This is a genomic window from Streptomyces sp. NPDC101225 (assembly GCF_044767585.1).
Classification (GTDB): domain Bacteria; phylum Actinomycetota; class Actinomycetes; order Streptomycetales; family Streptomycetaceae; genus Streptomyces.
In genome coordinates this window covers 283041-340711 of the sequence record NZ_JBIWOE010000004.1, presented here as the reverse complement: position 1 = coordinate 340711, position 57671 = coordinate 283041, and the positions used below count along the sequence as shown (strand labels likewise).

Below are 57671 nucleotides of genomic sequence, written 5' to 3'. Positions count from 1 at the left end.
CCGATGTTGTCTTATTTTATTGACGTCTGAGGGTGCATCAGCCCGTGGTACGAGCCATCCGCACTTGCCAACAGCCTTGCGTGCGACGGTTCGTGGCGCATGCGGAATGACGGAATTTCACCGCCCGAACGAGGGTGCTCCACCGGTTCTCGACGTATCCGCTCCCGGGCCGCGGTGTCAGGGCTCCCGGTCATCCCCAGGTATGACCGCGCGGCGGGAGGTCCGACCCGAGTCGCCCCCAGGAACCGGAACAGCGGCTGACTCCACGGGCCCGCGCGGCCACCACCATGGAACGCGTCCCCTTCCAGACGTCGTCCCGCGAGGAGTTCCTTCCCGTGACCACCACACCCTCCCCCAGACTTCGTCCGGGGGTGCCCCCAGCCGGCCGGGCCACTGCCACCGTGGCCGCACGCGCCACGGACCTGTCGAAGATCTACGGACAGGGCGAGACCCAGGTGGTCGCCCTCGACCGGGTCCGCGTCGACTTCCGGCAGGCCGAGTTCACCGCGATCATGGGCCCCTCGGGGTCGGGCAAGTCCACGCTGATGCACTGCGTGGCCGGCCTCGACACCTTCTCCTCCGGCTCCGTCCGCATCGGCGACACCGAGCTCGGCTCCCTCAAGGACAAGCAGCTGACCAGGTTGCGCCGGGACAAGATCGGCTTCATCTTCCAGGCGTTCAACCTGCTGCCGACGCTGACCGCGCTGGAGAACATCACCCTCCCGATGGACATCGCGGGCCGCAGGCCCGACAAGGAGTGGCTGGAGTCGGTGATCGGCATGGTCGGCCTCAAGGACCGCCTGGGCCACCGGCCTTCGCAGCTCTCCGGCGGCCAGCAGCAGCGCGTCGCCGTGGCCCGCGCGCTCGCCTCCCGGCCCGAGATCATCTTCGGCGACGAGCCCACCGGGAACCTCGACTCCCGCTCCGGCGCCGAGGTGCTGGGCTTCCTGCGCAACTCCGTGCGGGAGCTGGGGCAGACGGTGGTCATGGTGACCCACGACCCGGTGGCGGCGGCGTACGCGGACCGGGTGGTGTTCCTCGCCGACGGCCGGATCGTGGACGAGATGTACCGGCCGACCGCGGACGGCGTCCTGGACTTCATGAAGCAGTTCGACGCGAAGGGCCGTACGAGCTGATGTTCCGCACCGCCCTGCGCAACGTCCTCGCGCACAAGGCCCGGCTCCTGATGACCGTGCTCGCCGTGATGCTCGGCGTGGCGTTCGTGTCCGGGACGCTGGTCTTCACCAACACCGTCTCCGACGCCTTCCAGAACAGCTCGGCCAAGGGCTTCGACCAGGTCGACGTGGCCGTGCGGGCCAAGTCCCAGGAGGACAAGGGCAACACGATCAGCAGGACGCCCGAGCTGACCCAGGCCATGCTCGACAGGAGTGCCGCGGTGCCGGGCGCGGCGCACGCCGTCGGCGTCGTCAGCGGCTTCACTGCCATCGCCGACCACCACGGCAAGCTCGTCGGCGGCGGCTTCCAGTCGCAGGGCGGCAACTACTGGGGCGGCAAGGACGCCCGGTACCCGCTGACGTCCGGCAGCGCGCCGCACGGCGCCGACCAGGTCGCCATCGACGCCAGGACGGCCGAGCGCGCCGGCTACAAGGTCGGCGACACGGTGCGCCTCTCCGTCGACGGCCCGGTCCTCACCCCGACCATCAGCGGCATCTTCACCACCGACGACGGCAACGTCGCCGCGGGCGGCAGCCTCGCCCTCTTCGACACCGCCACGGCCCAGAAGCTCTTCGGCACGCCCGGCACGTACGACGAGATCGACGTGACGGCCGACGCCGGCACCTCCCAGGGCGCGCTGAAGGCCGGGCTGGACAAGGCGCTGGGCACGAAGCTGGTGGAGACCACCACCGGAACGAAGCTCGCCGACGACCAGGCCCAGCAGATCTCCTCGTCGATGAGCGGGCTGCGGCAGGGCCTGCTGGTCTTCGCGGGCATCGCGCTGTTCGTCGGCACGTTCATCATCGCCAACACCTTCACCATGCTGGTCGCCCAGCGCACCAAGGAGCTCGCGCTGCTGCGTGCCGTCGGCGCCTCGCGCCGCCAGGTGACCCGGTCGGTGCTGATCGAGGCGTTCGTGGTCGGTGTGGTCGCCGGCGTCACCGGCCTGGTCGCGGGCATCGGGATCGGCGCCGGACTGCGCGCCCTGCTGGGCACGCTGGGCGGCAGCGTCCCGGACGGCCCGCTGATCATCACGCCGGGCACGGTCGCGGCGGCCCTCGCGGTCGGCGTCGTCATCACCATGCTCGCGGCCTGGCTGCCCGGCCGCCGCGCGGCGAAGATCCCGCCGGTGGCCGCGATGAACAGCGTCCACGCGAAGGCGACGGCCAAGTCGCTGGTGCTGCGCAACACGCTGGGCGCGCTGTTCGGCGCGGCGGGCGTCGCGGTGGTCCTCGCGGCCACCACGATGGACGGCTCGGACGGCCAGGCCCCGATGGGGCTCGGCGCGGTCCTGCTCATCATCGGCGTCTTCATCCTCACCCCGCTGCTGTCCCGTCCGCTGGTCGCGGCCGCGGCGCCGGTGCTCAGGATCTTCGGCATCTCGGGCAAGCTGGCCCGCCAGAACTCGGTGCGCAACCCGCGCCGCACGGCGGCCACCGCCTCCGCGCTGATGATCGGGCTCACCCTCATCACCGGCATGACGGTGATGGCGGGCAGCCTGCAGAGGTCCATCGACAAGATGGCGTCGTCCGCCATCAGGGCCGACTACGTGGTCTCCATGGCGAACGGCAACGAGCTCTCGCCGGACGTCGACAAGAAGCTGAAGGCGACCGGTGACGTGACCGCCACCAGCCCCCTGCGCAACGTCTACTCGCGCATCGACGGCACGGGCGAGTCCCTGACCGGCGTGAACGGCGCGGCGATCGCGGACCTCACCGACCTGAAGGTGGACGGCGGCGCCTTCAGGGTGGGCGGCGGCCAGGTCGTCGTCGACGAGGACACGGCCACGTCCCACGGCTGGAAGGCGGGTTCGCGCTTCACCGCGCACTACGAGGACGGGAAGTCGACCCCGCTGACGGTCTCCGGCGTCTACGAGGGCAACGAGCTGATCCGCGGCATCCTCGTCGACAGCGCCACCGTCACCCCGCACCTCACCGACCCCGGCGACATGCGGGTCCTGGTGAGGACGGCGGACGGCGCGTCCGGCGCGGCCAAGGACCGGCTGGAGAAGGCCCTCGGCTCCAACCCGGCCATCAAGGTCCAGAGCAAGCAGGACCTCTCCGACGACATCGCGAAGATGTTCACGCTGATGCTGAACATGCTCTACGGCCTGCTCGCCATGGCGGTGATCGTCGCGGTCCTCGGTGTCATCAACACCCTGGCCATGTCGGTCTTCGAGCGCTCGCAGGAGATCGGCATGCTGCGCGCGATCGGCCTGGACCGCAAGGGCGTCAAGCGCATGGTCCGCCTGGAGTCCCTGGTGATCTCCCTGTTCGGCGGCGTGCTCGGCATCGGCCTGGGCGTCTTCTTCGGCTGGGCGGCCGGCGAGCTGCTGGGCACGAAGATGGCGACGTACGAACTGGTGCTGCCCTGGGCGAGGATGGGGGTCTTCCTCCTCCTGGCGGCGGCGGTCGGCGTCCTCGCGGCCCTGTGGCCGGCCCGGCGGGCGGCCCGCCTGAACATGCTGGCGGCCATCAAGGCGGAGTAGTCCTGCGGCGGCGGGGGCCCCGTCCGGCAGCGGACGGGGCCCCCGCGTACGTACTCCCGCAGGCCCCTACGCCCGCGGCGCGCCCCAGGTGCGGGCGCGCAGCGGCATCCCCGAGGCGCCGCCCTCCGGCGCCCGCACCGCCAGCACCTGGTTGACACCGATGCGGTTGCGCTCGAAGGCGAGCGCGGACGCGGCCATGTACAGCCGCCAGACACGGGCGCGCCCCGGGCTCGTCAGCCGCACCGAACGCGCCCACTCCGCCTCCAGGTTGGTCACCCAGCGGCGCAGGGTGAGGGCGTAGTGCTCGCGGAGCGACTCGACGTCGCGCACCTCGAACCCGGCGCGTTCGAGCTGGGTGACGGTGGTGCCGATCGGGGCGAGCTCACCGTCCGGGAAGACGTACGCGTCGATGAACTCGTCGACGTCGTAGGCCGATTCGTCGCGCTGCGGCCTGCGGGCGATCTGGTGGTTGAGCAGCCGTCCGCCGGGGCGCAGCAGGCCGTACAGGTCCCGGGCGTACTCCAGGTACCGGTCCGCGCCGACGTGTTCGGCCATCCCGATGGAGGAGACGGCGTCGTAGGGCCCGTCGGCGACGTCCCGGTAGTCCTGCACCCGGATCTCCACCCGGTCGGTCAGCCCCTCGTCCGCGACGCGCTTGCGGGCGTAGGCGGCCTGCTCCTGGGAGAGCGTGACGCCCACGACGCTCACGCCGTGCTCGCGCGCCGCGTGGACGGCCATGGAACCCCAGCCGCAGCCGACGTCGAGCAGCCGCCGACCGGGCTTCAGGTCGAGCTTGCGGCAGACGAGTTCGAGCTTGTCGCGCTGGGCCTCCTCCAGCGTGCCGCCCTCGCGCCAGTAGGCGCACGAATACACCATGGACGGGCCGAGGACGATCCCGTAGAAGTCGTTGCCGACGTCGTAGTGGTGGCTGATGGCCCGCTTGTCGCTGCGCCGGGTGTGCAGGTGCGCGGGCGGCCTGCGGACCTCCTCGCGCGGCGGGGCGGGCGGCAGCGGCAGCCCGGCCACCTTCACCAGCCCGCGCGCCGCGGCCCGCACCTGCGGGTCCCGGAGCGCCTGGAGCAGGGTCCTGGAGTCCTCGCCGCGCTCCCACACCAGCGACGCCACCAGGTCGAGGGTGGTGTAGAGGTCTCCCTCGATGTCCAGGTCGCCCGCCACCCAGGCCCGGGCCAGACCCAGTTCCCCGGGCTTCCACAGCAGCCGGCGCACCGCCCGGCGGTTCCGCACGACCAGCGCGGGCGCACCCGGGGGCCCCGCCTGCGAACCGTCCCAGGCGCGGATGCGCACCGGCAACGGCACCCCCAGCAACTGCTCGACGAGGCTCTTCAGCCGCAGCGCGGCGTCAGCCATGGCGCACACCTCCGTGACAGCGATCCCGGAATGTCCCAGCACCACGTAAACACCTGAGGGCGGCTCGCGCAGTCCCTGGCGCGCGTTACGACCGAGTAAAATGCATGCAGCGCCCATCTATTTCTTGGCGCCCGGCGCCCCGCACACGCCGAAGGACCTCCCGCACCACGGATGGCGGGAGGTCCTTCGGTCGGATCGGCGGGCTCCGGTCAGGAGGCCTTCGCGCCGGACCTGGCCTTCTCCGGCCGGGCGGCCGGCACCGGCTTGGCGGCCTCGTAGAACTCCTCGCGCGGGTGCTCCATCGCGCCGAGGGAGACGACCTCGCGCTTGAGGAACATGCCGAGGGTCCAGTCGGCGAAGACACGGACCTTGCGGTTCCAGGTCGGCATCGCCATGCCGTGGTAGCCGCGGTGCATGTACCACGCCAGCCGGCCCTTGAGCTTGATCTTCATCTTGCCCAGGACGATCATCGCGACGCCCTTGTGGAGGCCGAGACCGGCCACCGCGCCCTTGTTGGCGTGCGCGTAGTCCTGCTGCGGGAAGCCCCGCATGCCGGAGATCACGTTGTCGCCGAGGACCTTGGCCTGGCGCAGCGCGTGCTGGGCGTTCGGCGGGCACCAGGCGTTCTCGTTGCCCGCCTTGCGGCCGACGAGGTCCGGGACCTGGGCGTTGTCGCCGGCGGCCCAGATGTAGTCGGTGCCCTTGACCTGGAGGGTCGGCGCGCAGTCGACGTGACCGCGGGGACCCAGCGGCAGGCCGTAGCGGGACAGGACCGGGTTCGGCTTGACGCCGGCCGTCCAGACGATGGTGTTGGAGTCGACCTCGAGGCCGTTCTTGAGCACCACGTGGCCGTCGACGCAGGAGTCCATCGAGGTGGAGAGGTAGATCTCCACGCCGCGGCTCTCCAGGTGCTCCTTGCCGTAGGAGCCCAGCTTGGGGCCGACCTCGGGCAGGATCTTGTCGGCGGCGTCGACCAGGATGAAGCGCATGTCCTCGCGGGACACGTTCTTGTAGTACTTGGCCGCGTCGCGGGCCAGGTCCTCGACCTCGCCGATGGTCTCCGCACCGGCGAAGCCGCCGCCGATGAAGACGAAGGTGAGCGCCTTGCGGCGGATCTCCTCGTCGGTGGTGGAGTCGGCCTTGTCGAGCTGCTCGAGGACGTGGTTGCGCAGGCCGATGGCCTCCTCGATGCCCTTCATGCCGATGCCCTGCTCGGCGAGGCCGGGGATCGGGAAGGTACGGGAGACCGCGCCGAGCGCGATCACCAGGTAGTCGAAGGGCAGCTCGTACGCCTCGCCGACCAGCGGGGCGATCGTGGCGACCTTGCGGTCCTGGTCGATGGTGGTGACCCGGCCGGTGAGCACCTCCGCCTTCGGCAGCACGCGTCGCAGCGGGACGACGACATGGCGCGGGGAGATGTTGCCGGCGGCGGTTTCGGGAAGGAAGGGCTGGTAGGTCATGTACGACCGGGGGTCGACGACCGTGACGGTCGCCTCTCCGTAGCGCATCTTCTTCTGGATGCGCCGAGCTGCGTACAGGCCTACGTACCCACCGCCTACTACGAGGATCCTGGGACGCTCCGTGGTGCTCATGCCATCGAGTATCCACCTGCCTCAGGGGGTGGGTTCGTGCGCCCCTTCACAAGCATCGGCAGGGGCTGTGTTATCCTCCGCGGCCCACTTGACAGGGGTCGCCGCGCGGCGGGGTGCGCCGGGGCGGTACGTCCCGTTGTCAATGCCGCGTGAGCTGGCTCTCCGTCCCCGGGCGGCCACCGTGAGCCCTCCGAAACACCCCTGCGAACGGCCCTTCCGCGACGCCCTCATCTGCCCCGATTGAACACGTTCAAGGGCCTGTTGACCCCCGAAAGGCTCAACCGGGCACCGTTTCACGCTTCCACGAGGCGGAATTCCTTGTGAAGAACTTCACGAACTTTGTCGGCGGGGCGCCGCCGAGAGGCCCCGAAAGGCCCCTCGGGCACGCTCATACGCTATCCGACCTGCTCGTCCGAGAGCTACTCACGGGTAGTAAAGAGACCTATGCCACCGACCACGCGATGCCGTCGAGGATGTCGTGCTCACTCACCACGACCTCCTGCGCGCCGGTCCGCTCCATGATCGAGAGCAGCACGAGGGCACCCGCCGCGATGACGTCGACGCGCCCCGGGTGCAGGGAGGGGACGGCCGCGCGCTCGGCGTGGGTGGAGTGCAGCAGCCACTCGGTGATCTCGCGGACCTTCTCGCGCGGGACGCGGGAGTGGTGGATGCGCTCCGAGTCGTAGGCGGGCAGCTCCTGCGCGATCGCCGACACGGTCGTCACCGACCCCGCGAGCCCGACCAGCGTGCGCGCCTCGCGCAGCGGGACGGTCTCCTCCGCGAGGTCGAGAGCCCGCTCGATGTCGGCCCGCACGGCCGCGATCTGCTCCTCGGCGGGCGGGTCGGTGACGGCGCCGTCCCGGACGAGGTGGCGCTCGGTCATCCGCACGCAGCCGACGTCGACCGAACGCGCCGCGCGCACCCGGTCGTCGCCCACGACGAACTCGGTGGAGCCGCCGCCGATGTCGACGACGAGGTACGGCCTGGCCATCGCGTCGCTGCCGGCCAGCTCCTTCGTCGCGCCGGTGAAGGAGTACTCCGCCTCCTGCTCGCCGGTGATGACCTCGGGCTCGACGCCGAGGATGTCCACGACGCCGCGGACGAAGTCGTCGCGGTTGGCGGCGTCCCGGGAGGCCGAGGTGGCCACGAAGCGGACCTGGGCGGCACCGAGCCCGCGGATCGCCTCCGCGTACTGGCGGCAGGCGGCGAAGGTGCGCTCCAGCGCCTCGGGAGCGAATCGGCCGGTGCGGTCCACGTCCTGCCCGAGCCGCACGATCGTCATACGCCGGTCGAGTTCCAGCAGTTCGCCGGTGGCCGGGTTGCAGTCCGCGACCAGCAGCCGGATGGAGTTGGTGCCGCAGTCGACGGCGGCGACCCGGGTGAACCCGGCGGGCACCGGCGGGGCGCCGGCAAGGACGGCGCCGCGGATCGCGGCGGGGTCCGCCACCTCGCCCTCCTCGCCGGGGTGTTCGTCCGCCGGGTCGGGCGCGGCGAGCGGCTGCACGCACGGGCCCTTGCGCCACCACTCCGGCAGCATCGCGATGGCCTCGTCGCCCAGGGGGTTCACCCCCGGGCCCGCGGCCAGGGAGTGGCCGACCAGCACATGCAGGCACTTCACCCGGTCCGGCATGCCGCCCGCGCTCGGGAAGCCCTCCAGGACCTCGATGGCGTCGCGGCGGGCGAGGTAGTCCTCGTGCGCGGCGCGGTAGGCGGCGGCCAGCTCCGGGTCGGTCTGCAGCCGTTCGGTCATCTCCTTCATGACGCCGTTGGCCTCCAGCGTGCCGATCGCGGAGGCGGCGCGCGGGCAGGTCAGGTAGTACGTCGTCGGGAAGGGCGTGCCGTCGGGCAGCCGCGGCGCGGTCTCGACGACGTCCGGCTGCCCGCACGGGCAGCGGTGCGCGATGGCGCGCAGCCCGCGCGGCGGCCGTCCGAGCTGCTGCTGGAAGGCTTCGACGTCCGCGGCGGTGGGCTCGGTGCGCGGGGTGGGCGGCGGGGGCGTGTGCATGCCTGTCTTTCTGCTTGTTCAGCGGTCCGCCGGCCGGAGCGCCGGGGGACCGGTCGGAGGCGTCGGTTCACCGGCCGGCGGCGTCCGACGTGTCGACGTCGTCCCAGACGTTGGTGTACCAGGGGCGGTCGGCCGCCCCCAGTTCGGACCGCGACTGCCTGGCCGCGTTCGGGTCGACGACGATGTAGCCGGTCTCGCCCGGCAGCACGTAGTGCAGCCGCTGCCGGATCTGCTGCTCGGCGTAGGAGTCGTCCTGCCAGCGCGCCTTGAGGTCGCGCAGCTGCTCGACCCGCTCCCGGGCCTGCTGCTTCTGCCGCTGGAGATCGGAGATCTGGGAGCGCTGGGAGACGTACTGCCTTATGGGATACGCGAGGGCCACGACCAGGGAACACACGACCAGGGCGAGCAGGGCCGCGCGGCCGGTCAGACGCGAGCGGCGGGCCTGCCGCTTGGTCTGGGAGCGGTAGACACGGGCCGCCGTCTGCTCGCCGAGCAGCTTGATCCTGGTCGCGGTCGAGAACCGGTCCCGGTCCTTCACGGCCATGTCCCCGCCTCCCGGTCACACGTGCGTACGTCCCCGCACACGGTACGGGACCGGTACGGGGACGTACGTACGACTGGCTAGGGCTTGACCCCGAAGGGCCCTTTCAGTCGGCCCGCCTCGAACGTGTCAGCCCTTGAAGCGGGGGAAGGCGCTGCGGCCCGCGTACACCGCGGCGTCGTCGAGGATCTCCTCGATGCGCAGCAGCTGGTTGTACTTGGCCACGCGCTCGGAGCGGGCCGGGGCACCGGTCTTGATCTGGCCGCAGTTGGTGGCGACGGCGAGGTCGGCGATGGTGACGTCCTCGGTCTCGCCGGAGCGGTGGGACATCATGCACTTGAAGCCGTTGCGCTGGGCCAGCTCCACGGCGTCCAGGGTCTCGGTCAGCGAGCCGATCTGGTTGACCTTGACGAGCAGCGCGTTGGCGGCGCCGTCCTCGATGCCGCGGGCCAGGCGCTCCGGGTTGGTGACGAACAGGTCGTCGCCGACGATCTGGACCTTGTCGCCGAGCTTGTCGGTGAGGACCTTCCAGCCGGCCCAGTCGTCCTCGAACAGCGGGTCCTCGACGGAGACGAGCGGGTAGGCCGCCACGAGCTCCTCGTAGTACTCCGTCATCTCGGCGGCGGAGCGCTCCTTGCCCTCGAAGAGGTACTTGCCGTCCTTGTAGAACTCGGAGGCGGCGACGTCGAGCGCGAGGGCGACCTGCTCGCCGGGGGCGTAACCGGCTTCCTTGATGGCTTCCAGGATGAGGTCGAGGGCCTCGCGGTTGGAGCCGAGGTTCGGGGCGAAGCCGCCCTCGTCGCCGAGGCCGGTGGCCAGGCCCTTGCTCTTCAGCACCTTCTTGAGGGTGTGGTAGACCTCGGTGCCCCAGCGCAGCGCCTCGGAGAAGGACTCCGCGCCGATCGGGGCGATCATGAACTCCTGGATGTCCACGTTGGAGTCGGCGTGCGAGCCGCCGTTCAGGATGTTCATCATCGGCACCGGCAGCAGGTGCGCGTTCGGGCCGCCGAGGTAGCGGAAGAGCGGCAGGTCGCTGGCCTCGGAGGCGGCGTGGGCGACGGCGAGGGAGACGCCGAGGATGGCGTTGGCGCCGAGCGAGCCCTTGTTGTCGGTGGCGTCCAGGTCGAACATGGCCTGGTCGATCAGGCGCTGCTCGGTGGCGTCGTAGCCGACCAGCTCCGGGCCGATCTGCTCGATGACGGCGAGGACGGCCTTCTCGACACCCTTGCCCTGGTAGCGGCCCGGGTCGCCGTCGCGGAGCTCGATGGCCTCGAAGGCGCCCGTGGAGGCGCCGGACGGGACGGCGGCACGACCCGTGCTGCCGTCGTCGAGGCCGACCTCGACCTCGACCGTGGGGTTGCCTCGGGAGTCCAGGATTTCCCGGGCTACGACGACGTCGATGGACGGCACGAGCATCTCCTTCATGGATGTGACGCGGCTACTGCAGTAGCGCGGTGGCTCTGCGAGACGAGCCTAACCGCCCGAGGCCGATCGGCCAGCCGGTCGCCCACCCCTTGAGCAGAACCGAGAGTAAATTGTTTCCGAACGGAACAAAAACCGGCACGAAAGCACGCGTGCGCACGCGCACAGCAGAACCCCGCCCCGGTGCGTACGGGGGAACACGCACCGGGGCGGGGAGACCGTGGGGACGGGGCCGGACCCTCACGTGCCCTCCATGCTGGAGGACACGGCTGTCAGGGCGCTGTGGTCCGGCTACCGGCCCGCTGTCACTTGAGGTGCAGCTGCTGGCCGGGGTAGATCAGGTCGGCGTCCTGGACGATGTCCTTGTTGAGCTTGAACAGCTTCGACCAGCCGCCCGCGACGTGGTGCTTCACGGCGATGGAGCTCAGGGTGTCGCCCTTGACGACCTTGTACTCGCCGTCGCCCTTCTCGACCTTCTTGCCGGTCGGGGTGGTGACGGTCTTCTGGCTCTTCTGCGACTTCGCGGCCGGGCGCTCGGAGGAGCGGGAGGCGGCCTGCGACTCGGTGTGGGTGGTGGTGCTCGGCTTCGAGGCGGCGGCGCCGTTGTAGGCGGCGCCGGACAGGCCCGTGCCGCAGACCGGCCAGGCACCCTTGCCCTGGGAGGCGAGCACCTTCTCGGCGACGGCTATCTGCTGCGCCTTGCCGGCCTGGTTGGCCTGCGGGGCGTAGGCCGTGCCGCCGTACGCGGCCCAGGTGGAGGCGGAGAACTGCAGACCGCCGTAGTAGCCGTTGCCGGTGTTGATGGACCAGTTGCCGCCCGACTCGCACTGGGCGACCTTGTCCCACTCGGAGGCGGTGGCGGCGGAGGCGTTGCCGGCCGCCATCAGCGGGGCGGCGATGGCGACACCGGTCAGGCCGGCGAACGCGGCGGCCCGGGTGGCCTTGGAAGGACGACGGTGCTTGCCCTGGCCGGAAAACAGCATGGTTGATCCCCTCACCGACGCCTGCGAGGTGAGCTGTCGGGTTCGGGCCGGTTGAGTTGCCCGGTCGTGCCTCGCTCCCGCTCGGCACGGCTACACCCCAAGCCGCCACCAGCAACTTCCCGGTGGGGCACTTACCTTGGGTCCCCCGCTCCTGCCTACGGCGCTTGACGCGACGACTGTTCCCGTGCGGCCGCTGGCAGGATTCGGCGTTGCGGCGGACGGGGCCCGTGTTGACGAGCGGTGAAGACCGTAGACACGCGATCCGCGGAAATTCAAAGACGATCAGGGCTTCTGAGACTCATCCCACACTTTCACCAAACCGGACATTCCGCGGCGAAGTATGACGTGAACTCCCGTTGGATTTCGCCCTATTCGCCACCGAGTCGCAGGGTCTGACCGGCCGCGATCCGGTTCGGGTCGTCGCCGATGGCCTTCTTGTTCTCGTCATAGAGCGCGCGCCATCCGCCGCTCACGTCACGGGAGTCGGCGATGGACGCGAGAGTGTCGCCGGCCCGGACGGTGTAGGTGCCGGCCGCGTGGCCGTCGGCCCCGGTCTCGTCGGCGCTCGCGCCACGGTGGCGGCCGCCGCCGAGCGCGCCGGTGTCGACCAGGCTCCAGGAACCCGCGGACTGCTCGGAGTTGTCCGAGTCGTCCCCCTTCGCCCGCTCCGCGGGGGAGGTGCCGCCCTCCCGCGCGGCGCTCGGGGCACGACGGGAGGCGGACCCGGACGGCGACGCGGATGCGGTGGATTCGGGTGAGTTGTCCGCCTTGCCCGTGGAGGCCGAAGGGGACGGGCCGGAGGAGGAGTCCAGGAGGGAGCCGTCGGACGAATCCGACGAAGAGGACTCGCCGGACGAGTCGGACGAGGAGGTGCCCGAGGAGTTGGACAGGCCGAAGGAGCTGCCGGACGACCCGGAGCCGGACGAGTCGTCACCGCCGCCCGGCACACCGGTGTCGATGTCCGCCGCGTCGGATTCCTTGCTCAGCCCGGTGGTCAGGCCGCAGGTGTGGAACGCGCCCACGCCCCGGTCCGCCAGGACCTTCTGGGCGACGGCGATCTGCTGGTTGCGGCTGGCCAGGTCGGGGCGGGTGGCGTAGTCGAGACCGCCGTACGCGTCCCAGTCGTCCTGGGTCAGCTGCAGGCCGCCGTAACGGCCGTCGCCGCTGTTCTGGCTCCAGGCTCCGCCGGTCTCGCACTGCGCCACCTTGTCCCACGTGCCACCGCCGTCGGCGGCGCTCGCGCCCGAGGCGGCGAGGAGCGGGAGGGCGATCGCGGAGCCGGTCACCCCGGCCGCGACGACGAGGGCGGGAGCCTGGCGGGGGCGACGGTGTCGACCGTTCCCGGAGAGCATGCGAAGGCCTTTCGGAGACAGCATTGACCGGCGCGGCGCACGGTCCTCGGCACAGCGCACTGGTGGGTGAACGTATCGGCTGACGATCACTTGTCACAAGTTAATGCCGCGTAGATCACGTGAAGATCACATAGTTGAAGGCGTGTCATCTTTGACCGCCTCCGACGCGGCGGCACGAGCGCCGCCCGGTGCCGATACGGTCGTGCCGTGAACGTCCCGAACTCCGCCCCCGAACTCTTCACCTGGGAGTTCGCCTCGGACCCGTATCCGGCCTACGCCTGGCTGCGCGAGCACTCCCCCGTCCACCGGACGACACTGCCCAGCGGTGTCGAGGCCTGGCTGGTCACCCGCTACGCCGACGCGCGTCAGGTGCTCGCGGACGCACGGCTGTCGAAGAACCCCGACCATCACGCCCCGGACGCGCAGGGCAAGAGCCGGACCGGCATCCCGGGCGAGCGCGGCGCCAACCTGATGACGCATCTGCTGAACATCGACCCGCCGGACCACACCCGGCTGCGCCGCCTCGTCTCCAAGGCGTTCACCCCGCGCCGGGTGGCCGAGTTCGAGCCCCGGGTGCAGGAGCTGACGGACGGTCTCATCGACCGGTTCGCGGCGCGGGGCCGGGCCGAGCTGATCCATGAGTTCGCCTTCCCCCTCCCCATCCACGCCATCTGCGACCTGCTCGGCGTCCCGCGCGAGGACCAGGACGACTTCCGGGACTGGGCGGGGATGATGATCCGGCACGGCGGCGGGCCGCGCGGCGGGGTCGCCCGCTCGGTGAAGAAGATCCGCGGCTATCTCGCCGAACTCATCCACCGCAAGCGCGGCGACCTCGGCGAGGACCTGATCTCGGACCTCATCCGCGCCTCCGACCACGGCGAGCACCTCACCGAGAACGAGGCCGCCGCGATGTGCTTCGTGCTCCTGTTCGCCGGCTTCGAGACGACCATCAACCTCATCGGCAACGGCATGTACGCGCTGCTGCGCAACCCCGGGCAGCGGGCCCTGCTCCAGGAGTCGGTCGAGCACGGCGGCACGGCGCTGCTGGACACCGGTCTGGAGGAACTGCTGCGCTACGACGGCCCCGTGGAACTGGCCACCTGGCGCTTCGCCACCGAGCCCCTCACCCTCGGCGGGCAGTCCATCGCCACCGGCGACCCCGTCCTGGTCGTCCTGGCGGCGGCCGACCGCGACCCGGCCCGCTTCTTCGGCCCGGACACCCTCGACCTCGCCCGCCGCGACAACCAGCACCTCGGCTACGGCCACGGCATCCACTACTGCCTCGGCGCCCCCCTGGCCCGCCTGGAGGCCCGGACGGCGCTGGGGACCCTCCTGCGCCGCCTGCCCGACCTCGACCTCGCGGCCGACCCGGCCGACCTGCGCTGGCGCGGCGGACTCATCATGCGGGGGCTGCGGGAGCTGCCCGTGCGCTTCACCCCTCGCGAGCGGGCCCGTCCCGGCGAGCGGCCTCCTCGGTCCGTCTGATCGCGTCGCGGTAGGCACGGGCCGCCGCGCGCAGTGCCGCCTCCGGGTCCACGCCCTCGGACTCGGCGCGTACCGCCAGGGCCAGCAGCTCGTAGCCGACGCCCTCCCGCCGGGGCAGGGGGACGTCGAGGCCCGCGGTCCGGGTGCGGGAGGCCAGCTTCGCGGCGAGGGCCAGGCCCGGCTGGCCCAGGGGGACGCCCTCGGTCACCGAGGTGCGCCGCTTCTCCACCGCCTTGGTGCGCAGCCAGTGCTCCTTGACCTCCTCGGGCGTCGAGGCGGTCGCGTCCCCGAAGACATGGGGGTGGCGGTGGATGAGCTTGGTGACGATGCCGGCGGCGACATCGTCGACGGAGAACGGCGCCTGCGGGTCCTCCTCGGCGATACGGGAGTGGAAGACCACCTGGAGCAGGACGTCGCCGAGTTCCTCGCGCAGTTCGTCGCGGTCGCCGTCCTCGATCGCCTCGACGAGCTCGTAGGCCTCCTCGATGCCGTACTTCGCCAGGCCCTGGTGGGTCTGGCGGGAGGACCACGGGCACTCGGCGCGGATCCGGTCCATCACCTGGACGAGGTCGAGCAGGCGGGCGCCGGGCAGGTCGTAGGAGGCGGGCAGCAGCTCCAGCTCCGGCATCTGCACACGTCCGGAACCCGCGAGGCGCGCCAGGCCGTCGGTGAGCGCCGGCTCGCCCTCGCCCGTCGCCACGACCACGACCGTGTGCCCGCCGCCGCACGCGCCGACCAGTTCCTCGGCGGTGGGCGCGTCCTCGGCGACCGCTATCCCGGCCTCGCGCAGATACGGCAGCTGCGGATGGGCGCCGTCCGCGCACAGCACGCGGTCGGCGGCGTGCAGCGCCTGCCAGGCGGGCCAGGACAGCAGGCCGGGCGCGACGCGGTGGCTGGTGGTGAGCAGGACGATGCGGCCGGCAGCCGCCGCGGAGCTGGTTGCGTTCACGATCCGAACGTAACCCACGCCACCGACGGCACCGGAAGGTGTCCACAGGCGGCGGGCCGTTACGCCGGCTGCTGCGTCCCGGACGTCGTGACCTCGCGCACCCACGGCGTCTTGGCGTCGACGCGGCTGCTCTGCTGGACGTCCCAGGCGCCGTAGCGCGGGTTCAGGTCGACGTTCAGTTCCTTGGACGCCTTGGACAGGGCGTTCCAGAAGGGCGGCTTGCTGGTGTCGGTGCCCAGGCTCTGCGCGAGCTTCTGCGCCTCCAGCTGGAGGCGGAGGTTGTCGTCGAGGCGCTCCGGCGCGACGCCGTACTGCTGCAGCCAGGCCGTCTCGAGCGCCTTGGCGCCGCCGACCTGCTGTTCCAGGCCGGTGCGCATCTGCTGGATCTCCTTGGGCGTGACCGTGATGTCCGCGTCCTGGGCGGCCCGGTGCAGCACCCGGTCGAGGACCATGCTGTGCAGGGTGTCGCGGGTGAGGGAGCTGGTCTGCGAGACGGCCTGCTGGTACTGGGCGTCGTCCTTGACGGCCGCACGCTGTGCCGTGCGCACCTCGTTCACCCGGTTCTCCAGCTGCGCCACGGTGATCCGCTGTCCGCCGACCACGGCGGCCGCGCCGGGATGCGCGTCGCTTCCGCAGGCGGTGAGCAGGGGAGCCGCGGCGGCGATCGCGGCGGTGAGGACGAGCGCGGAGCGACGGCGGCGGTGCAAGGAAGCCTCCCGAGGAGATTGTGCGACGGTGCACAAAGTCTTGCGGTGATCGATGGTATGCAGCGGCCAAGCTCTGGCCAACCCATTCGACCAACGATTCACCCCGACTTCAGGCACCGTCGCCTCCCGCCGGGGCGCCCACGCGCGCGTGGGACGTCGCCGGCCCGTGACGGCAGAGGGCCCTAGCCGCGCACCTGTCCCAGCCATTGCAGCGTCCGCCGGACCTCCGCCGCGAGCGGGTGGCCGGGGCCGCGCAGGCGCTCCAGGTCCATCAGCAGCCGGGCGAGGGTGTCGTGGGCGGCGGCCCGGTCGCCGAGGGCGAGCAGCAGCAGGCCGATGCGGCGGCGGACGTCGTGGGCGAGCTCGGGGTCGCCGGCCACGTACTGGTTCTCGTAGTACGGCAGCAGCGCGCGGTACTCGGCCAGCGCGGCCGCCGGTTCGCCCAGCGACTCCAGGCACTGGGCGGCCTCGTAGCGGAAGCGGAGCGACTGGGGATCGGCCTGGCCGGCCTCGGCGGCGCGCTCGTCGGCGAGGCGGCGCAGTTCCGGCAGGGCGCGGCGGTACTGGCCGTCGTCCATGAGGGTCGCCGCGTACTGCTTGCGCAGCGTGCGGACCACCGGCGAGTGCTCGCCGTGCTGTTCGGCGGCGGCCGGCAGGATCGCGCCGAGGATGTCGACGGCCTGGGTGATGCGGCCCTCGCCCAGCAGGCGCTTGACCTCGTCCACGGCGCGGGCGACGTCCGGTTTCTCGGCCTTCTCCACGGCGGGTGGGACCGGGGCGGGCCGGGGCGCCGGGGTGCGGGCGCGGTCCGGCCAGGGCGCGTGCGGGCGCAGGAAGGGACGCGTGGGGTCCAGGGGGGCGCCGGTGGGTGTCCCGCGCGCGGGCAGGAGCAGCTCCAGGTGCTCGTAGACCTCCTGGGCGGCGGCCGGGCGGTGCAGCGGGTCCTTGGCGAGCAGCCGCAGCACGAGCGCCTCCAGGGCCTCGGGCACCTCGGGGCGCAGCCGGCGCACGGGGACCGGCGGCTCGTAGAGATGCCGGTGCAGCACGCCGAGCGCCGTCGAGCCCGCGAACGGCACGTCGCCGCTGAGGAGTTCGTGCAGCAGCACACCGAGCGCGTACAGGTCGGTGTAGGGGCCGACCGCGCCGCCCATGGCCTGCTCGGGCGCCATGTAGGCGGGCGAGCCGATGGGCGAGCCGGTGTGGGTCAGGCGCGTGGTGTCGGTGTCCATCACCGAGGCGACGCCGAGGTCGAGGACGGTGACCGTGCCGTCCTGCTTCACCATCACGTTGCGCGGCTTGAGGTCGCGGTGGACGATCGGCACAGCGTGCACGGCGCTGAGGACCGCGCACAGCTGCGCGGCGACCGCGACCGCCCACTGCCAGGGGTAGGGGTCGTGCTCGGCGAGGTGGTCGGAGAGGTCGGCGCCGTCGACGTACTGCATGACGAGGAAGAGCTCCTCGCCCTCGCTGCCCGCGTCGTGCACGGTGACCAGGCCGGGGTGGTCGACCTGCGCGGTCACCCGGCACTCGCGCACGAAGCGGCGGCGCAGCTCGTCGGCCTCCTGGCCCGCCACCTTGTCGGGGCGCAGCAGTTTCACCGCCACGCGCCGGTCGAGCCGCTGGTCGTAGGCCGTCCACACCTGGCCCATGCCGCCCTGGCCGATCAGCGTGGACAGCGCGTACCGGCCGGCCACCACACGCCCGGTCGTCGCGGTCACCTTCCGCCCTCAGGGTTGCCGGGGTGCTTGCGCAGGTAGTCGCTGAGTTCGTCGAGTTCCGCGCGCACCTGGTCGATACGGGCGGGGGCGGGGCGCTGCGGTGGGGGCGGCGGCACGGGCGTGGGGTTCACCGGCGTCTGCGGGACGGTGGCCGCGTACGGCGACGGGGGCTGCGGGTAGCCGTAGCCCATGCCCTGGGCCGGGGGCACCGCATGGCCGACGGGGTGCGGCCGGAAGTGGCGTATGTCCGCGTACAGGTAGTAGCCGGCGCAGGCCGCGGCGTTCAGCAGCAGGATGATCATGCCCGCGTTGCCCTTGGGCGTGCTGAAGTCACCGGTGTTGTCGGTGGCGAGCAGGCCGAAGCTGACGCCGAGGACCGCCACCGAGCCGCCGAAGATCCACCAGTCGAGCGGTCTGCGGGTCACGATCGCGGCCCGCAGCGTCGCCACCCAGGACAGGAACCCGATGCTGAGGATCGCCACCGCCACGAAGATCACACGCAGCAGGACCAGCACCCCGGTCGAGGGTCGACGCCGCTGCGGCGGGGCGTAGCCGTGGCCCTGCATGCCTGCTCCTGAAGACCTGATGGGACGAACACCGATGCTGTGTCCGAGCGTATAGGCCGACAGGGACAACCGGTCACGGGTTGTACCGAACCGTTGTCCGGCTCAGTCCGGCGCGACCGTCCCGTCCGTCAGCCCGTCGTACATCCCGCGTACGAGCTGCTCCCCCAGCCGGCCCGCCTGTCTGAGGGCGCGTTCGAACTCGTCGAGGGCGCGGAAGCGGGCGCCGTAGCGGCGCTGTTCGTCCAGCGGGAGCCGGGGCAGTTGCAGGCGGCGCACGTCGAGCCGGGTGGCCGTGGAGGCGTAGCTGCTGGCCTGGCGGTTGTTGGCGGTGCCGCGCAGGAAGCCGGCGAGGAACCAGGGGTCGAGCGCGGCGGGATCGGGGCGCAGCAGCACGAGGTTGCGGCCGAGGGCGGCCCCGCCGGTCGCGTCGTCGATGACCCGCGCCACCGAGCCGCCGCCCAGCACCGGCACGACCACGTCGCCCGGTTCGGTCAGCACGGCCTCGTCGTCGCTCTCGGGCAGGCTGCCGGAGGGTGCCGTGCCGGCGAGGACGTCGTGGTCGGTGAGCACGGGCACGCGCGCGTGGCCGCCGTTTCCGCCGGTGCGCATCACCAGGGCTGCCCCGCGCGCGAGTTCGCCGACGGTGGTCAGCGGCCAGCGCGCGGACGCCGGGCCGGCGGGCGACGGTGCGAGGTCGGCGGTCAGCCGCAGCGTCTCGCCCAGGCGTTCGCGTACGGCGGTGAGGGCGCCCGCGCCGTCGGCCGCCGCCGGGGGTGGCAGGTGCCGGGCCGGGGCCAGGTCGACGTCGTCGTCGAGGAGGTCGATGACGGGGAGGGAACGGGCGAGTCCCGGGCGCTCCTCCAGGGTGCCCGTGCGGTCGTGGGCGCGCCAGGCGTCGAGGACGCTCTCGCGCACGGCACGCCAGTCGGGCCCGCCGCGCCCCTCGGTGGCGTGCCGCCCCGTGTCCACGAGCAGCAACTCCGGCTGCGCGGAGGCCCGTTCCGGCCGCCGCAGCACCCACAGGTGCAGCGGGATGTTGTACGGCGGTGCCGCGCCGACGGGCAGGGCGACGACGGCGCGCAGGGCGCCGCGGCGCAGCAGGTCGGCGCGGATGCGGCGGCCGGAGCGGCGGGACGCCGCGGCGGGCGGCATGAGGAGCACGGCGGTGCCGCCGTCCCTCAGGCGGGCCAGGGCGTGCTGCACCCAGGCCAGTTCGGACTCGTTGCGGGCCGGGAAACCGTACTCCCAGCGGGGGTCGTAGGCGAGTTCGCCGTGCCCCCAGTTGCGTTCGTTGAACGGCGGGTGGCACAGGACGGCGTCCGCGCGCAGGTCGGGGAAGGCGTCGGCGCGGAGCGTGTCGCCCGTGGCGGCGCGCACGGCGGCCGGGGTGTGCAGGGCGAGCCGCAGCGCGGTGAGCGCGGCCAGTTCGGGGGCGCTGTCCTGGGCGTACAGCTCCTGGCCGGGGCGGGGGGAGACGGCGCGCAGCAGGGCGCCGGTGCCGCAGGCCGGGTCGAGGAGGGTACGGGCGGGCCCGGTGAGGTCGGCCATCAGACCGGCCAGGTCGGCGGGGGTCGGCGTGTACTGGCGCGGATTGGCGTCGAGGTGCCGGCCGAGCAGGAACTCGAAGGTCTGCCGCGCCCCCGTCTCGGCGGCCAGCTCGGCGGCACCGCGCAGGAGGGGCACGGAGGGCAGGAGCTGGGGCGTGGTGGGGGCGTGCACGGCCGGCGGGGTGTGGGCAGCGGGTCCCGTTCCGGGCGCCGGTCCCGTCCCCGGTCCGAACCGTGACGCGAGCACCTCCCGCAGCGCCTGTGGCAGTCGCGCGGCCAGCTGGTCGTCGGAGCCCGCGCTCACCGCCAGCCACGCGGTGGGCCGGGCGTGGATGAGCAGCAGGACGCAGGCGGCGTGGGTCAGTGCCGTGGCGGGGCCCTCGGGGTGCCCGGCGAGCTGCTGCCAGACACGCTCCCGCAGCGGGACCTCGGCGAGTTTGCCCTGCTCACGCAGCCAGGCCTCCACCTCGGCGAGCGCGAAGGCCGGGCTGGTCTCGGTGCCGCCGACCGGCTTGGGGAAGTCGGCGTGCCGGCGGCGCCAGTTGCTGACGGCGGCGCGGCCGACCCCGGCGAGCCGCGCGATCCCGGCGGCGGTCACCTCTGTCGCGTTGTCCTGCACCGGCGGCTCCCCTCGTCATCCCCACCGTGTGTGAGGCGAGCATACCGACGTGCGCAAGATCCAAGGGTTCACGACCGTGTATAGCTCGGAATGCGTGAACCGTGTTGACTCGGTTCACAGCCTCTGCTCTTATTGACCCAGCGAACGAGCGGCCGTCGAAGGGCGGCGGCCGCGGTCCGAGGGGGGACACAGCCATGGGCATGAAGGGCAAGATCGCGCTGGGCGCCGTCGTGGGGGTCGTGATCATCGGTGTCGCGTCGACGAACGGCGGCAGCGGGAACGGCGACGGCGGCTCCGGCAAGGACTCCTCGGCGTCCGCCCGGCACGGCTCCGGCACGGACGGCGGCTCCGGCTCCGGCTCCGGCTCCGGCAAGAAGGCCGCGCGGAGCGGGGCCCCGGCCGTCGCGAAGAAGGCCGCGTTCGCCGGCGACGGCGACTTCCGCGTCGGCTCGGACATCAAGCCCGGCACCTACCGCACCACCGGCAACAGCGACGGCATGTGCTACTGGGAGCGGGCCAAGGACGCCAAGGGCGAGGTGGACTCCATCCTGGCCAACGACAATGTCAGCGGCACCAGTTACGTCACCGTCAAGGCCACCGACAAGCTCTTCAAGTCCAGCGGCTGCAAGGACTGGGAGGCCGTCGACCTCGGGGCCAAGGGCACGCCCGCGTCCCGGATGGCCGGCGACGGCGGGATGTTCAGAGTCGGCTCGGACATCAAGCCCGGCACCTACCGGTCGACCGGCAACGCGGACGACTCCTGCTACTGGGAGCGGGCCAAGGACGCCGGGCACTCGCTCGGTTCGATCATCGCGAACAACAACGTGACCGGCACGGCCGTCGTCACGATCAGCTCCTCGGACGGCTACTTCAAGACCACCGGCTGCCACGACTGGCAGAAGACCGGCTGACCCCCCTCACACCACTTCGATCTCCACCAAGGAATCCCCATGCGTCGCACCGCACTTGCCGCCGTCTGCCTCGCCGCCGCGGCCACCACCGCTCTCGTCGGCTGCCAGTCCGGCCAGGACAAGGCCGACGGCAAGGCGTCCGCCACGGCCGCGTCGAGCAAGCCGAAGGATCCGTTCGCCGGCCTGAGCGCCGACGAGATCGGCGACCGGGCCATGAAGGCCACCACCGGCGCCTCCTCGCTCCGGATGAAGGGCACCGTCCAGGACGACGAGAGCGACGGCACCATCCGGATCGACATGGCCCTGAACAAGAAGAACGAGTGCGCCGGCACGCTCGGCATGGGCGCTCAGGGCAGGACCGACCTGATCAAGACCGGCGACACCGTCTACATGAAGTACGACGAGGCGTTCCTGCGCGAGCAGAGCAAGGGCGAGTCCAAGGCGGACGTCGACGCGGCCGTCTCCATGCTGGCCGGGAAGTGGACCAAGATGTCCGCCAAGGGCTCGGACGCCAAGGACATCGCGAGCTTCTGCGACCTGAGCGCGGTGCTCGGCGGCGCCGAGGACGTCGGTTCGGACGGCTCCTCGGGCGGCACGGACGACCCCGCGGCGACCCGGGCCGGCACGGCGCGGGTCGACGGTGCGACGGCGGCCGTGCTGAAGGTGAAGGACGGCAAGGAGCGCTACACGATGTACGTCGCCACCGAGGGCAAGCCGTATCTGCTGCGCCTGGACAGCACCGCGAAGGACCCGGGCTCCCTCACCTTCAGCGACTTCGAGAAGCCGGTTGCGGCACAGAAGCCCGCCGGGAAGATCCTGGATCTGGACGCGCTGGGCGGCTGAACCGCCCGCGCCCCTCAAAGGGCGTGCCGCATCCACACGTTGGGCTCGACGTACACGGCGTAATCCCGCTCCGGCTCGCACCGCACCGGCACCAGCGCCCCGGGCACCTCGACGTCCCCCCGGGCGTCGAAGGGCAGCCCGGTCCAGCCGCGCCACTCGGCCAGCGAGCCGGAGACGGTCATGGAGGCGGGGGCCACGCACTCGATGCGGGCCCCCGCCCGGGCGTGCACGCGCAGCCAGGGGTCGTGCGGCAGCCCGTCCGCCCGCACCCGGTGCGCGTACTCCTCGATCGGCGTGCGCGGTTCGAGGTGCTTGGCGCTCGGGCGGACCGGGGCGACGACCTCGTCGAAGCCGAGGCTGCGGGCGTTGTCGCGCAGCGCGGAGAGCATCCGCGCGGACAGTCCGCGCCCCTGGACGTGCGGGGCCACGACGATCGCGACGGCGCTGACGGTGTCGGGCCGGGCCGACCCGCGCAGGTCCTCGAAGGCCCACACGAGCACCTGGTCCCAGCCGCGGTCCGGCAGTGCGCCGCGGCCTTCGGCGCCGAGGACGAAGGGCACGCTGCAGGCGTGGGCGAGGACCTGGTCCCGCTCGTCCACCGCGAACAGGACGTACTCGGGCAGTTCGGCGGCGATCCGTCCGTGGAGGGCGTCGCCGACGGGGTCGTGCTTCACGAACTCGGGCCAGCTGTTGTCCATGTGCACGACCGGCCCGAACATCTCGGGACGCTCGGCGAGGCTCGACACCTTCAGCTCCATGCGGTCACCGTAGGCGGCAGCCGCACGGCGGGAAACCGGGTTTTCGCGCCGCCCCGGCGGGGCGGCGCGGGCCGTGTCAGTTCGCGCGAAAGCGGCTCGGCGCCTTCGTCGGATTGCCGCCGGAGGGCAGCTTCTGCCCCGGGCACGTCCTGAGGACCTTCTCCATCGCCGCCTTCTCCGCGGCCGTCACCCACAGCCCGTACTTCTTCTTGACGGCGACCTGACCCGCGACGTACGTGCACCGGAAGGCCTTGTTGGGGGGCAGCCAGGTCGCGGTGTCGCCGTCGCCCTTGGAGCGGTTGGTGCCCGCGTCGACGGCGAGGAGGTTCAGCGGGTCGTTGGCCAGGGCTATGCGCTTGCTGGCGTCCCAGTACTTCGCACCCTTCTGCCAGGCGTCGGAGAGGGCGACCACGTGGTCGATGTCGACCAAGCTGCGGCCGCGCCTGTAGGTCACCTGCTTGCCCGAGTACGGGTCCGACTTCAGGACGCCGTAGGACACCTTGCAGGAGCCGCCGGTGAACTTCACGTCGTCCAGGTCCCGTTTGAGGATGTCGTCCCGGGTGTCGCACCGGTTGGAGTCGGTGTCCGCCCAGGCGGTGCCGAACCTGTCACGGCTGTAGCCGGTCTTCGGGGCGCGGCCCTTCACCGTCAGCGACTCGGCGGCCGTCAGGGCGGCGCCGCCGCCCCCGGTCTGCTCCGGCCCGCCGGAGCCCGTCTTCGTCTCCACCTTGCAGCCGGCCACGGCGAACACCAGCACGACGGCTGCCACGGCCCCGACCCTCGGACGCCTCACGGTGTGTCCCTCCCCTTTGTCCACCCAAGTCCCCCTGCAGGGGGCGTCTTCCCGCCCACGCTGCGCGCACACCGTAGCGGCAGGGCGCACCGAGGCGTTCACGAGGTCCAGACCAATTCGGACTGAAGTGGTCGATCCACGCAATTCAGACGTAACGTCGTGAGTGAGCGACTCCGGAAGGAGCTCTGGATGGGCATCTTCGACAGGTTCAAGAGCAACCGCCAGATGCAGGACAAGGCCGGACAGGCCTCCGACATGGTGGAGAAGAAGGTCAACGAGAGGACCGGCAACGCGTACGAGAGCCAGGTCGACGACGCGCAGCAGAAGATCGAGGGCCGGATGGGCATGGACCGGGACAGGCCCGAGCAGCCGTAGCACCCGGGGACTCGAAAGCTCTGCCCGGAACCTGAGGACCACGGCCGTCCGCGGAGCCCCGGCTCACGCGGACGGCTTCTCGGGGTCCTGCCGCGCCTCCGGGGTCTACGACCCCAGGATCGACGTCAGGAACTCCCCGACCCAGCCCAGCAGTTCCCGTCCGACCAGCGGCTTTCCGCCGACCTTCGCGGTCTTCGGGCGCGGTACGAGCACCTGGTGGACCGCCTGCTTGACGACGACGCCCGGGTAGAGCCGCTTGACCCGCAGCTCCTGGGACTCCCTCAACTCCACCGGTGCGAAGCGGATGTTGCTGCCCTGCAGGACGACCTCGCCGACGCCGCAGGCGCGGGCGAGCATGCGCAGCCCGGCGACCAGCAGCAGGTTCTCCACCGGCTCGGGCAACTTGCCGTAGCGGTCGACGAGTTCCTCGCGCACCGACCTGATGTCCTCCTCCGTGTCGGCGGAGGCGATGGCGCGGTAGGCCTGCAGGCGCAGGCGCTCGCCGGGGGCGTAGTCGTGCGGGACGTGCGCGTCGACCGGGAGCTCGATCTTGACCTCCAGCGGCGGCTCCTCCTCGACGCCGCCCTCCAGCGCGGCGCGGTAGTCGGCGACGGCCTCACCGACCATCCGGACGTACAGGTCGAAGCCGACGCCCGCGATGTGCCCGGACTGCTCCCCGCCGAGGAGATTGCCGGCGCCGCGGATCTCCAGGTCCTTCATGGCCACGTACATGCCCGCGCCCATCTCGGTGTGCTGGGCGATGGTGGCCAGCCGCTCGTGGGCCGTCTCCGTCAGCGGCTTCTCCGGCGGGTAGAGGAAGTAGGCGTAGCCGCGCTCGCGGCCGCGGCCGACGCGCCCGCGCAGCTGGTGCAGCTGGGACAGGCCGAAGTTGTCGCCGCGCTCCACGATCAGGGTGTTGGCGTTGGAGATGTCGATGCCGGACTCGACGATCGTGGTCGAGACGAGGACGTCGTACTTCTTCTCCCAGAAGTCGACGACGACCTGCTCCAGCGTCGACTCCGACATCTGGCCGTGCGCCGTCGCGATACGGGCCTCGGGGACGATCTCGCGCAGGCGGGAGGCCGCGCGGTCGATGGACTCGACCCGGTTGTGGATGTAGAAGACCTGGCCCTCGCGCAGGAGTTCACGGCGGACGGCCGCGCCGATCTGCCGCTCCTCGTAGGGGCCGACGAAGGTGAGGACCGGGTGGCGCTCCTCGGGCGGGGTGGTGATGGTCGACATCTCGCGGATGCCGGTGACCGCCATCTCCAGGGTGCGCGGGATCGGGGTCGCGGACATCGTCAGCACGTCGACGTTCGCGCGCAGCTTCTTCAGCTGCTCCTTGTGCTCGACGCCGAAGCGCTGCTCCTCGTCGACGATGACCAGGCCCAGGTCCTTGAACTTGGTCTCCGAGGAGAACAGGCGGTGGGTGCCGATGACGACGTCCACCGAGCCGTCGCGCAGCCCCTCCAGCACGGCCTTCGCCTCGGCGTCGGTCTGGAACCGGCTCAGCGCCCGTACGTTGACCGGGAACTGGGAGTAGCGCTCGCCGAACGTCCCGAAGTGCTGCTGCACCAGCAGGGTCGTCGGGACGAGGACCGCGACCTGCTTGCCGTCCTGGACGGCCTTGAAGGCGGCGCGGACCGCGATCTCCGTCTTGCCGTAGCCGACGTCGCCGCAGATCAGGCGGTCCATCGGGACCGTCTTCTCCATGTCGTCCTTGACCTCGGCGATGGTGGTGAGCTGGTCGGGCGTCTCCGCGTACGGGAAGGCGTCCTCCAGCTCGCGCTGCCACGGGGTGTCCGTGCCGAACGCGTGCCCGGGGGCCGCCATGCGCGCGCTGTAGAGCTTGATCAGGTCGGCCGCGATCTCCTTGACGGCCTTCTTGGCGCGCGCCTTGGTCTTGGTCCAGTCGGCGCCGCCCAGGCGGTGCAGGGTCGGTGCCTCCCCGCCGACGTACTTGGTGATCTGCTCCAGCTGGTCGGTGGGGATGTAGAGGCGGTCGCCGGGCTGGCCGCGCTTGGCGGGTGCGTACTCGACGACCAGATACTCGCGGGTGGCGCCCTGGACCGTGCGCTGCACCATCTCGATGTAGCGGCCCACGCCGTGCTGCTCGTGGACGATGTAGTCGCCCGCCTCCAGGGTGAGCGGGTCGATGGTCTTGCGGCGGCGGGCCGGCATCCGGGCGCCGTCCTTGCCGGCCGCCTTCTGGCCGGACAGGTCGGTCTCGGTCAGCACCGCGAGCTTCAGGGCCGGGTCCACGAAGCCGTAGTCGATGGAGCCGCACGCCACGTGCACGACGGACGGGGCGATCTGCCCGAGCTCGGCGTCCAGGCGGGCCGCGATGCCCTCGCCGCCCAGCACCTCGACGGTGCGGGACGCGGGGCCGTGGCCCTCGGTGACGAAGACCGTGCGCCAGCCGTCGGCGAGCCAGCCCTTGGTGTCGGCGAGCGCCTTGGCGGTGTCGCCGCGGTAGGTCTCGGGGGCGTGCATGCCGAGCTTGAGGGTGTCCGCGTCCAGCTCCTCGTCCGCCGCGAACGGCGACACCGACCACCACATCATGTCCAGCTCGCGCGCCCGGTCCCGGACGTCCGCGATGGACCACAGGGAGGCGGCGCCGACGTCGATGGGCGCCTCGCCTCCCGCCCGTCGCCCACCACCGCCCTCGCCGGAGCGGACTTCGTCCGCGCTGGACATCGCGGTGGCGGCCCAGGACGCCTGCAGGAACTCCTGGCTGGTGGCCACGAGGTCGGCGGCGCGCGTGCGGACCCGCTCCGGGTCGCAGACGAGGGTCATGGCGCCCTTGGGCAGCACGTCGAGCAGCAGCTCCATGTCGTCCACCAGGACGGGCGCCAGCGACTCCATGCCGTCCACCGCGATGCCCTCGGCGATTCTGCCCAGCAGCTCGCCGAGCTCGGGGTGCTGTTCGGCGAGGGCACGCGCGCGGGCGCGCACGTCGTCCGTCAGCAGCAGCTCGCGGCAGGGCGGCGCCCACAGGCCGTGCTCGGCGACCTCCAGGGAGCGCTGGTCGGCGACCTTGAAGTACCGGATCTCCTCGACGTCGTCGCCCCAGAACTCGACCCGCAGGGGGTGTTCCTCGGTGGGCGGGAAGACGTCGAGGATGCCGCCTCGTACGGCGAACTCGCCGCGCTTCTCGACGAGCTCCACGCGTGCGTACGCGGCGGCGGCGAGGGCTTCCACGACCTCGTTCAGGTCGGCCGTGCTGCCGGTCCTCAGGGCGACCGGCTCCAGGTCGCCGAGGCCCTTGACCTGCGGCTGGAGCACGGAGCGCACGGGCGCGACGACGACGGAGACCGGGCCGGTCTCAGGGTCGGCAGGGCTCGGGTGGGCGAGGCGGCGCAGGACGGCGAGCCGGCGGCCCACGGTGTCGCTGCGCGGGCTGAGGCGCTCGTGCGGGAGCGTCTCCCAGGAGGGGTACTCCACGACGCCGTCGGGCGGCAGCAGGGACCTGAGGGCGGCCGCCAGGTCCTCGGCCTCACGGCCGGTCGCCGTCACCGCCAGCACCGTGCGGCCGGTCTCGCGGGCCAGCGCGGCCACCGCGAAGGGGCGGGCCGCCGGGGGGCCGACCAGGTCGACGTGCATGCGGCCCGCGCCTGCTGCGGCCTTGACGGCTTCGGCGAGGGCGGTGTCCTTGACGACGGCGTCGAGCAGACCGTGCAGGCTCATTCGGGGCGGCTTTCGTCCGGGGGTGGGCAACGCGCAACGCCCGACGCGCGCCGCGGGCCGGGGGTCTCTCCAGCGTACGTCGCGCTCCGCGGGGTCGCGGCCGCGCTGTGGACAACGCCGGATCACCGGTTGGCCGGCGCCGCGGCGACCGTCCCGGGAGCTGCCGCCCCCGGACCCCCGCTTCGGCCTGGACGGCCCCGTCCTCGAACGCCGGACGGGCCGGGTGACGCGGACCGGCGTCCCCGGCGCGGAGAACGGCAGAACCCGGCGCCGGGGAGTCCCCCAAGACTCCCCGGCGCCGGGCTGTCCCCCGCAACCCCCGTGTGCGGTGGCTGTGTACCCCCCGTACCCCTCTGTTCGGTTATTCGGTGGCGATGGCGTTCAGGACGTTCATGCGGCCCGCGCGGAACGCCGGGATCAGGGCCGCGATCAGGCCGACGAGGGCCGAGCCGAGGAAGACGGCGATCAGGGTCGGCCAGGGGATCTCCAGGACCTTCAGGCCCTCCAGGGCGAGCAGCTTCTGGGCCGTGGCTCCCCAGCCCATGCCCAGGCCGAGGCCGAGCAGGGCGCCGAAGAGGGCGATGACCACCGACTCCATACGGATCATGCGGCGCAGCTGGCGGCGGGAGAGACCGATCGCGCGCATCAGGCCGATCTCACGGGTCCGCTCGACCACCGAGAGGGCCAGGGTGTTCACCACGCCCAGGATCGCGACGATGATCGCCAGTGCCAGCAGGCCGTAGATCATGTTCAGCAGCTGGCCGATCTGGTCCTTCAGCGCCTGCTTGTAGTCGGTCTGGTCGCGCACCTTGTACTGCGGGTAGTCGTGCAGCGCGGACTTCAGCGACTTGTACGCGGCACCCTGCTGCCCGTCCTTGGCGGTGGCGAAGACCAGCTGGTCCAGCGGCATCTTGTCGGCCGGCACGTACCTGGCCAGCGTGGCGATGGACGTGTACTTCGAGCCCGCGTCGATCAGGCCGTCGCTGCTGGTGATGGCCCGGACGGTCAGCTCGGCCGTCCGCCCGTCCTTGAACGCGATCCTGATCTTCGAGCCGAGGTGGACGTCGTGCGCCTTGGCGAACTTCTCGTGGACCGACATCGAGTCGGGCAGGTAGGCGTCCGCGAGCCTGCCCGCGACCGTCTTGGTCCGCAGGTCCGTCGCGTACGTCGGGTCCGCCGCCGTGATGTCGGTGTTCTTGAGCGTCTTGCCGTCGGGGGTCGTGTAGTCGGCCTCGGCGATGCGGTACTCGGTGACCCGCTTCATGCCCGGCGTGGACTTCACGGCCCTGACCGCCTGCGGCGTGATCAGCTGTCCGCTGTCGGACTGGACGATGAAGTCCGTGCCGACGGTCTTGTCGAGCTGGTCGGTGGCGGAGGCGACCATGGAGGAGCCGACCACGGAGAGGCAGGCGACCAGCGCGAGCCCGATCATCAGGGCGGCGCCGGTGGCGCCCGTACGGCGCGGGTTGCGCAGCGCGTTGCGCTCGGCCATCCGCCCGACCGGGCCGAAGATCCGCAGGATCACGGCGCCCAGGACGCGCACCACGCCGCCCGCGAGCAGCGGTCCGATGACGACGAATCCGATCAGGGTGAGGACCACGCCGAGGCCCAGCCACAGCGAGCCGTCCTTCGCCTTGTCCACGCCCGCGGCCAGGTAGAGGCTGTAGCCGCCGGCGCCGGTGAGGACCAGGCCCACCAGGGCGCGGATCCGCCCGGAGCGGGCGTCGGCGGGGGCTCCGGCGTCGCGCAGCGCGGCCATCGGGGAGACCTTGCCGGCCCGGCGGGCGGGCAGGTAGGCGGCGAGGACGGTGACGACGACGCCGAGCAGCAGGCCCACCACCGGGGTGGTCCAGGCGACCGTCAGGTCGCTGGTGGACAGGTGCATCCCCATCCGGCCCATGAGCTTCATCAGGCCGACGGCCAGACCGACGCCCGCGCCGACCCCCAGCACCGAGCCGAACAGGCCGAGCAGCAGCGCCTCGACCAGCACGGAGCGGTTGACCTGCTTGCGGGACGAACCGATGGCCCGCATCAGGCCGATCTCACGGGTGCGCTGGGCGACCAGCATCGAGAAGGTGTTGATGATCAGGAAGATGCCGACGAGGAAGGCGATCCCGGCGAAGCCGAGCATCGCGTACTTCATGACGTTCATGAAGCCCTCGACGTCCTTCTGGTTGGCGTCGGCGGTCTCCTTGGCGGTCTGCACCTTGTAGCCGGTGCCGAGCGCCGAGCGCACGTTGTCCTTCAGCTGCGGGTCGCTCACGCCGGAGGCGGCCGTGACGTTGACGTTGGTGTAGACACCGGTGCGGCCGACGAGCGTCTGCTGCGCGGTCCTGGTGTCCAGGTAGAAGATCGCCGCACCGGGGTTGGTGACCTGGAAGTCGGCGATGCCGGAGATCCTCGCGTGGTGCGTGCCGACCGCGCTGATCACGCCGAGCTCGTCACCGAGCCGCAGGTGGTGCTTGGCGGCGGTGTCGGCGTCGACCATCACCTGGTCCGGGCGCTTGGGCGCCGTGCCGGAGGAGATCTTCATGGTGCGGGCGTCGTTGCCGTTCCAGCTGCCGACGATGGTCGGGGCGCCGCTGGAGGGCGACAGGTTGTCCTTCTCGGCGTCGACGACCGTGACGGAGGTCGAGAAGACGGTCCCCTCCGCCGACTTCACGCCCTGCGCCGCGCGCACCTTGCCGAGCACGGAGGCGGGCATGACCGGCGGCCGGCCGTTGCCGGAGGTCGTCTCACCGCTGTCGGAGGCGCCCTTGGCGCTGACCGTCACGTCGGAGGAGGTCGCCTGGAACAGTTTGTCGAAGGTGGTGTTCATGGTGTCGGTGAACACCAGCGTCCCGCAGACGAAGGCCACCGACAGCAGCACGGCGATCGCCGAGAGGGCCATGCGTCCCTTGTGCGCGAAGAAGTTGCGCAGGGAGGTCTTCAGGACGGTCATGACGTACGCCCCCGGGCGTCGAAGTCCTTCATGCGGTCGAGGACGGCGTCCGCGGTCGGCCTCAGCATCTCGTCGACGATCCGGCCGTCGGCGAGGTACAGCACCCGGTCCGCGTACGAGGCGGCGACGGGGTCGTGCGTGACCATCACGATGGTCTGCCCGAGCTCGTCGACGGAGCGGCGCAGGAAGCCCAGCACCTCGGCGCCCGCACGGGAGTCCAGGTTGCCGGTGGGCTCGTCGCCGAAGATGATCTCGGGCCGGGCGGCCAGCGCACGGGCCACGGCGACGCGCTGCTGCTGGCCGCCGGAGAGCTGGGTGGGCCGGTGCCTCAGCCGGTCGGAGAGCCCGACCGTGTCGACGACCCGCGTCAGCCACTGCCTGTCGGGCTTGCGCCCGGCGATGTCCATGGGCAGCGTGATGTTCTCGATCGCGTTCAGCGTCGGGAGCAGGTTGAACGCCTGGAAGATGAACCCGATCCGGTCCCGGCGCAGCTTCGTGAGCTTCTTGTCCTTGAGCCCGGTGATCTCGGTCTCGTCCAGGTAGATCTCGCCGGAGGTCACGGTGTCGAGGCCGGCGAGGCAGTGCATCAGCGTGGACTTGCCGGACCCCGAGGGGCCCATGATCGCGGTGAACTGGCCGCGGGCGATGTCCACGTCGACATGGTCGAGGGCGACGACGCGGGTCTCCCCGGACCCGTACGCCTTGACGACCTGCCGCGCCCGCGCGGCTACGGCCGTACGCCCTCCAGTGCCCCCGTGCCTGGGAATGGTCACGGCCGAAGTCATGGTAAGTCTCCTATGTCGGGCAGCAGATGGAACTGCCGGTCTGCGAATGAGCTGTGCGGTGCTACGTCGATGAGTCTGTCGCCGAAGAGGGGTGCCGCGCGCTGGTGCCCAGCACCCTCTTCCACGGGGGAAAACCCCACCCCCGCCGGTTCGGTCAACCGCCCCCCAGCGGCATAAAGCCAGGTTAAGGACGCCCTGCACCCGTCTCGTCCTCCGGCGGGACGAACCCTCCCCGAGCCGTAGTACGGAGGAACCCCTAAGGGAGCTCCACCGACGGGTGGAGCCGATCTAGGGGTTCGGTCCACCCACCGGCCCGCCCACCTTCCGCCTTCACGCCGCGTGAGGGTCAAGTGAACGTGTCGGAACCCGCCAAAGATCTGAGTTAATCGCGGTAACACCCGAGGTCAGCGATGTAAGCGCGTACCGACCAATCAGTTTGGTGAAAACTCCCCACGGCCCTGAACCGGCGAGTAGCGTGCGGGGACCACCCGCCCCCCACCTCCCTGCGGTCCTCCGCCAAGGACCCGAGCCACGCAAGGAGCACCGGGATGTCCTACGAACCGTCCCCGCGCCATCCGTACCACCCACCCCACGACCCGTCCCCCGTGTACGACACCACCTATCCCTGGCAGCCGCCCGTCAGAGCGCCCGAGCCGCCCCCGCGGCGGCGTACACCCGAGCCCGCCCTCGGGCACCACAGCGACCTGCGGATCCTGCGCGGCGCCTACCGCTGGCAGCGCCGCACCACCACCCTCACCGCGCTCGGCTACTTCACGCTGTTCCTGATCCTGTCGGCGTTCGCGCCGTCGTTCATGACGAGCGAGCTCGCCGACGGCCTGCCGACCGGGCTGGTCCTCGCGCTGGCGCAGATCCCGGTCACCTGGCTGGCGATCGGGCTCTACGAGCACACCGCCCGCCGCTACGTCGACCCGATCGCGGCCCGTATCCGCAAGCAGTCCGAGGTGGACGCCAAGCGGGAGGCGGCCCGGTGACCGGATTCAGCGGCAACGCCCAGGCCATGTCCCTGGTCGCCTTCTCCGCGATCGCCACGATCACGCTGCTGCTGTGCGTGATGACGGGCCCGGACGGCGACGACCTCGACGAGTTCTACACCGGCTACGGCTCCCTGTCCCCCATGCGCAACGGCCTCGCCATCGCCGGCGACTACATCTCCGCGGCGAGCGTGCTGGGCACCGGCGGGGTGATCGCCCTGTGCGGCTACGACGGCATCGCGCTGGCCCTGAGCACCGCCCTGTCCCTGATGCTGCTGATGTTCCTGCTGGCCGAACCCCTGCGCAACGCGGGCCGGTTCACCATGGGCGACGTACTGGCGCGGCGCATGCCGGGCCGCGGCGTGCGCATCACCGCGTGCCTGGTCACCATCGCCGCGCTGCTGCCACTGATGCTGGTCCAGCTGGCGGGCACCGGGCAGCTGCTGGCCTTCATCCTGGGCTTCTCCGGCGACTCGCTGAAGACCGGCTGCATCATCGGCCTCGGCGCCCTGATGATCAGCTACGCGGCCATCGGCGGTATGAAGGGCACCGCTCTCATCCAGATCCTGAAGATCGTGATGCTCCTCGGCTCGGGCGCCGTCGTCGCCGTCCTGATGCTGCAGCGGTTCGACTGGGACCCGGGCGCCCTGTTCAGCACGGCCGCCGCGCAGAGCGGGATCGGATCCCGCTTCCTGCACTCCGGCGTGGAGTTCGCCGGCAGCCCCGCCCCCCGCCTGGACATGATCGTCTCGGAGCTCACGGTGGTCATCGGCGGTGCCTGCCTGCCGCACGTCACCATGCGCATGTACACCGCGCGCAGCGCCCGCCAGGTGCGGCGCTCGATGTCCTGGGCGGTGTCGTCGGTGGTGCTGTTCGTCCTCATCATGACGGTGATCGGCTTCGGCGCGACCGCGCTGATCGGGCGGGCGGTGATCGCGCAGGCGGACCCGCAGGGCAACACGGCCTATCTGCTGGGCTCCCGCGCGGCCTTCGGCGCGCAGGTCTCCACCGCGGAGACGTTCCTGTTCACCACGGTGACGACGGCGATCTTCCTGACCCTGCTCGCCTCCGTCGCCGGAATGATCCTCGCCTGCGCCAACTCCCTCGCCCACGACGTCTTCGCCGCGCGCGTGCGGGAGATGTCGGAGCGCCAGGAGATGACGCTGGCCCGGATCTCGGCCCTGGCGGTGGGCATCCCCACGATCCTGCTCGCCACGCTGGTCCAGCACCACAGCCTGCAGCCCCTGGTGACGCTCTCCTTCTGCCTCGGCGCCTCCGCCATCGCCCCGGCCCTGGTCTACGGCCTCTTCTGGCGCCGTTACACCCGTACGGGCCTGCTGTGGACGCTGATCGGCGGTACGGTCGCGGTCCTGCTCGTGATGCCGGGCACCAACCTGGTCTCCGGCTCACCCACCGCGGCCTTCCCCGGGGCCGACTTCAACTGGTTCCCCTTCACCACGACCGGCCTGCTGACGATCCCGCTGGGCTTCGCCTTCGGCTGGCTCGGCACGGTGGTCTCCGGCCGCAGGGCGTCGGAGGAGCAACGCCGGCAGTACGAAGCGGTCGAGGGGTGGATCCTGGCGGGCGCGGTGCGCAGGACCGGCTGAGCCCCGGGAGGGACGGCCGGGGCCGCCTCGCCCCGCCCGTCCCTCCCCGACCTCCCGGGCCGTCAGTCGCTCGATGCCGAACCCGTCAGCGTCGTCAGGCTGTTGCGGACGACGTCCATCTCCGCCTGCACGTCGCCGGACCGTTCCCCGTGCTCGCGCAGCACCTGCTCCGTCTCCCGGGCGATCTGCTCCTCGCGCTGCCGCGCCCCCGCGAGGATCTCGGCGGCGCGCTCGCGCGCCTCCTCCTGGCAGCGGCGGTCGTTCTCCTGCGCCTCGGCGAACAGCCGCTCCGCCTCGGCCAGTTCCGCCTCCGCGCGGGCCGTCCGCTCGGCGCCCCGGGCATCGCGCCCGGCCATGCGGTCGGACTCCAGCTGCTCCACCTCGGCCCACCGCTCGGCACACTCCTTGGCCTGCTCGGTGAGCATCGCGGAGGTGCGCCGGCGCACCTCCCGCAGCGCGGACAGCGCCTCGCCGCGGCCCTCCTTCACCGCGCGCCGGGCGCCGACGCGGATCTCGTCGGCCTCGGCCTGCGCCGCCAGGAGCCGGTGACGGGCCCGGTCCTCGGCCTCGGCGCGCACCGCGTCGGCGTCCGCCTGCGCGGCGTCCCGCACGCCGTTCGCATGCTCCTCCGCCGCCTCCCGGTGCCGCCGGGCCTCCTGCCGCGCCCGCTCCCGCACGGCCTCGGCCTCGTCCAGCACGTGCTGGAACAGGCGCCGCGCGCCCTCCCCGAGGGTCTCGTAGGACTGCGGGGCCAGCTGCGCGACCGACTCCTGCAGCAGCTCGGCCTCCACCTCCATGTCCCGGGCGAGCACGGTGAGCCGGGCCGCGCGCTCCCAGGCGGCGTCGCGGTCCCGGGAGAGCGCGTCGGCGCAGGCCTCGACCTGTTCGGGACAGTAACCACGCCCTCGTACGACTCCGAAGCCGTGGGGCGAGACCGGTGTGCTGCTCATCCTGGAACCCCTCTCCGCCGACCTTTCCGCCGAACGGGCGCGAAATGATGATTTCGCGCACATCTTGATATATCGGACAGAAGTGTTCATAACGCGACACTCCGAGCACCACGTGCGGTCGCACCCGGTCACGGACACGCGCACGGGTCAGACGAGTCGCACAGGCACGAGGCCGCACGAGGCCGCACGCGAAAGGGCCGGGCCGGTCAGAAGACCGGCCCGGCCCCTCGGGGTCGGATCAGACGGCGTCAGCGGCGGCGGATCACAGCAGCCCGTCCCACATCTGCTCCAGCAGCACCGACCACCAGCTCTCCGGCGAGCCGAGCGCCGCCGGGTCGAGGGAGGCCAGCTGGGCCTGGAAGTCGACGGTCCAGCGGCCCGCCTGCTCCGGGTTCAGCCCGAACCGCAGCCGCCACATCCGGCCCAGCAGCGCCAGGCACCGCTGGAACTCCGGCAGCCCCGTGTTCACGAACTGCGGCGGCACCGGCGCCCCGCCGGGTCCCGCCTCCACCGGCACGGCCACGATGTTCGCGGTGCCGTACTGCACACAGATCGCCCGGCCGAAGTCACTGCCCATGACCAGGTACGAACCCGCGTCCGCCGACGGCTGCACACCGCGCTCCTGGGCCAGTTCGGCGAGCGTCGGCACCGGCCGCCCCGGCTGGGCCTGCGCCCAGAAGAACGGGCTCATGTCCATCGGCAGCCCGGCCACCACCAGCGAGTGCGCCACCACCGGCGGCACACCCTGGCGGGAGACCGCCGCCTGCTCGAACCGGAAGATCCCCGGCCCGAAGGCGCCCGCCAGCTCCTGGGCGACGCCCTCCGGCGGCAGCGGCGGCGCCGCCTGCACCGGCGGCAACGGCGCACGCACCGGCGCCGGGCGCGCGGGACCGTCCGCGACCTGGTGCAACTCGCCCTGGTGCGCGATCAGTTGCTGCATCCCCTGCTGCCGGCTCGCGTGGTCGGTGCCGTACGGAGCGATGGACGCGATCCGCGCCTGGGGCCACTGTTCCCGGATCATCCGCGCGCAGTAGGCACCCGGCAGCTCGCACGACTCGAGCTCCGTGTGCAGCTCCAGCACCTGGTCCGGCGGCACGTTCATGCCGCGCAGCTCGTGGAAGATCTGCCACTCCGGGTGCGGCGTGCCCGGCGCCGAGCGCCGGATCAGCTGCTGCTCGGAACCGTCCTGCGCGCGGTAGCGCAGCACGGCCTGATAGCCGGGCCCGACCGTCGGCTGCCCCTGCGGCGGCGGGTAGCCGTACGACGGCTGCTGCCCGGACGGCGCCATCGCGCCCGGCGGCACGGGCGGCCGGGCTCCCGGCGGCATGCCGGGGGCCTGCGGCGGCGGAGGCGTGCCGGGAGGGGGCACCGCGGGTGCGCCGGGCCCGCCCACGGGCGGCGCGGCCAGCACGGTCTCCGCATGGTGAACGGCCCCGCCGGCCGCCGCGCCCTGCGCACCGGGCGCGGGAGGCGTCCCGGGGGCGCCGGGAGCGCCGGGGGGCTGAGGAGCGCCAGGAGCGTGCGGCGCACCCGGGGCACCCGGGGCACCCGGAGGCTGCGGCGGGCCGCCGGCCGGACCCCGGCCCGGATCGGCGAACATCGTCGCGGCGTGGTGGACGCCGCCCGGGGGCGTACCGCCAGGAGCGGGGGGAGCGCCGGGCGGGTTCGGGGCGCCCGGCGGGTTCGGGGCGCCCGGCGGAGTGGGCGGCGTGCCGCCCGGAGCCTGCGGGGCTCCCGGACCGGACGCGCCCTCCGGCCCCTCGGGACCGAGCGACGACACCAGCTGCGTCGGCACGTACCCGCCGCCCGCACCGGGCGCCGGCGGCGGCGGAGGCGTGTTCGCCGGCCGCGCACCCGGCGCCCCGGGGGCACCCGGCGGAGGCGGCGTGGTCGAGGCGCGGCGCGGCGGAGGCCCGGCCTTGCTCGTCGCGGCGTCGGCGATGTCCCCCGCGTTCGGCGGCATCGGACGTCCCGGAGCGCCCGGCGGCTGCGGCGCACCCGGCACCCCTCCCGGCCCCTGCGGATACCCGTACGCCGCCGGCGGCGGAGGCGGAGGCGTACCCGGTGCGGGAGCACCCTGCGGATGCCCGTACGCCGGGGGTGGCGGAGGCGGCGTGGCACCGGGCGCGGGAGCACCCGGCGGCGGCGTCCCCGGAACGGGGGCACCCGGCGGGGCCGGCGCCGCGGGTGCGTCCAGCGACGGCGACACCGTCGTGCGCGGCAGCCGGCTGCCGCCCGACATCAGCGCCGTCTTGGCGTCCGGCGGCGTGTCCGGGTCGTCGTCACCCTCCCGCAGCTGCGGTGCAAACACAGTCGCGGGCAGCGGCACGGAACGGTCCTCGCCGGAGTCCGCGTTGGTGTCGGTCCCGGCCCAGGGAGTCCCCCCGGCGGGCCCGCCCGGCGCCCCGGCACCGCCCGCCCCCGCCTCCGGCCATCCGGCGCCACCGCCCTGCGCGGCGGGCGCCGCCGGCCGGGCGGGCGGCCCGGCCTGCGTCCGGGCCAGCTCTCCGTCCCCCGGGGCCGCCGGGGAAGCCGCGGCGGCAGGCGGAGCCGCGGAAGCCCCCGCACCGGACGAGGCCGCGCCCTGGCCGCCGCGCCGGTCCGGAATCCCCAGCTTGTCCGCCGCCTCCTGCAGCCACTCCGGCGGACTCAGCAGGAAGGACGTCTGGTTCAGATCCACCCGGGCCGGAGCGGGCGGGGCAGGCTGCGCGTCCTCGTCCGGGCGGCCGTACTCCTCCTCGTAGCGGCGCACGACCTCGCCCACCGGCAGCGCGGGCCACAGCGTCGCCTCACCGCTGTCGCGGGCGATCACCAGCCGCTGACCGCCCCCGTCCGACCGCGGCCCGTCCGCCCGGTCCTCGGCCCACACCACGAACCCGAGCTCGAACTCCCTTACCCGCACCACACGGTGCTGGTACGACGGCAGGTCCGCGTTGATCCACTCCTCGGCACGCTCCTGCGCCTGCGCGAAGGTCACCATCAAACGCTCACTCCCCCACCGAAGACTCGGAAGACACCGCAACAGAACGCGCGAACCCGCCGTCGACCATCAGGTTCGCCACCGTCTCCAGCTCCGGCGGATCACCCGCGAGCCGCGACAGGAACCGGTCGAAGTCCTCGCCGCACGGCAGCAGCAGCCGCTCCACACGGTCCGCCGGCGCCCACGAGGGATCGGCGTCCCGTGCGTCGTCGTAGGCACAGAACCACACCGAGCCGACCCGCTCGCCCTTCACCTTCACGGCGAGCAGCCCGCCCTGAACGAAACCGACGCCCAGATAGTCCTTGGTCAGATGGTCGCGCAGGCACTTGTTGACGTAGACGAGGTCGTTGACGGCCGCCTCCTCCCGCACCGTGAAGAACGGCTGGTCGATCAGGAGCCCCAGCTCCGCGTCGAGCGCCGCACCCACCGGGGCGCAACCGCCCGCCGCCTTCAGGAACGAGCGGTAGGCACCCGGCAGCCGGTAGCCGAGGTCCTCCTCGACCTGCTGCACCTGGGCCTCCGTCACCGCCACCCCGGACTTCGGCAGCCCGAAGTGCGCCGGCCGCGTCTCCTGCAACGGCCGCGTGCCCCGCTTGTTCTGGTCGACGTGCGACGTCGCTATCCCGCCGTGGTGCCGCAGCAGCGCCTTCACCTCGACCGGCACCAGCTCCAGCCGCCGCGAACCCACCACGTGATGCCACGTCCAGCCGTGCGGGGTCGCCACCGCGGGCACCGTGTCCCACAACGCGTGACCGGTCGCCGCCAGAGCCGCGTTCGCCGACACGTAGTCCGTCAGCCGCAGTTCGTCCACCCCGAACCCCTCCGGCGGCTCCGCGATCTCCGCGGCGGCACGCGCGTAGGCCGAGAAGGAGGGATAGCCGCGCTCGTCGACGCGTACCCCTCTCGGGTGACGTGCGGCCCGTACCGGATCCGGGAAATGCACGACCTGCCCGGCATAGGCCGCGTTCGGCGGCGCGGCCTCCTGCCCGAGCCGACCTGTCGTCATGGCGGTTGCCCCCTGCGGCACTCTGGTACGGCGCCCAGCGGCCGGCTCCACACCGTCCACTGCGCCCCGTATCGACTGTCTCGTCCGTCTCGACTTGGCGTCTCGACCGTCACCGCGCCCGTCACCACGCGCCACCGCGTGTGTCACCACGCACCGACCGCACGGACCGCGGTGCCGACAGCCTATGCGGTACGACCGCGCCGGTCACCGGGCACCGGTCAGCCGCCCTCCGCTTCCGTGACCAGCCGTCACCCCGCCGTGACAGCCTGCCCAAACCCTGGCGTGTCGCACCGCCCCAGCTTCCGCACCAGCCACGCAATTTGGCACTCTGTGACGTCCGGGGGAAGCTCGGGAGGGGATGACGATCATGAACGTGACGCAGACGGGACCGGACACCGCACCGCACACCGGTACCTCCGGCGACCCCCGCGGTACCTCCGGCGACCCCCGCATCGGCTGGAGCGCCACCGAGAACCCGCCCACCCCGGCCCTGCGCCACAGACGCGACGGCATACTCCCCACCGTCGCCGCCGCCCTCTCCGTGCGCGGCGCCACCCTCACCGGCACGGCCGCCCGCGGCGACCAGCCGCCCCCACTGCATCCCCTGGTCCAGGACTTCCTGGACACCCTCACCAGCGCCCAGCGCGACCGCTTCACCGGCCGCTGCGCCGAGACGATCCTCATCTCCCGCCACATAGCCTCCGCCGACGCAGCCCGCAGCAAGCGCGCCGCCCGCAGGCCCATGACCAACGGCGAGGCCCGCAAAGCGCTCAAACAGGCCAAACTCACCACCCGCCGGATCCGCGAGGACGGCGACCCCCTGCACGGCGGCTTCGCCGCCCCCTGCCGCGCCTGCAGCGCACTCAGCGCCCACTTCGGCGTCCGCGTCGTCGATCCCACGGCACCGGAGGACTGACCTCCCGACACGGGCCACCAGGACGCCCGCCCCCACCCGGGCCGGGCACGGCCTCAGCACCCACACGATCGAAGGCACATGCACCCCGACCGCACCTCGACCACGCGCTTCCCCGTACCCGTCGACGCCGCCCTGCGCGCCGCCGGCTGGCAGCCCGGGCGCTGGGACATAAAGCAGGCCGAGATCTGGGCGGACACCCTGCGCGACCACACCTCACCAGGAGGCCACCGGCACGCCGTCTTCCCCGCAGCCGTCGAGGCGTGGGCCGAGTTCGGCGGACTGCACATCGCACCCACCGGACCCGGCCGCCAGGTCGCCCCCACCACCCTGCACATCGACCCCCTGCACGGGCTCCACATGGCCCGCACCCTCGCCGACCTCGGCCGCGCCCTCGACACCGAGGTCAGCCCCCTCGGCACCGAGACCGACCACCAGTCCCTCGTCGCCGTCGACACCGAAGGCCGCGTCTACGCCCTCGATCACACGGGCGACTGGTACCTCGGCCCCGGCATCGACCAGGCCCTCGGCGGCCTCGTCTCGGGCGTCGAACCCGTACGGCTCACCGCCGGCTGACACACCCCGCCGGCCGCACCCCGGACAGGCACGGGAAACCGCGAGACAAACAACCCCGAGACGAGCGACCGGCGAGACAAGCCACCACGCAGCCACAGCCGCAGCCGCACCCACGACCCAGCACGGCGAACGGCACCCCGCACAACCGGCGCAGCCTCACGCGCCGGCCGGAATCACCGCCGACACCCGGAAACCCCCCGCGTCCGTGGGACCCGACACGAAGACGCCCCCCAGCGCGGTGACCCGCTCCTTCATCCCCACCAGGCCGTTGCCCCCCGACGGCAGCCGCGCCGAGGACGCCGACGCCACCTCCGGCGGCGGCTCGTTCTCCACCTGCATCGCGATCTCCGACGCCCGGTGCGCCAGCCGCACATGCGTCTTCGCCCCCGCCGCATGCTTGTGGACGTTCGTCAGCGCCTCCTGCACCACCCGGAACGCCGTCTGCTCGATCTCCGCCCCGTACACCCGCGTGTCCCCCTCGACCGACAGATGCACGACCATCCCCGCGGCCGCCGACTGCCCGATCAGCTCCTCCAGCTCGGACAGGCTCGGCCCGTCCCCCTCGTCGGCGGCCCGCTCCGCCGCCACCGCCGCGGCCACCCCCACCGCCACCAGCGGCACCGCCTGCTCGCTCCGGCGCACCGTGCCACCACTGCGCAGCACCCCGAGCATCTCCCGCAGCTCCGTCAGCGCCTGCCGCCCCATGTCCCCGACCAGAGCGGCGTTCTTCACGGCCTTCTCCGGATCCTTGCGGGCGACCGCCTGCAGCGCCGCCGCATGCACCACCATCAGACTCACCCGGTGCGCCACCACGTCGTGCATCTCACGCGCGATCCGCGTCCGCTCCTCGCTGCGCGCCCACTCGGCCCGCTCCTCCGCGCGCTCGGCCAGCAGCTGCAACTCCCGCTCAAGACTGTCCGCCCGCTCCCGCAGGCTCTCCATCAGCCGGCGCCGCGCGCCCACGTACAGGCCGAGCAGCAGCGGCGGCGCGGTCATGCCGATGGCGGTGGTGATGGCCGCGAACGGCACGAACCAGTCACCGAGGTCCCAGGTCCCCCGCGCCATGTCCTGCCGCACCCGCACGAACATCACGATCAGCATGCCGACCAGCGACATCCCCGCCAGCGAGGCGATGATCCGGCGCGGCAGCTCGGAGGCGGCCAGCGTGTACAGGCCGACGATGCCCATCAGATAGCCCATCTGGGCCGGGGTGATGGCGATCGAGACGAGCACGACGGCGATCGGCCACTGCCGCCGCACGAGCAGCGCCGAGCCGGCGAGCACCCCGAAGACGACGCCCGCGGCCACGGGGACGCCCGCGTCCCGCGCGAACCGGACACCTTCGAAGGCACACTCCACGGCGGACGCCACGGCAAGCCCGACGTCCAGTGCCGCGCTGCGCCACCTGGCCCACCACCACGGCCCCTTCCGGCCCGCGGCGTGCTCTTCCCCCGTCGTGGTCATGCCTCCAGCCTAAGGGCGTCCGCATCCCGTTTTCCGGCGAGTTTCCGCGACGGGTCTACACCACACTGAGTGACCGGGCGGGCACGAAACCACCCACTTTCCCTCGAACTGCTGAATCGCTCACCGTTCGACCCCGGAAGACCACATTCCAGCTGGACGGTATGCCCATGGCACATGCACCGACCAGATACGCCGACTTCGAGGGGCTGCGGGAACAAGCGGTCACGCTCCGCCGGGCCGGGCTCAGCCGCCGCCAGATCCGAGACCGCCTCCACGTCGACAACAACGACATCCTCAACCGCCTCCTGGAGGGCGAGCCCCCTCCGGAATGGACCCGGCGCCCGAACGCGAAGGACGACCTCAGGGACCGCGCACGGGAGTTGCGGCTCCAGGGCCGCACGTACGACCAGATCCAGGTCGAACTGGGCTGCTCGAAGAGTTCGATCTCCCTCTGGGTACGGGATCTGCCGAGGCCGGAGCGTCGCGCCCCGTCGGAGCAGGCGAAGCTGGCGGCGCGGAAGAGGTGGGAGCACGAGCTGGCGATCCGGGACGAGAAGCGGCGGCGGACCAAGGAAGCCGCGGAGGAGCAGATCGGCGAGCTGTCCGACCGCGATCTCTTCATGGCGGGCGTCGCCCTGTACTGGGCCGAGGGCAGCAAGGACAAACCGTACGACCGCCGCGAGAACGTCATCTTCGTCAACAGCGACCCCGGCGTGATCCAGCTCTACCTGGCGTGGCTCGGCCTGCTCGGTGTGGATCGCGGGCGCCTGGCGTACCGCGTGATGATCCACCTGACCGCGGACGTGGAGGGAGCGAAACGGTACTGGGCCGACTTGGTGGGGGTCGATGTCTCCGCGTTCCAGAAGACGACGATCAAGAGGCACAACCCCAGGACGGTGCGCAAGAACGTCGGCGACGACTACCGCGGCTGCCTGGTGATCCGCGTCGCGCAGGGAACCGAGCTGTACCGCCGGATCGAAGGCTGGTGGAAAGGCATGGTGACTCAGGCTCCTGCGCGTCTCAGGTAAGGTCTGACGCAGCCATCCGCCATGGGGTAACTGGTAGCCCGCGGGCCTTTGAAGCCCTGTAGTGCTGGTTCGAATCCAGCTGGCGGAGCTGCTCGGTTCGGGCCCTGGCAGCACTGTCAGGGCCCACTCTCATGTCCCCCGCGAAACGCCCCGGTATCCTGCGGTTGTCCCCACCCGTCCAAAGCCGAAGGGCAACCCCGTGAGCGCCATTCGCCCGGCAGCCGTCGTCGTTCTCGCAGCGGGTGAGGGCACCCGTATGAAATCGGCCACACCCAAGGTCCTCCACGAACTCTGCGGACGCAGCCTGGTGGGCCATGTGCTCGCCGCCGCACGTGAGTTGGACCCCGAGAACCTCGTCGTCGTGGTCGGGCACGCGCGCGAGAAGGTCGGCGCGCATCTCGCCGAGATCGACCCGGCCGTGCGCACCACCGTGCAGGCGGAGCAGAACGGCACCGGTCACGCCGTACGGATCGCGCTGGACGAACTCGGCGGCGGCGTCGACGGAACCGTCGTCGTCGTGTGCGGCGACACCCCGCTGCTGACCGGCGGGACGCTGCGGGCGCTGTCGGCGACCCACTCCGCCGAGGGCAACGCCGTCACCGTGCTGAGCGCCGAGGTTCCCGACGCCACCGGTTACGGCCGCATCGTGCGGGACGAGGACACCGGTGCCGTCACCGAGATCGTCGAGCACAAGGACGCCACCGAGGCGCAGCGCTCCATCCGTGAGATCAACTCCGGTGTCTTCGCCTTCGACGGGCAGTTGCTCGCCGATGCCCTCAAGAAGGTGCGGACGGACAACAGTCAGGGTGAGGAGTACCTCACCGACGTCCTCGGCATCCTGCGGGAGGCCGGGCACCGTGTCGGCGCGTCGGTCGCCGGCGACCACCGTGAGATCGCCGGGATCAACAACCGGGTGCAGCTGAGCGAGGCCCGGCGGATCCTGAACGACCGGCTGCTCACGCGCGCCATGCTCGACGGGGTCACGGTCGTCGATCCGGCGACCACGTGGGTCGACGTCGGTGTCACCTTCGAGCAGGACGCGGTCGTCCACCCGGGGACGCAGCTGCACGGTGCGACGCATCTGGGTGAGGGTGCGGAGGTCGGCCCCAACTGCCGTCTGAAGGACACCCGGGTGGAGGCGGGCGCGCGGGTGGACAACACGGTGGCCGACGGCGCGGTGGTGGGTGCGGAGGCGACGGTGGGTCCGTACGCCTATCTGCGGCCCGGCACGCGGCTCGGTGCGAAGTCCAAGGTGGGTACGTACGTCGAGACGAAGAACGCGGCGATCGGCGAGGGGACGAAGGTTCCGCATCTGTCCTACGTCGGTGACGCGACGATCGGTGAGTACACCAACATCGGTGCCGCCAGTGTGTTCGTGAACTACGACGGGCAGGAGAAGCACCACACCACGGTGGGGTCGCACTGCCGTACGGGTTCGGACAACATGTTTGTGGCTCCTGTCACGGTCGGGGACGGCTCGTACACCGCCGCCGGGTCCGTGATCACGAAGGACGTGCCGCCCGGTTCGCTGGCCGTGGCCCGTGGTCAGCAGCGGAATATCGAGGGCTGGGTGGCTCGTAAGCGCCCGGGGAGCGCCGCGGCGAAGGCCGCCGAGGCGGCCGCCCGGCAGGACGAGGGCGAAGACTGACCGGATTCGGGTGCGTCAAACACGGCGTACCGTGATATCTGCACACACCCGTACCGCCACCAGCTGAGACACCTCGCATCGCCTCCAGCTGAAGACCTCTGAGGAGACAGTGCTGTGACCGGGATCAAGACGACCGGCGAGAAGAAGATGATGTTCTTCTCCGGCCGCGCCCACCCCGAGCTTGCCGAGGAGGTCGCCCAGCAGCTGGGTGTCGGGGTCGTCCCGACGAAGGCCTTCGACTTCGCCAACGGTGAGATCTATGTGCGGTATCAGGAGTCGGCGCGTGGCGCGGACTGCTTCCTGATCCAGAGCCACACCGCTCCGATCAACAAGTGGATCATGGAGCAGCTGATCATGATCGACGCGCTGAAGCGTGCGTCGGCCCGCTCCATCACGGTCATCGTGCCGTTCTACGGTTACGCGCGGCAGGACAAGAAGCACCGTGGCCGTGAACCGATCTCGGCGCGTCTGGTCGCGGACCTGATGAAGTGCGCGGGCGCGGACCGGATCCTGACGGTGGATCTGCACACCGACCAGATCCAGGGCTTCTTCGACGGTCCGGTGGACCATCTCTTCGCGCTGCCGCTGCTCGCGGACTACGTGGGGGCGAAGGTGGACCGGGACAAGCTGACGGTGGTCTCGCCGGACGCGGGCCGGGTGCGGGTCGCGGACCGCTGGTGCGACCGTCTGGGCGCGCCGCTGGCGATCGTGCACAAGCGCCGGGACAAGGACGTCGCCAACCAGGTCACCGTGCACGAGGTGGTCGGTGAGGTGGAGGGCCGGGTGTGTGTCCTGGTCGACGACATGATCGACACGGGCGGCACGATCTGTGCGGCGGCGGACGCGTTGTTCGCGCATGGTGCGGAGGATGTCATCGTGACGGCGACGCACGGTGTGCTGTCGGGGCCGGCGGCGGACCGGCTGAAGAATTCGAAGGTGAGCGAGTTCGTGTTCACGAACACGCTGCCGACGCCGAGCGAGCTGGAGCTGGACAAGATCACGGTGCTGTCGATCGCGCCGACGATCGCGAGCGCGGTGCGCGAGGTGTTCGAGGACGGTTCGGTGACGAGCCTGTTCGACGAGCAGTAGAAGCGCGGTGCAGTAAGGGTTCTGCACAGCCGGTGGAGATCCTTTTGGGTGCGGCCTCCCTGTCCGAGTAGACTGCTGCAGTTGCTCGGCGAGGGAGGCCGTTCTCGTTCTGGCGAGGTACGGCGATCCGTTATCGACGCGCTCTTCGTAGCAGGCCGTTCGTGGCCGGGTGACCACGTTTGTTCCTGTTTTCCACGAGGAGTGATCATGTCCGAGGTGAAGCTCGCCGCCGAGACGCGTACCGAGTTCGGCAAGGGTGCCGCCCGCCGCATCCGCCGTGCCGACAAGGTTCCCGGTGTGCTCTACGGCCACGGTTCCGACCCGCTGCACCTGACCCTCCCGGGCCACGACCTGCTGCTGGCGCTGCGTACGCCGAACGTCCTGATCTCCCTGGACATCGACGGCAAGACCAACGAGCTGGCGATCCCGAAGTCCGTGCAGCGTGACCCGATCAAGGGCTTCCTGGAGCACGTCGACCTGCTGCTGGTCAAGCGCGGCGAGAAGGTCACGGTCGAGATCCCGGTGCACACCGAGGGCGAGCTGGCCCCGGGCGGCTACCTGCTGGAGCACGTCCTGAACGCGCTGCCGGTCGAGGCCGAGGCCACGCACATCCCCGAGTCCGTGTCCGTCTCGATCGAGGGCCTGGAGGCCGGTGCCTCCGTCCACGCCAAGGACATCGCCCTGCCGTCCGGCGTGACGCTGGCCGTCGAGGAGGACGCCGTCGTCCTGCAGGTCCTGTCCGCGCAGGCCGAGGAGGCCGCGGAGGGCGAGGAAGGCGCGGAGTCCGACGAGGCCGTCGCCGAGGCCTGATCCTCACCCGTTTCATCGTCGGTCAGCCGCTGTCCCGGTCGTTCACGGCCGGGACAGCGGCTGGCGCGTATCAAGGAGACATGGACGTGAGCACCCCCGTGGGCGGCCCCTGGCTGGTCGTCGGTCTGGGCAATCCCGGGCCCGAGTACGCCGGCAACCGGCACAACGTCGGGTTCCTGGTGGCCGATCTGCTGGCCGAGCGGATCGGGGGGAGGTTCAAGCGGGCGGGCAGGGCGCAGGCGCAGGTGGTCGAGGGCCGGATCGGGCCGCCCGGGCCGGCGAACCGGCGGGTGGTCCTCGCCAAGCCGATGTCGTACATGAACCTGTCGGGCGGGCCGGTGAACGCGCTGCGGGAGTTCTACAAGGTCCCGGTGGCGAACATCGTGGCGGTCCACGACGAGCTGGACATCGATTTCGGCGCGCTGCGGCTGAAGCTGGGCGGCGGGGACAACGGGCACAACGGCCTGAAGTCGATGACGAAGGCGATGGGCGCCGACTACCACCGGGTGCGGTTCGGGATCGGGCGTCCGCCGGGGCGGATGCCGGTGGCGGACTTCGTGCTGAAGGATTTCTCCTCGGCGGAGCGCAAGGAGCTGGACTACTTCGTGGACCGGGCGGCGGACGCCGTGGAGTGTCTGGTCATCGAGGGGCTGGAGCGGGCGCAAAGCACGTACAACTCCTGACTTGTCACCCACCGGAGTTGACCGTTCGCAGGGGCATGGCCAATGATCCCGGCCATGCCCGCCAGCACCAGGTCCTCCCGTCAGGTCTCCCGCCAGGCATCGGTCTCCGCCCTGCGGTTCGGGCGGATCGCGGCGATGGGGGCGGTCGCGGCGCTGATCCTGATCGCGGGTGTGTGGGCGTCGTGGCGGACCGCTCCGTACGTGATGCTCACCAAGGGGCGGGAGCGGGGCACGATCGAGGTGACGCGGTGTGGTCAGGACACCTGCACCGGCCCCTTCACGCCCGCCTCGGCGGGTTCGCCCGGACCGGACCGGGTCGTCATCGGGAAGTCGGTCGCGGTGCGCAAGGGGCGGACGTACGCGGTGGTGGTGAAGCCGGGCGGTGACGAGGTGCTCCGCTCGGGTCCGGCCGGGATTCTGTACGCGTGGGTGCCGATGGGCGGGGCGCTGCTGCTCGCGTCGGTGGTCGTGGCGGGCGGGCTGCGGCGGACGCGGGTGGCGTGGGTGCTGGCGGGCCTGGGGGTCGCGCTGCTCACGGCGGCGTTCGTCACCGTCTGACGGTTTTCTCTGTTCTCCATGTATGTGGAGGATGCGACCGTTGTCCGTTCGTGATTGACCTTGGGTCAGTCGTCGCAGGATGCTGAGCCGCCCCCTCCACATCTTCCCGTCCGCAACTCGAAGATGGAACTGCCCCATGCGTACCCTCATCCGCGCCGGCGCACTGTCCGCCGTCGCCGCGGCCGCGCTGTTCTGCGCCCCGGTCGCCGCTCACGCCACCGCCCCCGGTGACAACGGGACGGTGAAGATCCACGACGCGAAGACCGGCGACGAACTGCGGCGCAACGAGCCGCACGTCTGCACGTTCTACCTGGACGCCTTCGGCTTCGACGGGGTCCAGCAGGTCGACTGGCACATCGAGGCCTGGGCCCCGACCGCGCACAGCAAGGGCGAGACGGTGAAGACCGGCGCCATCACCCTCGACACCGAGGGCGACGGCCGCACGGAGGACCTGTCGCTGCCCGACGGCCATTACAAGCTGTTCTGGAACTTCGACGGTGAGAAGGGCGCCGCCAAGCACAAGGTGTTCTGGACGGACTGCGAGGACTCGCAGGGCGGTGGCGGCACGACGCCCACGGCGTCCGCGTCCGCCTCCACGCCGGGCTCCGAGTCCTCCTCGCCGGCCGCGGAGACCTCCTCCCCCGCGGCCTCCCCGAGCGAGTCGGCCGGCGGGGCGCCCGCCGCGTCCGCCTCGCCGTCCGCCCAGGGCGGCAGCGGCTCCGGCAACCTCGCCGAGACGGGCAACGGCGCCCCGGTGGGCCTGCTCTCCGGTCTGGCGGCCGCGCTGGTGGCGGGCGGCGGCTACCTGGTGGCGCGCCGGCGCCGGGCCTGACCTGACCGGTCAGCACCGGAGAAAAGGGGTGCCCCCGAGCTCCGTACGGAACTCGGGGGCACTCTGGTGCGTGCGGGGGTCAGCCGGTGTTGCGCAGGCCCGCCGCCACGCCGTTGACCGTCAGGAGCAGGGCGCGGGAGAGCAGCGGGTCGGGCTCCTCACCGGCGGCCGCGGCGTCGCGCTGGCGCTTGAGGAGCGTCACCTGGAGGTAGGAGATCGGGTCCAGGTAGGCGTCGCGGATGCCGAAGGTCTGCTTCAGCACCGGCTGCGCGTCGAGCAGTTCGTCCTCCCCGGTCACCCGCAGCACCTCGCGCACGGTCAGCTCGTGCTCGGCCTTGATGGTGTCGAAGACGTGCTTGAGTTCGTCCGGCACGAGGGTGTCGACGTAGTGTGCGGCGATCCGCAGGTCGGTCTTGGCGAGCGTCATCTCGACGTTGGAGATGAAGTTGCGGAAGAAGTGCCACTGTTCGTGCATCTCGTCGAGGACGGTGTCCAGGCCGGCCTCGCGCAGCGCCTTCAGGCCGGAGCCGACGCCGAACCAGCCGGGCACGATCTGCCGGGACTGGGTCCAGCCGAACACCCACGGGATGGCGCGCAGTCCGTCCAGCGAGACGCCCGAGCCGGGGCGGCGGGAGGGCCGCGAGCCCAGGTGCAGGTCGGCGAGCTGGTCGACCGGCGTGGAGACGAGGAAGTACGTCGGCAGGTCGGGGTCCTCGACGAGTCTGCGGTAGGCGGCGTGGGCGGCGTCGGAGACGACGTCCATGGCGGCGTCCCAGCGGGCGAGGGACTCGACGGACTGGCGCGGGGCGGTGTGCAGCGCGGAGGCCTGCAGGGTCGCCGCGACCGTCAGCTCAAGGTTCTCCCTGGCCAGGGACGGCACGAGGTACTTGTCGGAGATGACCTCGCCCTGCTCGGTGACCTTGATCTCGCCCTCCAGGGTGCCCCAGGGCTGGGCGAGGATCGCGTCGTGGGAGGGGCCGCCGCCGCGGCCGACGGTGCCGCCGCGGCCGTGGAAGAGGCGCAGCCGGACGCCGTAGCGGTGCGCGACGTCACGCAGCCGGCGCTGCGCCCGGTGGATCTCCCACTGGCTGGTGGTGATGCCGCCGAACTTGGAGGAGTCGGAGTAGCCGAGCATGACCTCCTGGACGTCGCCCCTCAGCGCGACGAGGCGCCGGTAGGACGGGTCGGAGAGCATGTCCTCCAGAATCGTGTCGGCGGCCTTGAGCTCGTCGGTGGTCTCCAGCAGCGGCACGATGCCGATCCTCGCCCAGCCGGCGTGCAGGTCGAGCAGGCCCGCCTCGCGGGCGAGGACGGCCGCGGCGAAGACGTCGTCGGCGCCCTGGCACATGGAGATGATGTAGGACTCCACGACCTCGGGCCCGAAGACCTCCAGGGCCCGCTTCACGGTCTGGAAGACGCCGAGGGTCTTCTCGCCGGGCGCGTCCACGGGCGCCGGGGTGGGCGCGAGCGGCCTGCGGGAGCGCAGCTCCTTGGCGAGGAGCTTGGCCCGGTACTCGCGGGGCATGTCGGCGTAGCGCCAGGACTCCTCGCCGAGGCGGTCGAAGAGCTGGCCGAGGGCGTGGTGGTGGGCGTCCGCGTGCTCGCGTACGTCCATGGTGGCGAGCTGGAGGCCGAAGGCGGCCAGGGTGCGGATGGTGCGGTTCATCCGGCCGTCGGCGAAGAGCCCGCCCCGGTGCTCGCGCAGGGAGCTCTGGATCAGGGTGAGGTCCTGGAGCAGCTCGCTCGTGCCGAGGTAGTCGCGGCCGGCCTGGTGCGGGGTGCCGTTGGCCAGGCGCTGCTTGGTGTTCTCCAGCTTCTGCCGGATGCAGGTGGCCTTGAGCCGGTAGGGCTCCTCGGCGTTCAGGCGCTTGTAGCGGGGGCTGATCTCGGGCAGCCGGTCGAGGTCGGCCTGGAGGGAGTCCAGGAGTTCCTGGGTGGCGCCCGTGTAGCGGATGGAGTTCGACAGGAAGTGCCGGAGCTCGTCGATCTGGTCCAGGGCGTCGTTGATGCCGTGCTCGTGCTGGAGGATCAGCACGTCCCAGGTGACCTGGGGGGTGACGTTCGGGTTGCCGTCGCGGTCGCCGCCGATCCAGGTGCCGAAGGTCAGCGGGCGGGTGGCGTCGGGGAGCCGGACGCCGACGCGCTCCAGCTCGGCGGTCAGGTCCTCCAGCACGTCGCCGACGGCGCCGGCGTGCAGCTCGTCGAGGTAGTAGATGGCGTTACGGGCCTCGTCGGCGGGCTCGGGGCGCACGACGCGCAGTTCGTCGGTCTGCCAGACGAGGTCGATGTTCTCGGCCAGCCGGGTGTCGTGGCGGCGGCGGTCGGCCTCGATGACCGGGGTCTCCAGGAGCGCGGCGATGCGCCGGAGCTTGTTGAGGACCGAGCGGCGCGCGGCCTCGGTGGGGTGCGCCGTGAAGACGGGCCGGACGTTGAGGTGCCGGACGGTCTGGCGCAGGTGCTCCGGGTCGGCGTCCTTGAGCCGGTCGGCGGTGCGGGCGAGCAGACCGCCCTCGGCGGCGCGGCGCTCGCGCAGCTCGCGGCCACGGTGCACCTGCTCGGTGACGTTGGCCAGGTGGAAGTAGGTGGAGAAGGCGCGGACCAGCTTGGCCGCGGTCTGCAGTTCGGTGCCGCGCAGCAGCTCGGCGGCGGCCTCTCCGTCCTCGCGGGTGAGGCGGCGGACCTTCTCGACCAGGTCGAGGAGTTCGGGACCCTCCTGCCGGACGAGGGTCTCGCCGAGGAGGTCGCCGAGCCGGCGGATGTCGGCGCGCAGCTCGCTGGTCGTCGTGGTCTGGTCGTCGGCACTGCTCACAGGTGCGGCTCCTTGCAGTGTTGAAGCTCGTCCAGGGGGGAACCCGGCGCCAGGGGGCCGCGCGGCCATCGCCGCATACGGTCCTGACATCCGGGAAGGAATCTGAGCGGACCGCGCTGTCCGACCGACTCCAAGGATAGGTGTCCACGCGGACGCGCAGTATTGCGGGCTCGGCCGCCGGGCGACTCGCTGACATACTTACGACGCCGTAGGTTACGGAACCGTAGGAACCGTTGTAACGGAACCTGGGCACGGTTCCCGCAGCCGAACCGGCACCTGCCTCAACCATCGACCCCACAGGGGACGCCCATGACCACGAGCTCCGATGTGATCGACGACGCCCCGAAGGCGACCGACACCCTCCCATCATCCGCCACGCTGGGCGGCGAGAAGAAGCGGTCGATCGAGCAGATCGCGCTGCTGCTGTTCATCGTCGTCCCGTTCCTGGCACTCGTCGCCGCGGTACCGCTGGCCTGGGGCTGGGGTGTGAGCTGGCTGGATCTGGGCCTGCTGGTCCTCTTCTACTACATCGGCTGCCACGGCATCACGATCGGCTTCCACCGCTACTTCACCCATGGCTCGTTCAAGGCGAAGCGGCCGCTGCGGATCGCGCTGGCGATCGCGGGCTCGCTGGCCGTGGAGGGCCCGATCGTGCGCTGGGTGGCCGACCACCGCAAGCACCACAAGTTCTCCGACGCCGAGGGCGACCCGCACTCCCCGTGGCGTTTCGGCGAGACCCTCCCGGCCCTGACGAAGGGCCTGTGGTGGGCGCACATCGGCTGGATGTTCGACGAGGAGCAGACGCCGCAGGAGAAGTACGCCCCGGACCTGATCAAGGACCCGGCGATCCGCGCGATCTCCCGGCAGTTCGTCTACTGGACGATCCTCTCGCTCGCCCTGCCCGCCCTGATCGGCGGTCTGGCCACCTGGTCCTGGTGGGGCGCGTTCACCGCGTTCTTCTGGGGTTCGCTCGTCCGGGTGGCTCTGCTGCACCACGTGACCTGGTCGATCAACTCGATCTGCCACGCGGTCGGCAAGCGCCCCTTCAAGTCGCGGGACCGCTCGGGCAACGTGTGGTGGCTGGCCGTGCTCTCCTGCGGCGAGTCCTGGCACAACCTGCACCACGCCGATCCGACCTCCGCACGGCACGGGGTGGAGCGCGGCCAGCTGGACTCCTCGGCGCGCATCATCCGCTGGTGCGAGCAGTTGGGCTGGGCGTACGACGTGCGCTGGCCGTCACGCTCGCGTATCGATTCGCGCCGTAACACCGGCGAAGGAGGCTCCGGGCGCCGGAAGGAGACCGCCGAGGCGGCATGATTGACGCCGTGGCGACCGATCCCAGCAGCACCCCGAGCAATGAGAAGCCGCGGCGGGCGCGCCGCACCCGGATGACGGGGGCGGAGCGCCGTCAGCAGCTCCTGGAGATCGGCCGCACCCTGTTCGCCGCCAAGGGCTTCGAGGGCACGTCGGTGGAGGAGATCGCGGCGAAGGCCGGCGTCTCCAAGCCGGTGGTCTACGAGCACTTCGGCGGCAAGGAAGGGCTGTACGCGGTGGTGGTGGACCGCGAGATGCGGCGCCTGCTGGACATGGTGACCGGCTCGCTGACGGCCGGCCATCCCCGTGAGCTGTGCGAGCAGGCGGCCTTCGCGCTCCTGGACTACATCGAGGAGTACACGGACGGCTTCCGCATCCTGGTGCGTGACTCGCCCATCCCGCAGTCGACCGGTTCCTTCGCCTCGCTGATCTCGGACATCGCGACCCAGGTGGAGGACATCCTGGGCCGGGAGTTCAAGAGCCGCGGCTTCGACCCCAAGCTGGCCCCGCTGTACGCGCAGGCGCTGGTCGGCATGGTCGCGCTGACCGGCCAGTGGTGGCTGGACGTCCGCCGCCCGAAGAAGGCCGAGGTCGCCGCGCATCTGGTGAACCTGGCGTGGCACGGCCTGGACGGGCTGGAGGCGAAGCCGCACCTGATAGGGCGCCGGAAGCACTGACTCCGGCGCCCTGTACGGTGACACGCTCGGCGTCCGGCTCAGTGCTTGAAGGTGTCCTTGCCCTTCTCCTTGGCCTGGCGTGCGTCGCCCTTCATCTGGTCGGCCTTGCCCTCGGCGGTCATCCGCTCGTTGCCGGCCATCCGGCCCATCGCCTCCTTGGCCTTGCCCTTCATCTGTTCCTTCTTGGCCCTGGCCTTCTCTTCGTTCGCCACGCCACTCACTCCCCGTGAGGTTCGACGTCGGTCGGTCGTCCCACCGGGTTGCCCGCCCACCGCCACTCAAACAGCGGTCAGCGGCTCCAGGAACTCCAGCCGGTTGCCCACGGGGTCGCTGGAGTAGAACCGCCGGTGGCCGGGCAGGTTCTCGTCCCACTCCACCTGCGCCCCGTGCGCCCTCAGCCGGGCGCCGTAGCGCTCGATGCCGGTGACGCGCAGCCCCGGGTGGGCCTTCTTCGCGGGCCGGAAGCCCTCCTCGGTCCCGAGGTGCAGCTGGACGGTCCCCGCCTGGAACCAGCACCCTCCGCGCGCGGCGAGCACATGCGGCTTGGGGATCTCGGTCATCCCGAGGACATCGACGTAGTACGCCCGCAGCCGGTCCTCGGAGCCGGGCGGCGCGGCCAGCTGGACATGGTCGACAGCGGTGATCACTGGGCTACGCCTCCTTGCGGGCGACGGCGAAGATGCGGCGGAAGGGGAACGGCGTGCCGTGCTCGCCGGCCGGATAGGCCTCGCGCAGCGCCGCCCGGTAGGCGCCGAGGAACTCCTCCCGGGCCGCCGGGTCGCCGGCGAGGGCGGTGAGCACGGGCCGCAGCCCGGTTCCCTTCACCCAGTCCAGCACGGGGTCCTCGCCGGTCAGGAGATGCACGTAGGTCGTCTCCCACACGTCCGCCGTGCAGCCGAGCGCGGTCAGGCGCCGCAGGTAGGTCTCCGGCGCGAGGACGGCGTCGCCGTGGCGCAGCAGGCCGCCGAGGCGGTCCTTCCAGCGCGCGGACTCGGCGAGTTCACGCATCAGCCGGTGGCTGGGGGCGTCGAAGTTGCCGGGCACCTGGAAGGCGAAGGTGCCGCCCGGCGCCAGGCCCGCGACCCACTCCCCGAACCGCTTGGCGTGCCCGGGGACCCACTGCAGGGTGGCGTTGCTGACGATGAGGTCGCAGGGCTGCCGGGGCGTCCAGGTGCGTGCGTCGGCGGCGGCGAAGTCGAGGCGGCCGCCGCCGGGGGTGGGTCCGGCGCGCTCGGCGTCGGCCCTGTCCAGCATCTCGGGCGAGTTGTCGTATCCGGTGATGTGCGCGGCGGGCCAGCGCTCGGCGAGCAGCACGGTGACGTTGCCGGGGCCGCAGCCGAGGTCGGCGATGCGGGGCGGGTCGCCGGGCAGGTCCGGGACGCGGGCGAGGAGGTCGGCGAAGGGGCGGGCGCGGTGGCCGGCGTGACGCAGGTACTGGGCGGGGTCCCAGGTGGGAGCGGCGGGCATGGGCGGCCTCCTCGGCGTACTGGACGGGTACCCAGCCTCGCCCGGCAATTACCTTGATGTCAAGAGACTTGATGTCAAGAGACTTCATGTCGACACAACCACTACACTGATCGCCATGGAGGACGAGGTCGATCGGCTGGTCGCAGCGTGGCGCCGGGAGCGCCCGGACCTCGATGTGGAACCGCTCGAGGTCCTCAGCCGGGTGAGCAGACTGGCCCGGCACCTGGACCGGGCACGCCGGCTGGCCTTCGCCGAGCACAGCCTGGAGCCCTGGGAGTTCGACGTGCTGACGGCGCTCAGACGCGCGGGCACGCCGTACCAGCTCTCGCCGGGGCAGCTGCTGACGCAGACCCTGGTGACCTCGGGCACGATGACCAACCGCATCGACCGCCTGGCGAAGAAGAGCCTGGTCGAGCGGTTGCCGGACCCGAGCGACCGGCGCGGGGTCCTGGTGCGGCTGACGGACGAGGGCCGGGACAGGGCGGATCAGGCCCTGGCCGGCCTGCTCGACCAGGAGCGGGCGATCCTCGCCGAGCTCTCGCGGGCCCAGCGGGGCGAACTGGCCGGTCTGCTGCGCCAGCTCACCGCCCCGTTCGACAACATCCCCGGCTGAGCGCCGGCCCGGGGCCAGGGCCGGCGGCGGTGATCAGGCGCTGCTGCTCTCCTCGGGCATGATCCGCCCGGCGGGTCCCAGGTCGACGGGGCCGACGCCGGCCCGGCGGGCGAGCGCGACGGCGGCGAGGGTCGAGTGGACCCCCAGCTTCCCGAGGACGTTCTGCATGTGCGTGCGCACGGTGTGGGGCGAGAGGAACAGCCGCTCGGCGACGGCCTTCCTGCCGAGTCCCGCGACCATGCAGCGCAGCACCTCGCGCTCTCGCGGGGTGAGCGACTCCACCAGCCGCTCGCTCTCGGTGCGGTGCTTGCGGGCGGCGGTCAGCTCCCGCAGGACACCGGTGAGCAGGGCGGGCGGCAGATGCGTCTCGTCGCGCAGCACGCCCCGGATGACGTTGAGCAGCCGCGACAGCGAGCAGTCCTTGGCCACCCAGCCGGAGGCCCCGGCCTGCAGGGCCAGGGCGGCACGGCGCGGATCGTCCTTCTCGGCCAGCACGACGATGCGGACACCCTGCTGCGCGGCGCGCACGCCGGCCACCAGCGAGATCCCGTCGACGAGTCCGTCCTCGTCGTTGTCCTGCACGGGTACGGCCGGCCGGATGCCCGGCACGTTGCCGCCCAGGTCGGAGTCGACGAGCAGGACGTCGAACCGGCGTCCCTCGGCCGCCGCGCGCTCCAGGCTGCGCAGGGCGGCGGGACCACTTCCGGCCGCGGACACGTCGACGTCGGGCTCGGCCGCAAGGGCCGCCGCGAGCGACTCGGCGAAGATGCGATGGTCGTCCACGACCAGGACTCGGATGCGAACCACGAAACCCCCTTCCCCAAGCTCTCGAAGAGCAGGGGATACCCCATCGGCGGGAGACCACGCGGGCGCAGGTACGGCGCCCGAAGTGATCCCAGGCCGTCTGCGACCGCCTGGGACCGGATCGGCACACCGCACGGCCGCCGCCGTGCGGAATCTGCTACCCCCACTTCGGGCGTCGTACCCGACTGTCTCGCCCCCTGATCGGCACCGGCCCCCACCGGTGCTGTTCATCAGGGTACGGCCGGGGGCCAGGAGCGGAAGGTAATTTACAGAACTGGCTGACCGCCGCGTTTATCGTGAGCCACATGTTTCGTCTGGAGACAGAAGTCGACAAGACCCGGTGCGATCTCCTCCGAAGGAGGCTGCGGGACACGAACACGGCGGCCTCGCCCGTCCTGCGCGCCCTGCGCGGAACCCCAGGTGAACGCGAAGTTCCGCTCCACCTCTGGGTGCTGGACGAGGACGGCGGTCTCGCGGCCGGGCTCGTCGGCCACACCTGGACGACGTGGCTGCACGTGGCCTATCTGTGGGTGGACGAGCGCCACCGGGGCGCCGGGCTCGGTGCGCGGCTGCTCGCGGAGGCGGAGCAGCGCGCCCTCAAGGAGCGGGGCTGCACCTCGGCCCGGCTGGAGACCTGGGACTTCCAGGCGCCGGACTTCTACCGCAAACAGGGCTACGACGTGGTCTGCGTGATCCCCGACTATCCGCCGGGGATCACCGAGTACACCCTGACCAAGCGGCTCAGCTGAGCCTGCGCGCACCCGCCGACGGCACCGCCTCGAAGACCCGCGGGGTCTTGAACCCGGCCGCGGCGAAGGCCTCTTCGACGGCCTTGGTGATCGTGTCCACGTCGGGCACCTCCGCCAGGACGACGGCCGAGCCGCCGAAGCCGCCGCCGGTCATCCGGGCGCCGAGGGCGCCGGAGGCCAGGGCGGTGTCGACGACCAGGTCCAGCTCCGGGCAGGAGATGCGGAAGTCGTCGCGCAGGGAGGCGTGGCCGGCCACCAGGACCGGCCCGATCGCCCGGGTCTCGCCCGCCTGGAGCAGGGCGACGGTCCTCTCCACCCGCTGGTCCTCGGTGACGATGTGCCGGACCAGGCGGACCGCCTCCTCGTCGTCGCCCAGCCGCGCGAGCGCCGCGTCCAGCCCGTCGTAGGGGACGTCCCGCAGCGCGTCGACGCCCAGCAGCGCCGCGCCCCGCTCGCAGCCCGCCCGGCGCCTGCCGTACTCGCCGTCGCTG

Annotated in this window: 48 protein-coding genes, 1 tRNA gene, 1 pseudogene and 1 riboswitch (1 of these 51 only partly in view); of the genes and pseudogenes, 22 read left to right on the top strand and 28 right to left on the bottom strand. The window is 71.8% G+C overall.

The window, feature by feature from the left end; all coding sequences use genetic code 11:
• Positions 1-287 precede the first annotated feature (287 nt).
• Positions 288-1136 (top strand): ABC transporter ATP-binding protein, encoded by an 849-nt coding sequence (locus ACIRPX_RS08350; RefSeq protein ID WP_404190042.1) that lies wholly within the window; start codon positions 288-290, stop codon positions 1134-1136.
• The gene (locus ACIRPX_RS08345; RefSeq protein ID WP_404190039.1) at positions 1136-3664 is read left to right on the top strand and encodes an ABC transporter permease; all 2529 of its coding nucleotides are present in this window, start codon (positions 1136-1138) and stop codon (positions 3662-3664) included. Before ACIRPX_RS08350 ends, ACIRPX_RS08345 begins: the two co-directional genes overlap by 1 nt.
• A gap of 66 nt (positions 3665-3730) precedes the next feature.
• Here the strand turns inward: ACIRPX_RS08345 and ACIRPX_RS08340 are convergent, their stop codons facing one another.
• The 8 genes and pseudogenes from ACIRPX_RS08340 to ACIRPX_RS08305 form a co-directional block, all read right to left on the bottom strand.
• Complete coding sequence (locus ACIRPX_RS08340; protein ID WP_404190036.1) at positions 3731-5032, bottom strand: class I SAM-dependent methyltransferase; 1302 nt, start codon at positions 5030-5032, stop codon at positions 3731-3733.
• 209 nt (positions 5033-5241) lie between these two features.
• Entirely contained in the window at positions 5242-6624 is a 1383-nt protein-coding gene (locus ACIRPX_RS08335) for an NAD(P)/FAD-dependent oxidoreductase (RefSeq protein ID WP_404190034.1), read from the bottom strand.
• Between the two features lie 442 nt (positions 6625-7066).
• The gene (locus tag ACIRPX_RS08330) at positions 7067-8020 is read right to left on the bottom strand and encodes an exopolyphosphatase (protein ID WP_404190268.1); all 954 of its coding nucleotides are present in this window, start codon (positions 8018-8020) and stop codon (positions 7067-7069) included.
• Positions 8021-8227: 207 nt separating this feature from the next.
• Positions 8228-8629, bottom strand: a pseudogene (locus ACIRPX_RS08325) (DUF501 domain-containing protein); the annotation flags it as partial.
• Positions 8630-8696: 67 nt separating this feature from the next.
• Positions 8697-9173 (bottom strand): septum formation initiator family protein, encoded by a 477-nt coding sequence (locus tag ACIRPX_RS08320; protein WP_404190031.1) that lies wholly within the window; start codon positions 9171-9173, stop codon positions 8697-8699.
• A 126-nt stretch (positions 9174-9299) separates the two neighbouring features.
• Positions 9300-10586: a phosphopyruvate hydratase gene (eno, locus tag ACIRPX_RS08315; protein WP_404190265.1), complete on the bottom strand. Its 1287-nt coding sequence runs from the start codon at positions 10584-10586 to the stop codon at positions 9300-9302.
• 311 nt (positions 10587-10897) lie between these two features.
• Complete coding sequence (locus tag ACIRPX_RS08310) at positions 10898-11575, bottom strand: transglycosylase family protein (protein WP_404190028.1); 678 nt, start codon at positions 11573-11575, stop codon at positions 10898-10900.
• A gap of 3 nt (positions 11576-11578) precedes the next feature.
• Positions 11579-11748, bottom strand: a riboswitch (cyclic di-AMP (ydaO/yuaA leader).
• Positions 11749-11943: 195 nt separating this feature from the next.
• Entirely contained in the window at positions 11944-12927 is a 984-nt protein-coding gene (locus ACIRPX_RS08305) for a transglycosylase family protein (protein WP_404190025.1), read from the bottom strand.
• A 207-nt stretch (positions 12928-13134) separates the two neighbouring features.
• Between ACIRPX_RS08305 and ACIRPX_RS08300 the strand changes: the two genes are divergently transcribed.
• Positions 13135-14412 (top strand): cytochrome P450, encoded by a 1278-nt coding sequence (locus ACIRPX_RS08300; RefSeq protein ID WP_404190023.1) that lies wholly within the window; start codon positions 13135-13137, stop codon positions 14410-14412.
• Here the strand turns inward: ACIRPX_RS08300 and ACIRPX_RS08295 are convergent.
• From ACIRPX_RS08295 to ACIRPX_RS08275, 5 genes are all read right to left on the bottom strand, one after another.
• A complete protein-coding gene (locus tag ACIRPX_RS08295; RefSeq protein ID WP_404190021.1) occupies positions 14360-15361 on the bottom strand; it encodes a nucleoside triphosphate pyrophosphohydrolase in 1002 nt (333 codons plus the stop codon). The two genes, ACIRPX_RS08300 and ACIRPX_RS08295, sit on opposite strands and share 53 nt — an antisense overlap.
• A gap of 59 nt (positions 15362-15420) precedes the next feature.
• Positions 15421-16068, bottom strand: coding sequence for a SurA N-terminal domain-containing protein (locus ACIRPX_RS08290; protein WP_404190018.1), 648 nt, complete (start codon positions 16066-16068; stop codon positions 15421-15423).
• Positions 16069-16250: 182 nt separating this feature from the next.
• Positions 16251-17765, bottom strand: coding sequence for a protein kinase (locus ACIRPX_RS08285; protein WP_404190262.1), 1515 nt, complete (start codon positions 17763-17765; stop codon positions 16251-16253).
• Positions 17766-17782: 17 nt separating this feature from the next.
• On the bottom strand, positions 17783-18352 hold the full coding sequence (locus tag ACIRPX_RS08280) for a hypothetical protein (RefSeq protein WP_404190016.1): 570 nt from the start codon (positions 18350-18352) through the stop codon (positions 17783-17785).
• Positions 18353-18454: 102 nt separating this feature from the next.
• Positions 18455-20518 carry an N-6 DNA methylase gene (locus tag ACIRPX_RS08275; RefSeq protein ID WP_404190013.1) on the bottom strand — a complete coding sequence of 688 codons (2064 nt, stop codon included), beginning with the start codon at positions 20516-20518 and terminating at the stop codon, positions 18455-18457.
• Positions 20519-20712: 194 nt separating this feature from the next.
• Between ACIRPX_RS08275 and ACIRPX_RS08270 the strand changes: the two genes are divergently transcribed.
• Together ACIRPX_RS08270 and ACIRPX_RS08265 are read left to right on the top strand one after the other, a co-directional pair.
• On the top strand, positions 20713-21429 hold the full coding sequence (locus tag ACIRPX_RS08270; RefSeq protein ID WP_404190010.1) for a hypothetical protein: 717 nt from the start codon (positions 20713-20715) through the stop codon (positions 21427-21429).
• A 39-nt stretch (positions 21430-21468) separates the two neighbouring features.
• Entirely contained in the window at positions 21469-22272 is an 804-nt protein-coding gene (locus ACIRPX_RS08265; RefSeq protein WP_404190007.1) for a hypothetical protein, read from the top strand.
• A gap of 14 nt (positions 22273-22286) precedes the next feature.
• Here ACIRPX_RS08265 and ACIRPX_RS08260 read toward each other — a convergent pair whose 3' ends face one another.
• Both ACIRPX_RS08260 and ACIRPX_RS08255 read right to left on the bottom strand, forming a co-directional pair.
• The gene (locus tag ACIRPX_RS08260; protein WP_404190004.1) at positions 22287-23030 is read right to left on the bottom strand and encodes an N-acetyltransferase; all 744 of its coding nucleotides are present in this window, start codon (positions 23028-23030) and stop codon (positions 22287-22289) included.
• A gap of 76 nt (positions 23031-23106) precedes the next feature.
• Positions 23107-23823 (bottom strand): HNH endonuclease family protein, encoded by a 717-nt coding sequence (locus ACIRPX_RS08255; RefSeq protein WP_404190001.1) that lies wholly within the window; start codon positions 23821-23823, stop codon positions 23107-23109.
• Positions 23824-24012: 189 nt separating this feature from the next.
• Here ACIRPX_RS08255 and ACIRPX_RS08250 point away from each other — a divergent pair, with 189 nt between their 5' ends.
• Positions 24013-24198 (top strand): antitoxin, encoded by a 186-nt coding sequence (locus ACIRPX_RS08250; RefSeq protein ID WP_404189998.1) that lies wholly within the window; start codon positions 24013-24015, stop codon positions 24196-24198.
• Positions 24199-24303: 105 nt separating this feature from the next.
• Here the strand turns inward: ACIRPX_RS08250 and mfd are convergent, their stop codons facing one another.
• The 3 genes from mfd to ACIRPX_RS08235 form a co-directional block, all read right to left on the bottom strand.
• The gene (mfd, locus tag ACIRPX_RS08245) at positions 24304-27885 is read right to left on the bottom strand and encodes a transcription-repair coupling factor (protein ID WP_404189996.1); all 3582 of its coding nucleotides are present in this window, start codon (positions 27883-27885) and stop codon (positions 24304-24306) included.
• Between the two features lie 361 nt (positions 27886-28246).
• Positions 28247-30826, bottom strand: coding sequence for an ABC transporter permease (locus ACIRPX_RS08240; protein ID WP_404189993.1), 2580 nt, complete (start codon positions 30824-30826; stop codon positions 28247-28249).
• Positions 30823-31611, bottom strand: coding sequence for an ABC transporter ATP-binding protein (locus tag ACIRPX_RS08235; protein WP_404189990.1), 789 nt, complete (start codon positions 31609-31611; stop codon positions 30823-30825). The genes ACIRPX_RS08240 and ACIRPX_RS08235 overlap by 4 nt, the downstream gene beginning before the upstream one ends.
• A gap of 548 nt (positions 31612-32159) precedes the next feature.
• Here ACIRPX_RS08235 and ACIRPX_RS08230 point away from each other — a divergent pair.
• Entirely contained in the window at positions 32160-32603 is a 444-nt protein-coding gene (locus ACIRPX_RS08230; RefSeq protein WP_404189987.1) for a DUF485 domain-containing protein, read from the top strand.
• Positions 32600-34210 (top strand): cation acetate symporter, encoded by a 1611-nt coding sequence (locus tag ACIRPX_RS08225; RefSeq protein ID WP_404189984.1) that lies wholly within the window; start codon positions 32600-32602, stop codon positions 34208-34210. The genes ACIRPX_RS08230 and ACIRPX_RS08225 overlap by 4 nt, the downstream gene beginning before the upstream one ends.
• Before the next feature lie 62 nt (positions 34211-34272).
• Here ACIRPX_RS08225 and ACIRPX_RS08220 read toward each other — a convergent pair whose 3' ends face one another.
• From ACIRPX_RS08220 to ACIRPX_RS08210, 3 genes are all read right to left on the bottom strand, one after another.
• On the bottom strand, positions 34273-35160 hold the full coding sequence (locus tag ACIRPX_RS08220) for a cellulose-binding protein (protein WP_404189982.1): 888 nt from the start codon (positions 35158-35160) through the stop codon (positions 34273-34275).
• 262 nt (positions 35161-35422) lie between these two features.
• Positions 35423-38140 carry an SUKH-4 family immunity protein gene (locus ACIRPX_RS08215; protein ID WP_404189979.1) on the bottom strand — a complete coding sequence of 906 codons (2718 nt, stop codon included), beginning with the start codon at positions 38138-38140 and terminating at the stop codon, positions 35423-35425.
• A gap of 7 nt (positions 38141-38147) precedes the next feature.
• Positions 38148-39146, bottom strand: coding sequence for an SMI1/KNR4 family protein (locus tag ACIRPX_RS08210; RefSeq protein WP_404189978.1), 999 nt, complete (start codon positions 39144-39146; stop codon positions 38148-38150).
• Positions 39147-39504: 358 nt separating this feature from the next.
• On the opposite strand from ACIRPX_RS08210, the gene ACIRPX_RS08205 reads away from it, so the two are divergent.
• Together ACIRPX_RS08205 and ACIRPX_RS08200 are read left to right on the top strand one after the other, a co-directional pair.
• Positions 39505-40062, top strand: coding sequence for a YwqJ-related putative deaminase (locus tag ACIRPX_RS08205; RefSeq protein ID WP_404189976.1), 558 nt, complete (start codon positions 39505-39507; stop codon positions 40060-40062).
• A 78-nt stretch (positions 40063-40140) separates the two neighbouring features.
• On the top strand, positions 40141-40635 hold the full coding sequence (locus ACIRPX_RS08200; RefSeq protein WP_404189973.1) for an SUKH-3 domain-containing protein: 495 nt from the start codon (positions 40141-40143) through the stop codon (positions 40633-40635).
• A gap of 156 nt (positions 40636-40791) precedes the next feature.
• On the opposite strand, the gene ACIRPX_RS08195 is transcribed toward ACIRPX_RS08200, so the two are convergent.
• Entirely contained in the window at positions 40792-42099 is a 1308-nt protein-coding gene (locus ACIRPX_RS08195) for a sensor histidine kinase (RefSeq protein ID WP_404189971.1), read from the bottom strand.
• A 167-nt stretch (positions 42100-42266) separates the two neighbouring features.
• Here ACIRPX_RS08195 and ACIRPX_RS08190 point away from each other — a divergent pair, with 167 nt between their 5' ends.
• From ACIRPX_RS08190 to ACIRPX_RS08155, 8 genes are all read left to right on the top strand, one after another.
• Positions 42267-43127, top strand: coding sequence for a hypothetical protein (locus ACIRPX_RS08190; RefSeq protein ID WP_404189969.1), 861 nt, complete (start codon positions 42267-42269; stop codon positions 43125-43127).
• 15 nt (positions 43128-43142) lie between these two features.
• Positions 43143-43215: transfer RNA gene (locus tag ACIRPX_RS08185), tRNA-Gln, on the top strand.
• Positions 43216-43326: 111 nt separating this feature from the next.
• Positions 43327-44775 carry a bifunctional UDP-N-acetylglucosamine diphosphorylase/glucosamine-1-phosphate N-acetyltransferase GlmU gene (gene glmU / locus ACIRPX_RS08180; RefSeq protein WP_404189966.1) on the top strand — a complete coding sequence of 483 codons (1449 nt, stop codon included), beginning with the start codon at positions 43327-43329 and terminating at the stop codon, positions 44773-44775.
• Between the two features lie 114 nt (positions 44776-44889).
• Entirely contained in the window at positions 44890-45864 is a 975-nt protein-coding gene (locus tag ACIRPX_RS08175; RefSeq protein ID WP_404189963.1) for a ribose-phosphate diphosphokinase, read from the top strand.
• 207 nt (positions 45865-46071) lie between these two features.
• The gene (locus ACIRPX_RS08170; RefSeq protein WP_404189960.1) at positions 46072-46674 is read left to right on the top strand and encodes a 50S ribosomal protein L25/general stress protein Ctc; all 603 of its coding nucleotides are present in this window, start codon (positions 46072-46074) and stop codon (positions 46672-46674) included.
• Positions 46675-46754: 80 nt separating this feature from the next.
• Positions 46755-47357 (top strand): aminoacyl-tRNA hydrolase, encoded by a 603-nt coding sequence (pth, locus tag ACIRPX_RS08165; protein ID WP_404189958.1) that lies wholly within the window; start codon positions 46755-46757, stop codon positions 47355-47357.
• Positions 47358-47399: 42 nt separating this feature from the next.
• A complete protein-coding gene (locus tag ACIRPX_RS08160) occupies positions 47400-47915 on the top strand; it encodes a hypothetical protein (protein ID WP_404189955.1) in 516 nt (171 codons plus the stop codon).
• A 136-nt stretch (positions 47916-48051) separates the two neighbouring features.
• Positions 48052-48747 carry an LPXTG cell wall anchor domain-containing protein gene (locus tag ACIRPX_RS08155; RefSeq protein WP_404189952.1) on the top strand — a complete coding sequence of 232 codons (696 nt, stop codon included), beginning with the start codon at positions 48052-48054 and terminating at the stop codon, positions 48745-48747.
• 79 nt (positions 48748-48826) lie between these two features.
• Here the strand turns inward: ACIRPX_RS08155 and ppc are convergent, their stop codons facing one another.
• Positions 48827-51556, bottom strand: coding sequence for a phosphoenolpyruvate carboxylase (gene ppc, locus ACIRPX_RS08150; protein ID WP_404189949.1), 2730 nt, complete (start codon positions 51554-51556; stop codon positions 48827-48829).
• A 309-nt stretch (positions 51557-51865) separates the two neighbouring features.
• Here ppc and ACIRPX_RS08145 point away from each other — a divergent pair, with 309 nt between their 5' ends.
• A complete protein-coding gene (locus tag ACIRPX_RS08145; RefSeq protein WP_404189947.1) occupies positions 51866-52873 on the top strand; it encodes an acyl-CoA desaturase in 1008 nt (335 codons plus the stop codon).
• On the top strand, positions 52870-53547 hold the full coding sequence (locus ACIRPX_RS08140) for a TetR family transcriptional regulator (RefSeq protein WP_384263817.1): 678 nt from the start codon (positions 52870-52872) through the stop codon (positions 53545-53547). The genes ACIRPX_RS08145 and ACIRPX_RS08140 overlap by 4 nt, the downstream gene beginning before the upstream one ends.
• Before the next feature lie 38 nt (positions 53548-53585).
• Here the strand turns inward: ACIRPX_RS08140 and ACIRPX_RS08135 are convergent, their stop codons facing one another.
• The 3 genes from ACIRPX_RS08135 to ACIRPX_RS08125 form a co-directional block, all read right to left on the bottom strand.
• A complete protein-coding gene (locus tag ACIRPX_RS08135) occupies positions 53586-53759 on the bottom strand; it encodes a CsbD family protein (RefSeq protein ID WP_404189945.1) in 174 nt (57 codons plus the stop codon).
• A 66-nt stretch (positions 53760-53825) separates the two neighbouring features.
• Positions 53826-54194: a VOC family protein gene (locus tag ACIRPX_RS08130; protein WP_404189942.1), complete on the bottom strand. Its 369-nt coding sequence runs from the start codon at positions 54192-54194 to the stop codon at positions 53826-53828.
• Between the two features lie 4 nt (positions 54195-54198).
• Positions 54199-55014, bottom strand: a complete 816-nt coding sequence (locus ACIRPX_RS08125) for a trans-aconitate 2-methyltransferase (protein WP_404189940.1) — start codon at positions 55012-55014, stop codon at positions 54199-54201.
• A 115-nt stretch (positions 55015-55129) separates the two neighbouring features.
• Between ACIRPX_RS08125 and tamR the strand changes: the two genes are divergently transcribed.
• On the top strand, positions 55130-55627 hold the full coding sequence (tamR, locus tag ACIRPX_RS08120) for a MarR family transcriptional regulator TamR (protein WP_404189937.1): 498 nt from the start codon (positions 55130-55132) through the stop codon (positions 55625-55627).
• A gap of 33 nt (positions 55628-55660) precedes the next feature.
• Here tamR and ACIRPX_RS08115 read toward each other — a convergent pair whose 3' ends face one another.
• Positions 55661-56434 (bottom strand): LuxR C-terminal-related transcriptional regulator, encoded by a 774-nt coding sequence (locus ACIRPX_RS08115; RefSeq protein WP_404189934.1) that lies wholly within the window; start codon positions 56432-56434, stop codon positions 55661-55663.
• Between the two features lie 302 nt (positions 56435-56736).
• Here ACIRPX_RS08115 and ACIRPX_RS08110 point away from each other — a divergent pair, with 302 nt between their 5' ends.
• Positions 56737-57180 (top strand): GNAT family N-acetyltransferase, encoded by a 444-nt coding sequence (locus tag ACIRPX_RS08110; protein WP_404189931.1) that lies wholly within the window; start codon positions 56737-56739, stop codon positions 57178-57180.
• Here ACIRPX_RS08110 and galK read toward each other — a convergent pair.
• Positions 57173-57671, bottom strand: the final stretch of a protein-coding gene (gene galK, locus ACIRPX_RS08105; RefSeq protein WP_404189929.1) for a galactokinase. The gene runs 656 nt beyond the window's last position; 499 of the gene's 1155 nt are visible here — the last part of the coding sequence; the start codon falls outside the window, past its right edge — the gene reads right to left on this strand; the stop codon is at positions 57173-57175. The genes ACIRPX_RS08110 and galK overlap by 8 nt on opposite strands.

Coding starts and splice junctions, on each gene's coding strand:
- ACIRPX_RS08220 (WP_404189982.1), bottom strand. CDS start 35,160: ATGAGCAGCACACCGGTCTCGCCCCACGGCTTCGGAGTCGTACGAGGG.
- ACIRPX_RS08280 (WP_404190016.1), bottom strand. CDS start 18,352: ATGCAGGGCCACGGCTACGCCCCGCCGCAGCGGCGTCGACCCTCGACC.
- ACIRPX_RS08235 (WP_404189990.1), bottom strand. CDS start 31,611: ATGACTTCGGCCGTGACCATTCCCAGGCACGGGGGCACTGGAGGGCGT.
- ACIRPX_RS08260 (WP_404190004.1), bottom strand. CDS start 23,030: ATGGAGCTGAAGGTGTCGAGCCTCGCCGAGCGTCCCGAGATGTTCGGG.
- ACIRPX_RS08350 (WP_404190042.1), top strand. CDS start 288: ATGGAACGCGTCCCCTTCCAGACGTCGTCCCGCGAGGAGTTCCTTCCC.
- ACIRPX_RS08345 (WP_404190039.1), top strand. CDS start 1,136: ATGTTCCGCACCGCCCTGCGCAACGTCCTCGCGCACAAGGCCCGGCTC.
- ACIRPX_RS08215 (WP_404189979.1), bottom strand. CDS start 38,140: ATGGTGACCTTCGCGCAGGCGCAGGAGCGTGCCGAGGAGTGGATCAAC.
- ACIRPX_RS08195 (WP_404189971.1), bottom strand. CDS start 42,099: ATGACCACGACGGGGGAAGAGCACGCCGCGGGCCGGAAGGGGCCGTGG.
- ACIRPX_RS08250 (WP_404189998.1), top strand. CDS start 24,013: ATGGGCATCTTCGACAGGTTCAAGAGCAACCGCCAGATGCAGGACAAG.
- pth (WP_404189958.1), top strand. CDS start 46,755: ATGGACGTGAGCACCCCCGTGGGCGGCCCCTGGCTGGTCGTCGGTCTG.
- ACIRPX_RS08125 (WP_404189940.1), bottom strand. CDS start 55,014: ATGCCCGCCGCTCCCACCTGGGACCCCGCCCAGTACCTGCGTCACGCC.
- ACIRPX_RS08160 (WP_404189955.1), top strand. CDS start 47,400: ATGATCCCGGCCATGCCCGCCAGCACCAGGTCCTCCCGTCAGGTCTCC.
- ACIRPX_RS08310 (WP_404190028.1), bottom strand. CDS start 11,575: ATGCTGTTTTCCGGCCAGGGCAAGCACCGTCGTCCTTCCAAGGCCACC.
- mfd (WP_404189996.1), bottom strand. CDS start 27,885: ATGAGCCTGCACGGTCTGCTCGACGCCGTCGTCAAGGACACCGCCCTC.
- ACIRPX_RS08145 (WP_404189947.1), top strand. CDS start 51,866: ATGACCACGAGCTCCGATGTGATCGACGACGCCCCGAAGGCGACCGAC.
- ACIRPX_RS08200 (WP_404189973.1), top strand. CDS start 40,141: ATGCACCCCGACCGCACCTCGACCACGCGCTTCCCCGTACCCGTCGAC.
- ACIRPX_RS08155 (WP_404189952.1), top strand. CDS start 48,052: ATGCGTACCCTCATCCGCGCCGGCGCACTGTCCGCCGTCGCCGCGGCC.
- ACIRPX_RS08320 (WP_404190031.1), bottom strand. CDS start 9,173: ATGGCCGTGAAGGACCGGGACCGGTTCTCGACCGCGACCAGGATCAAG.
- ACIRPX_RS08265 (WP_404190007.1), top strand. CDS start 21,469: ATGCGTCGCACCGCACTTGCCGCCGTCTGCCTCGCCGCCGCGGCCACC.
- ACIRPX_RS08305 (WP_404190025.1), bottom strand. CDS start 12,927: ATGCTCTCCGGGAACGGTCGACACCGTCGCCCCCGCCAGGCTCCCGCC.
- ACIRPX_RS08170 (WP_404189960.1), top strand. CDS start 46,072: ATGTCCGAGGTGAAGCTCGCCGCCGAGACGCGTACCGAGTTCGGCAAG.
- ACIRPX_RS08190 (WP_404189969.1), top strand. CDS start 42,267: ATGGCACATGCACCGACCAGATACGCCGACTTCGAGGGGCTGCGGGAA.
- ACIRPX_RS08140 (WP_384263817.1), top strand. CDS start 52,870: ATGATTGACGCCGTGGCGACCGATCCCAGCAGCACCCCGAGCAATGAG.
- ACIRPX_RS08240 (WP_404189993.1), bottom strand. CDS start 30,826: ATGACCGTCCTGAAGACCTCCCTGCGCAACTTCTTCGCGCACAAGGGA.
- ACIRPX_RS08270 (WP_404190010.1), top strand. CDS start 20,713: ATGGGCATGAAGGGCAAGATCGCGCTGGGCGCCGTCGTGGGGGTCGTG.
- ACIRPX_RS08340 (WP_404190036.1), bottom strand. CDS start 5,032: ATGGCTGACGCCGCGCTGCGGCTGAAGAGCCTCGTCGAGCAGTTGCTG.
- ACIRPX_RS08210 (WP_404189978.1), bottom strand. CDS start 39,146: ATGACGACAGGTCGGCTCGGGCAGGAGGCCGCGCCGCCGAACGCGGCC.
- ACIRPX_RS08230 (WP_404189987.1), top strand. CDS start 32,160: ATGTCCTACGAACCGTCCCCGCGCCATCCGTACCACCCACCCCACGAC.
- ACIRPX_RS08335 (WP_404190034.1), bottom strand. CDS start 6,624: ATGAGCACCACGGAGCGTCCCAGGATCCTCGTAGTAGGCGGTGGGTAC.
- tamR (WP_404189937.1), top strand. CDS start 55,130: ATGGAGGACGAGGTCGATCGGCTGGTCGCAGCGTGGCGCCGGGAGCGC.
- ACIRPX_RS08205 (WP_404189976.1), top strand. CDS start 39,505: ATGACGATCATGAACGTGACGCAGACGGGACCGGACACCGCACCGCAC.
- eno (WP_404190265.1), bottom strand. CDS start 10,586: ATGCTCGTGCCGTCCATCGACGTCGTCGTAGCCCGGGAAATCCTGGAC.
- ACIRPX_RS08110 (WP_404189931.1), top strand. CDS start 56,737: ATGTTTCGTCTGGAGACAGAAGTCGACAAGACCCGGTGCGATCTCCTC.